This is a genomic window from Bradyrhizobium arachidis (assembly GCF_024758505.1).
Taxonomy (GTDB): Bacteria; Pseudomonadota; Alphaproteobacteria; order Rhizobiales; family Xanthobacteraceae; genus Bradyrhizobium; species Bradyrhizobium manausense_C.
In genome coordinates, this window is the sequence record NZ_CP077970.1 from 3,144,304 (window position 1) to 3,201,320 (window position 57,017).

Genomic DNA, 57,017 nt, shown 5'->3' on the forward strand with positions numbered 1-57,017 from the left:
GCTCGGCACCGCGCTCAACGGCGATCATACCTATACCCGCTTCAATCCCGTGATCGGCGGCACCTACAAGATCACGCCGGAATTGACCGCCTATGCCGGTTATTCCGAGGCCAACCGCGTGCCGACGCCGCTCGAGCTCGGCTGCGCAGATCCCGCCAGGCCCTGCCTCCTCGCGGCATTTCTGGTTTCGGACCCGCCCTTGAAGCAGGTGGTGTCAAAAACCGTGGAAGCCGGTCTGCGCGGCAGCAAGGAATTGAACATCGGCACGCTCGGCTGGAAAATCGGCGGCTTCCGCGCCACCAATTACGACGACATCCTCGCCGTTCCCGTTCCGGGACGGACGGGCTTTGGCTATTTCCAGAACGTCGGCTCGACCCGTCGGCAGGGACTCGAGGCCGAGGTCAACATCAAGTCGCCGACGCTCACATTCAGCGCCAGCTACGCCTTCGTCGACGCGCGCTTCCTCGATGCGCTGACGCTCGGCTCCAACAGTCCGTTTGCCGATGCCGACGGCAACATTCAGGTGCTGCCCGGCAACCAGATCCCGGCGGTGCCGCGCCACCGCGTCAAGGTCGGCGCCGAATACGCCATCACCGACGTCTGGAAGGTCGGCGGCAACGCGCTGTTCGTCTCGAGCCAGTATTTCGTCGGCGACGAGTCCAACCAGTTTGCGAAGCTGCCGTCCTATACGGTGTTCAATCTCCACACATCGTATCAGGTCACCAAGAACCTCACGTTCTACGGTCGCGTCGACAATATCTTCGACAATCGCTACGCCACTTACGGCCAGTTCTTCGACACCACCGCCGTGCCCAACTTCACCAATGGCGGCGCCGCCTTCAACGACCCGCGCTCGCTGAGCCCGGCAAGGCCCCGCGCGTTCTACGCCGGCATGAGGGTGACGTTCTGAGGGACGCGAAGTCCCTGATGTCAGCTTCAGCCAACCGGTCCGGGGATCCAATAATCACCGGCCAGTGGCCTGACTTTTACGCCGGAGATAACCCCGAGCTCCAGGCTTGGATCGAAGTGCCGCATCGTCCGTTCATTGAGATCGATGATGCGGCCAGGCACGAGTGGGCCCACGTCATTTATCTTGACGATGACCTTCTTGCCGACGGCCTCGACGACGGCATATTTCGGCCGCGCGCCAAATTGAACGCCACCGAATTTCTGACGCAGACTGGTCTTGATGGCAGCCGCCCAAACAGAGGGATCATAGCGCTCGCCGGAGGCTGTGTTCGGACCGCCCTCCTGCCGTCCGGGCTTGAATGGATTGTACATGGACGCCGCGCCAACGATCGCATCCCCTGAAGCCTCATCGACGACAGCGCTTGAATGAACTCCATCTGCTTCACAGCGAGCAACGGAAACTGAAACGGCAAGCGCAACCACGGCGCCGCAAACTGCGGCGCTCGAGCCAAACAGCATCATAGATCCTCGATTGATTTTCTGAGACCGTAGTTCCCGAAGCCGCAGAAACTGCGTCAAGCGAACGCGGAAGCGTTGCAAACTCGCGCCGTTTTGTTGCGGATTCGTGCCAACGTTGGCGACGGAACCGTCGTGAGAACCTGGGAGGTTCCACACAGTGTTCTGGTTTGCATTGGTTAATACAGAGATTGAGTCAGTAGCGTGGCCGACAACGGTTCCCCGAGCCCGTGGTTCTACGTAAGGCTCGGGCCTCGGCTAGCGCCGAACTCTCGTCCGTCGAAGTCTCCGCAATCCGAGGCCGAGTTGCCCTTTGAGCTGCGTAATCGGCATGTCCTCACCGCCAACCCAACGCTTGAAGTCGACGTCCAGCATGTCCTCCTCGAGCGCGGCGGCATCGCCGCCGATGCCGATTAGGAGCCGTCGCCTGGCGGGCTCGGCGACGATGGTGTGCAGCGTCTGAGCGTTGCCGTAATTGTGGAAGGCCGGTGATGCCGGGAAGTTCAGCGCCTTGAATGTCTGTTCGGCACTCAACGTTCGTGCTGCCCAGCCTTCCAGCGGCGGCAATCTGTCGATCGAATGCGCAACGCGGCGGTTCAACGCGCGCAGTTGCGGCGACTGAAAATGATTGGTGCAAGCGAGCCAGTCGCCAGCGCGCACGGCGACCGCGCCGGCGCCGGCCTCGACCACGGCAGCGACGCCGCCAGCATCGAGCAGCGAGTAGTTGTACTGCATGGCATGGCGCAGACGACGCAGCACGTCAACTGCCTCCGCAGTGGTCGCGCAACTGTCGAGCACGCGCCTGACCAGCAACGTGCTGGTGAGGCCGGGCGATCGCGGTCGCGCCCTCACTAGATGCAGGCCGATCGTGAGCCCGTGCTCGTTCATGCCGTCGAGCCGCCCGGTCAACTGGTGCGTGCCGCCGATGCTGGCGTAGCTGCCGTGCACCTGCACCAGCGCGAAGCGCGCCTCATAGCCGCGCGGCCAGAAATCATAATTGCGGCCATAGACCGAGCCGCTCATGACGGCCGAGCAGCCGCCGGTCGGCATCCGCAAACCGTCATTGCCGAAGAAGGCGACCGCGTGCTCCATCGGGATGTTGAGCCCCTCGGCGATCCCGCCGATCTCCTCCCACAATGCCGGCGCGTAAGCCCTGAAGGCGCGTTCCTCGGTCCTGACGTCGAACCACCACGGCAGCTTCACCTTGCGGCGAAGAAACGCCTTGCCCTTGCGCGTCGCCGCAAAGGCATCGGCCTGCGCGCGACCGACCTCGTAAGGCGTCCCGCGACATTGCACGAAGCTGACGCGAAGCGTCTTGGCAGCCGGCGCCATCGTGATGCCTACTGCCCCTTGTATTGTGCCTTGGCGCGCTGGTCGAACGCGCTCAAGACCGCAAGCGTCATCGCGGTGACGCCGGTCTGGATGGTCGGCTTCGGCACCGGCGCGTAGAGTGGAGAATGGTTACCGGGAAGCGGCGTGCCGCCACTCTCTGCGGCGGCGACGCGTTCGGGTTCGTAGACGCCGATATTGAAGAACATCGAGGGCACGCCGGAACGGATGTACTCGGAATAGTCTTCGCTCGCGGTGACCGGTGGCGCGATCCTCAGCTTGTCGCCGAAGGCAACCCTCAGCACCTTCTCGGCGGTCGCGACCACGGCGTCATCGTTGACGACGGCCTTGATACCCTCGGTGATCATGACGTCAGGCGCAGGTGCATTCGCCATCTCGGCGACCGCTTGCGCCGTGCGTTTGATTCCCTCGTGCATCCTGGTGCGCACGTCGGCGTCAAAACTTCTGATGGTGCCCTGCAGGACCGCCTCGTCGGGAATGATGTTGCCGGAGGTGCCGGCCTGGAACGAGCCGATGGAGACCACGCCAAACTTGGTCGGGTCCTTTTCGCGGCTGATGACGCTCTGCACGTCGACGACAAAACGCGACGCCATCATCACGGGATCGATGGTCGCCTGTGGCGACGCGCCGTGGCCGCCACGGCCCTTGAATCTGATGGTGAGGCCATCGGCATTGGAAGAGCGGGCCCCGATGGTATAGGCGACCGTGCCGTAAGCAAACACCCCGCCGCCGCTATGCAGGGCAAAGCCGACATCGGGTTTTGGAAAGCGCGTGAACAGGCCGTCCATCAGCATGGCCATCGCACCCGCGCCCACTTCCTCGCCGGGCTGGGCGATGAACATCAGCGTGCCCTGCCAGCGCTCCTTCAGCCCGACCAGCGTCTTCGCCGCTCCGACCCAGCTCGCCATGTGGATGTCGTGGCCGCAGCTATGGGCCACAAAAGTTTCGCGCCCCTGCCATGTGGTCTTGTCGCGGCTTGCGTAGGGCAGGCCGGTCTTCTCCTCCATCGGCAGCGCGTCGAGCTCGGTGCGCACCATGACGGTCGGACCGTCGCCATTCCGGTAGAGCGCGACCAGCCCGGTCCTGCCGACCTTCTCCGTCACCTCGAAGCCGATCGCGCGCATCTCGGCGGCGAGCTTTGCGGCGGTCTTCTCTTCCTGGAAGGCAAGCTCGGGATGGGCGTGGATATCCTTGTAGAGCGCATCGAGCTTTGGATAGTCGCTCTCGAAGGAGGCCTCGATCGATTGCTTCAGGCTGGCGACGTCGATCTCCGCATGCGCCGGCGGCGCAACTATGCTGCCCAACATAAATGTGGCGCCAAATGCGGCGAGCAGGGGCCTTGCAAACCGCATGGCCGGACCTCCCTTGGCTCATTCTCTCGCCCAGACTATCGCGGTGCAGGAATTTTGACCACCTTCCGCGAGATGCAGGAGGACTCACACAGGCAAGGCAGCGCGTGAGCCGGCAACAGCCTTCGCCTAAATCCGGTGTGCCGCAACCGCCTCCTCGTTCCATTCAATGCCAACGCCTGGCACGTCGGGGATATGCAGGTGCCCGTCCTTGATCGCGTAAGGCTGGCGCAAGATTGGATCGGCCCAATCCTGCCATTCGAGCCAGTGCGCCGTCTCGGTGACCCGCATAACGTGGGCGGCCACCTCCGGATAGAGATGCGTCGACATGGGGATGCCCGCCGCACCTGCAATGGCCGCAGCCCGCATCCACCCGGTGACGCCGCCAATGCGCATGAAGTCAGGCATGACAAGGTCGCACGCTCGGCGCTGAAGGGCCTTGTGCATCTCGCGCGGGCCGTAGAAATTTTCTCCGATCTGCAGCGGCGTCTTCAGTTCGGCTGCGAGTTGGGCATAGCCGTCGAGATTGTCGTAGACGATCGGCTCCTCGATCCAGGCCAGCCCGTAGTCGTCGATCATGTGGCAGCGCTGAAGCGCCTCGGCCAATGTCAGCCCCTGATTGAAATCGACCATCAGCTCGATGCCGTTGCCAACCGCTTTCCGCACCGCATCCAACGTCGCTAGATCGTCGGCGACACGTTCGCGCCCCAGCCTGAGCTTCAGGCCAGCGAACCCGCCCTCGTCGCGCAATTCGATTGCCTCAGTGGCGACGACCTCCGGTGATTTCAACCACAGGCCGTTGCTGTTGTAGGATTTCACCGGACCAACCGTGCCGCCGAGCAGCACGCAGAGCGGCTGGTTCGCCGCTTTGGCCAGCGCGTCCCATGCCGCCATATCGAGGCCGGATGCGGCGATCATCGACAAGCCTTCGTAGCCGACGAAGTGCAGCGACTTGCGCGCTGCGTCGAACAGCTCGACCGGAGCAAGCCGACGCCCTCTCAGCATGTCGCCGAAGTCGTGCAAGGCAGGCACGAGGTAACGCATGGACTTCGTGACATACGGCTCGAGGTAGCTGCGGCCCGTGATCCCTTGCTCGGTCTGCAGATCGATCAGGATGACTGGCCACTCGGACAGTGTGGCGATGCGGGCTACGACCGGCCGCTTGAGCTTGAGGACAATAGCCCGAGCGGTGATGCTTCGTATCGTCAAAGGAACGTGCGACATGCCCGGCCCTCCTCGGGGATTTCGATGTCTGGGAAGAGCACCTTTCATCCCAGGCCGCCGTCGTGTAAATTCACTATTGAGTATACTTTCGCGAAGGCGGTGCCGTGCCGAGGTCAGCCGAGCAGACACGAGGACGTGTCCTGGAAGCAGCCTACAAGCTCTTTCGCCGCCGAGGGTACAATCGCGTCACAATGGACGACATTGCCGAAGCGGCAAAGCTCACCAAGCGCACACTCTATCACCACTTCAACAGCAAGGATCAGCTGCTCGCCGATGTGCTCGAATCTCAGCATCATCTGGCGCTGCAGGCCTTTCGCACCTTCGGCGACAATCTCACCGGATCGGTCGAGACCATCGTCGAGGCGATGTTCAGGGATATTGCCGTTTGGGCAGACACGCCGAGATGGGCGGGGTCCGGCTTCACGCGTCTCGTCATCGAACTCGCAGACCTGCCGGGTCATCCCGCACGATTGATCGCTCGCCGGCACAAGGCCGCGTTGGAGAAATGTTTCGCGGAGCTATTGGCTCGTTCCGGGGTCGATCGCCCGAACGAGCTTGCCCGCGCCGTTTGGCTCCTGTCTGAAGGCGCGATCTCCCTGATTCTCATCCATGGTGATCGTGGCTATTCGGATGCAGCGTCCGAGGCTGCAATCACTCTTGTTCGGCATCACTTATCGCCGCGGACATAAGCCTCTGCTTGCTCGACCAGCTGATCGAGCGTGCCTGCGGCCGTATCGAGGACGAGATGCGCCCGATCCCAGGATTCATAGTGCTGCCTCACGATGTCATCCCACGCGGGTAGCTTGTGGCCGCTGATGTCGGGGAGGCGGACTTCCGCGCGCTGCCGGTGCAGGGCAGGGTCGCTGCAAACGAGCTCGATCTCGACGAGACGCGCTGCGTTCTGCGACGCCGTCTGGCGCCATCCGACACGGCTCGCGAGCACCGGATTGACGCAATCCGCGATCACGATGCGCCCCAGCTTCAGGTTTTCGGCCGCCAAAGCGTTGGCAATGGCGTAGCCGGTCGCGCCGACCGTGAGGCCTGCCGCCTGCAAGGCCTGTTCGATCGCGTCGATTCGCAGATAAGTTGCCGTTAGCCGGATGGCCAATTTGCGGGCCAGGGTCGTCTTGCCGGTCCCGGGTAGTCCCCCAAACACGACCAATATCGGCGGTTGCTGCTCATATTTCATGACGGAGGGCGGCCCACGACCTTGGGAGGGCAGATAATTGCCCCGGCGGAGGGTAAGATCGATTGCATCGGACGATCCGTAAATTTATTCAAGCGGTTGGTATCCTGGTTCCACTATAACAGCGAACGATCCGGCGTAGGCGCGGGGATGAAATGTTAGCTGCCAGCACTGTCGATATTTCTTCGATCCTGAACCGCATCCTCGATACGGCCGCGGACAATCTGCGGATCGCGAAGATCCTGGTCCAGATCGGTCTCGACCCCAACAACATCACCTATGAGGCGCTGTTCAATCGCCTGCTGGAGATATTTCTGGCCAACATCACCCTGGCCAACATGTTCGCCGTGATCGGCGCGATCTTCTTCGTGGCGACGCTGCTGATGCAGACCATGGTGCCCTTGCGCATCGCCAACATGTGCGGCGCCACCTTCCTCGCGGCCTTCGGCGCGTTGTCGGGAAATGTCGGCACATTGGCCTTGTATCTCCTGTCGCTGCCGATCAACGCCATCCGGCTGCGCCAGATGTTGAAGCTGATCAAGAAGGCGCGCACGGCGACGCAGGGCGACATGTCCATGGAATGGCTCAAGCCGTTCATGACCGAGCGCAAATATCGCAAGGGCGACGTGCTCTTCAAGAAGGGCGATGCGGCCAACGAGATGCTCCTGACCGTCACGGGCAAGTTTCTGGTCAAGGAAATCAACGTCGAGTTGCCGCCCGGACGTCTCATGGGCGAGCTCGGCTTTTTGACGCCGAACAACCGGCGCACCGGAACGATCGAGTGCCTGGAAGACGCGCAGGTGCTGACCATCACCTATGAGCGGCTGCTTGAGATCTACTTCCAGAATCCGCAGTTCGGCTATTACTTCCTCGTCCTCACCAGCCAGCGCCTGCTGGAGAACATCGCGCGGCTGGAGGGCATCGTTGCGCAGCAGAAGGCCGCGGAGCAGACCGCCAAGGGCGACCTCGCTTAGATCCGTCACTGGGTTGGGCGAGCCGAGTGCTTTAGCCTCGACGTGCGTTGATCTGGATCAACAAAGGCAAATTCGACGTTCGGTCTCCTTGGTGTCGGGCTCCGCGCGGCTTCCCTGTCGAGAGATCGGCATTTGGAGCGGCCCGCGCATTTCTCGGGAGGTTCGACGATGACACGGCACCTTCTCTTCGCGATCGCGATCATAGGCACCGGTGTGCTCCTCGGCTCACCATCAGGAATGGCGACCCCGCTGCAATGTGAGGACAGAAACGTGAATTGCCTGGGCAACTGCGCCGACAGGACAGGAGGGGCAGGTGACCTGGGAGGTCGCCAGAACAAATGCTTGCTCTACTGCACCCGGCAGGTGTCCAGGTGCTTGATACGCAATGCGATGATCCGTTACTAACGCAGCCAATTTCCTCCGCTCGCTTGGCTCTCCCGCAGGTGCCCTCGTGAGTCAGGCTCTGGCCGTAGCTGACATGTCGGCGGCAGTGTCCCGAGGTCCGCTTATGACCCCATAGCCGTCCCGAGCCACGCGCCGCATTGGCGACGCGGCATTTGCAGCCACAGCGTGCGACCACCATCGAGACGTGATACTCTGCGCCCCTCGTCCTCACGCTGCGATGAGGGTCGAATGAAACGGCGGGAGTTCATAGCGGGCACTGCGGCGCTGCTTGTTTCGCCAAAGCATGCGGGGGCTCAGGGCGCCCGCCGTCGACTTGGCTTTCTTGCCATAGGCGACGCGAGTGGACAGGCTCTCAATCAAGCCGAGCGTGTGTTCATTGATACGTTGCGAAGTCTCGGCTGGGTGGAGGGAAAGAATCTGGTGTTCGAGTATCGTTTTTCCCACCCCCCGGATCGACTGACGGCTTCAGTCGCCGATCTGATGGGCCTCAGCCCCGATGTACTCGTTGTGGCAGGACCTCAAGCAGCCATAGCCCTGAAATCGACGACTGCCACCATTCCGATTGTATTCGTGGGTATTGCCGATCCCGTGGGGCTTGGCCTCGTGCAAAGCCTGTCGCGACCAGGTGGCAACATAACAGGTCTTACGACCAATGTACCCGATGACTTCCTTGCCAAACGTCTTGAGATCCTTCGGGAACTCGTACCCGGCGCCTCGAAGATCGCGCTCCTGGTCAATCCGGACAACCCAATGCAAAGGCCATACTTGGCGGAGCACATACCGAGCATTGCCCGGAAGCTCGGTATCGCTCTGCCGATAGTTGAGGCCACCAAGACCGAAGAACTCGACGCCGCCTTTGCCTCGGCCGCCGCTCAGCACGCCGATGCGATAATCGATTTTGGTGATTCTCTCACCTACGTCCAGGCTCCGCGAATCATCGCGCTGGCGGCGAAGCATCGTCTGCCGGCAAACTACATGTTCCGACATTACGCTAATGGCGGGTTGTCGGTATACGGGGCCGACACAGGCGATCTGTTCCGCCGTGCGGGCAGCTACGTGGACAAGATTTTTAGGGGCGCCAAGCCTTCCGAGTTGCCGGTAGAGAGGCCGACCAAATTCGAGTTGGTCATCAACATGAAGACGGCCAAAGAGCTCGGCCTCAACGTGTCGCCCTCACTACTCGTCCGCGCCGACGAGGTGATCGAATGAGGCGCAGGTGCTGCGATGCATTAGTCCGGAAGTGGCCCCAAAGCTGACCTTGGGCCCGGCGTTGGGTTATGTCCGCTCCTGACTGAAGCGGACATTGGCTAGTGCATCGAGGTCAACTAAGATCAAGCGCAGCTGCAATAGTTTGGGTGCTTTCTCAATGACCGGACGCGGCTTCACACGGCTGCTTTGCATCGCCTGCGCAGCCGCATTCCCTTTCATGCTGGATGCGCTCGCACTGAATTCGCATCGAGCCTTCGCCCAGGCCGCACCGGCCTCACAAGCTGCCGGCCCTCGCTTTCGTGCGGACGGGCCTGACGCGGACGCGTTCGGCCGCACGGAAGGGTATCCGAGCTGCAAGGGACTTGCCTATGTTGACGACACGCGCTGCCGCGTCGGCGCGCTGAGCCGCTACGACACGCTGTTTCCTGCGCGCACCATCACTGCCCCGAAACAATCTGTTCCGCTGGCGCGCGCGGTGAGCGAACCCGTCATTCGCTACGGCTTCGCCGGGCTCGAGCTGACACTCGACGACTATCTCAATCGTCAACCGGTCACCGGCCTCTTGATCGCGAAGGACGACACGATTCTGGTCGAGCGTTACCAGTACGGTCGCACCGATACGGATCGCCTGACATCCTTCTCCATGGCAAAGACCGTCGTTGGACTGCTGATCGGCATCGCTCTGAAGGAGAAGATGATCGGATCAGTCGATGATCTGGCGGAAACCTACGTACCCGGCTTGAAGGACACCGAATACGGCCGCACGCCGATCAAGGCGTTGCTGCTGATGGCCTCAGGCGTCGCCTTCTCGGAGGATTACGACAGCAAGTACAGCGATATCTACCAACTGGCCCGCCTGACGATTGAGCCGGGCTCTCCCGGCAGCCTCGCTGCGCTGAAGCAGTTCAACACCCGTCGCGATCCGCCCGGAGTGCGTTTCTCCTATTCGTCGGCTGAATCGCTGGTGCTCGGCCTTGTGCTCACGGCCGCCACCAAGCGAACGGTGTCCGACTATGCCGCCGAAAAGATCTGGCAACCGCTTGGGGCGGAAGCCGATGCGACGTGGATCATCGATGCGACCGGGCAGGAAATCACGTTTGGCTATGTCAATGCGGTGCTGCGCGACTGGGCGCGTCTCGGCCTGATGCTGGCCAATCACGGCAATTGGCAGGGCAAGAATATCGTGCCCGAGGGTTGGCTCGCGGCGTCGGCCGCGGACGCGCTTCCGACCGACTCCCCGTTGGCGAAGTACGGTTATCAAATCTGGTATTCCGGAGACACCAGACGTTTCGCGCTGCGAGGCCTTCGCGGACAATTTGTCTTTGTCGATCCGGACCTGAAGCTTGTCCTCGTGCAGACCGCGCTCCGCGGTGGCCCGCCCGAGACCGCCGAGCTGTTTGCTCTGTGGACCGCGCTGAGAGCGCAAGTTCAGTAGGCCGCAGTGGCGGGCGTGACAAGCGGTCGGGGATTCGCAAGCATCCCTAATTGAACGCAAACCAGGCCTTGGCAACGAATGTCGCGCTGCACCAGTTCGAAATCAGGCCATCCGGATTGGTGACAAGGTTGACGCGGCCGCCTGGCCGCGCGTTTGGATCGCCGGTAAAGACGAAGCAGTTCTCCTTCGACAGGTTGGTGTCGTAGTAGCGCAGATCAAGGTTGAACGCCTTGTGCGTGAAGGTCACGCCCGCTTGCCAATTGAGATAGGCAGGCAGCGGAAAGCCGCCGAGCTGCGAAGCCTGATTGCCGAACCAGGAATAGCCGGCAGCGGCGGTGAACGACACAGTCAGGTCCTGCGGCAGCAGCCGGGCCGGCATGTCGAAGCCAAGCCCGGCCGCCACATATTGGCTCCAGGCGCCGGTGTTCGAGACGTTGGGAGAAAAGGCGTAGCCGGCTGCGACCCGGATCTGTTCGCCGATGCGTCGGTCGCCGCGGATAACTGTCTCCCAGTAATTGATGCCGTCGGTCTCGCCAGGAAGTTTTTCGCCGGGATAAGCGAAATAGGTGACCCCAAGATCGAAATCGATCGATGCTATCTTCGGGCGCATGCCCGCAGCAAAGGTGAACTCGGCGGCCGGCTGGGTCGGCAGCTTGACGGTGGCGACCGTGGTGCCGGCATAGAGCGGGCCCCATCTTGTTTCAAAGGCAGCGCCGGCCGCGGGCCCATGATCGGACAGCGTGGTCCCGCGGTAGATATAGTCGGATGCCAGCCCGGCGCGCGCACTGAATTCCAGTTCGCTCGGAGACGTTGCGTGGTCGGTGTCGGTTGCCGACCATCCGCGGTTGCCAAGGCCGATCGCGCCGCCGGGAGCAGGGGGAACGGTCTGCGCCCACGCGCCGGACATTGGTGCGAGCCAAATCCAGACCAACGCAGCGATTGAAGCACTGCTTACGCACCGGGCCGATGCAACGCTCCGCCACACGATTGATTACCCTCCAAGGGCTACCGCGACACCAACCAGCGCACTGCCGAAAGCGACCATCGAAAGTCCCGCCGCCCAGGGCTGCAGCCCGCTACGAAGTCCGAACACGTAACCACAGCAGAACAGCATCACGATAGCCACGGCGTAGGACACGCGCAGCGCCAATCTGGCGTCACTCAGGACAAGGAACGGGATGACCACCGGGAATGTCGAGAGAAAACTGAGCAGGCAAAGGCCCAGCGCGCCGCTCCAGTCGCGCTTCGTCAGCCCGGGACCGGGAGACGGCTCGGGCAATTGCCGCAATCTTTGCCGCATCAGTTCCAACTGCTCCGCGGGCAGGATTGCGGTCAATTCCTCCGGCAATGCCTCGGCAATGACGCGCCGCGCCGTTTCGGCGTCCGGCGCCTGCCGTACCGCGCGGAGGGTCAGAATCTTGTTTCCCCGGTCGTTGATGCGCGCCAGCAGATAAAGACCGCCGTCGACAATGCCCCAGGCGAGATTGCAGCCGAGCGCACCGATCAGCATCGTCCGAACGTTGAGGTCAGCCCCGGTCGCGACGCCGAGCGAGCAGATGAAGGTGAGGGCCATGATCAGCCCGAACAACGTCTCCGAGATCCGTTCCATCGGATCAAGGACGTTAGCGATAGGAACTTTTGAAACCTCTGACATCCCGGTAAGACGGCCGTTGGCGTTGATGAATCAACTTTGCACGCAAGACGTTGCACTGAGCCACGTCGAAGAACGCGCTTTCAAGCTTGATCTAAATCAAGCGTACTGCCCCTTGGGCCGCCTTGCGCGATGGGTGCTCCGGCTCGAGAGCATAGCTTCCTTTGTGAGCACGCGTCTTGGCCACAGGTTTCGAAAGGTGCGAACGGCACTTCTCAAATCGCCCGAGACTGGTCATTGTGCCCTTCGGAACAGGAACAGCCGGTTGTCGGAGAAGCATGGATGTCGGACGAAGTCTCGCGTCGCGAGTTTGCGAAGATCGCGGGATTGTCCGCAGCCGGGCTGGGAGCTCCGCAAGTCGTGGAGGCAAAGCCGGCAGCAGCACCGCGCAACGCCGCCGGCTTTCCGCCGGGCTTCCTTTGGGGCACCGCGACCTCGTCCTATCAGGTCGAAGGCGCCGTCACCGAGGACGGGCGAGGGCCGTCGATCTGGGACACTTTTACCCGCGTGCCCGGCAAGATCGAGGATGGCAGCAGTGGCGACCGCGCCAACGAGCACTATCATCGCTACAAGGACGACATCCGCCTGATCGCCGAGCTCGGCTGCAAGGCGTATCGCTTTTCGATCGCCTGGCCGCGCGTGTTCCCGGACGGCGACGGCAAGCCGAACCCGAAGGGGCTCGACTTCTACAACCGCCTGATCGACGAATGCTTGCGGAGCGGCATCGAGCCGTGGCTGACGCTCTATCACTGGGACCTGCCGCAATCGCTGCAAGACCGCTTTGGCGGCTGGCGCTCGGCCGAGACCTGCAAGGCGTTTGGCGACTATTCGGCCTATGTCGCGCGGCACCTGACCGACCGCGTCAAAAACGTGTTCACGCTGAACGAGAGCGGCCGGTTCGTCTATTTCGGCTATGGCAACGGCATTGACGCGCCGGGGCAGACGCTGTCGCAAGCCGAGGTCAACCAGGTCAGGCATAACACCGCGCTCGCGCATGGCCTCGCCGTGCAGGCGGTGCGCGCGAACGGCCGCCGCGGCACAAGGGTCGGGCCTGCGGAGAACATCGACGCCTGCGTTCCCGCGATCGACACGCCCGAAAACGTCCGCGCCACCGAGATCGCACTGCGCGAACTGAACGCGAGCTACCTCAACGTCATCCTGGAGGGCCGGTACACCGACGCCTTCCTCAAATTCGCCGGCGCCAATGTGCCAAAATATACGGCGGAGGAATTGAAGATCATCTCCTCGCCGGTCGATTTCCTCGGCCTCAACATCTACGCGCCCCAGCACTACATCATCGCCTCCGACAAGGAGCCGGGCTTCTCGCTGCTGCCGATCCCAAAATCCTTTCCGCACATGAATTCGAACTGGCTGCGCGTCGGCCCCGAGACGATCTACTGGGTGCCGAAGCTCGCGGCAAAAATCTGGAAGACCGGGGCGATCTATATCAGCGAGAACGGCACCTCCGGCGAGGACGAGGTGACGGCCGACGGCAAGATTTTCGACACCGACCGCATCATGTATCTGCGCAACTATCTCGCCCAGCTCCAGCGCGCAGCGTCCGAAGGCGTGCCGGTGCGCGGCTACTTCCTGTGGAGCCTGATGGATAATTTTGAATGGGTGTTCGGGCTCAACAAGCGCTTTGGCCTCTACCACGTCAATTTCGACACCCAGGTGCGCACGCCGAAACTCAGCGCGAGTTTTTACCGCAACGTCATCACCAGGAACGCGGTCGGGGTGTAGGTCTTCGCCTCTCCACGCGGCGGGTTATGCCCCGGTGGGGTTGAAGACCGGGCTGGTCCGTTGGCGCGCGATGCGTACGCCGCGTTCGGTCAGGTCACGCAACTGCACGAACATCATCGCCGTCATCAATGCGTCGTTGAAAGCATCATGCTGTCCAAGGGGCGGAATGCAGAGGTCCCGCAGGATCGCGGCGAACGAGAGATCGATCGAGGTATTGGGAGGCGCGTCGCCGTATTTGCGTTCGTAGTAGAGCCGCGAGACTTCGATGCGTTGGTTGGGTAGTTCGATTCCCACCAGCGGAAGGATGTACTTGTCCAGCATGGCGACGTCGAAGTCGATGTAGTAGCCGATCAGCGGCCGCGCGCCGATGAAGTGCATAAAGCTCGGCAGGACCTTCCAGACGATCGGCGCCGCCTCGACGTCGGACCGGCGCAAGCGGTGGATCTTGATTGCTTCCGCCCCCATCTCGCTGTCGGGATGGACCACGGCTTCGAAACGCTCGCTGGTCAGAATCCGGTTTCCCCGGATCTTGATTGCCGCAATGGCGACAACGTCGTCCGTGCGCACATTGAGACCGGTGGTCTCGCAATCCAGCACGACCAACTCGTCGTCCGGAGCCCGGCCGAACATGAAGCGGTACGACTGGTCGCTCAGGGTCGCCTGGTGGAGCAGCCGCTTGATCGCACGGGGCAGCATTTTTAGAACATGCCGAGCTTGAAATGATGACGGACGATGTCGCGAAACTGTTTCACCACCTGCAGCGCGTCGCGCAGCAATTGACGCTCCATACTGGACAGATGCGCCGGTCTCACCAGGGTGCCCGATGCGCCGGCGGATGCGGCCAGCTGCCCGTCGAGCCGCAGCATCAACAGGAATCGGAACGCCTGTTTCAAGTCGCGTCCAAAATCGGTTCGCAACACACCCAGATCGCATAGTCGGGAGATCCGCTTGTCGGTGGAGGTCTCGCGCAAGCCCTGCTCCAGCGCGAGGCTGCGAACGCCGTGCACGACGGGAAAGATGCCGCCTTTCTTGAGATCAAGCGCGTCTCCCGTGCCCTCGGACGTGATCAGGTTGTTGAAGAGGCCGATCGGCGTCTCGAAAGCGTCGATCGCGCGGGCGAAGTGGGCCAGGAACGCCTGCTCGCCGCGGATCATGTCGATCAGCGCCGTCTTGGCGCTGTCCAGCAGTTGCGCGTTGCCCGCGATCGCTTGCGCATCATAGATGATGGCCACGTTCATATGCGCGGCCTGGTCGGGCAGCACGATCCAGCGGCGGAAATCCGCCAGATAGTCGGAGAGCGGCTTTGACCATGCCGGGTTGCGCACCATGATATCGCCGGGGCAGGGCGGAAAGCCAAAACTCTCCAGGGCGCCCGAGAACTCGTTCCGGAACAATTCCAGAGTCGCGTCGTCGGCTGGACCATCGAGGATCAGGCCGTTGTCCTGATCGGTGCGCATGGTCTGCTCGCCGCGCCCCTCGCTGCCCATGACGATCAGGCAACCGCTGGTCCGCATCTCGGCGGGCGCGACCATTTCGAAGAGTCGGGACAGCAGGCGGCGGTTGAGGTCGGAGACGATCTCCGCGATCACCTCCACCTTGACACCTTGCCTCCGTAGCACGCGCGTTTGCGCCTCGATCTCGCGCGCGGCGCTCGCCAGGTCCTGGAGGCTGGAGCCGCGGTCGATGCGGCCCGCAACGACCTGAGCGCTGCCCGCCAGGAATCCGAGAAGATCGATGTCCTCCAGGATGCCGACGAACCGTTCGCCGTCGTGCACGGCGAGACGCCGCTTGTTGTACTTCGTCATGAGCAGGAGGGCCGAGGAGACGAAATCGTCGGGTCCGACCGACACGATGTCGAAATTGGCAAATTCGCCGACCGGAGTCTGGATCGGCTGACGCCGCAACACCGCTGCTTTCGACAGGTTCATGCCCGTGATGATGCCGATCCGCTCGCCACTGCGAACAAACAGTGCGTTGCTGTCGATCTCGTGCATCAGGTGGCCGGCGGCTTCGATCGTGTCGCTCGCGGCCACAAACACCGGAGGATGCAGAAACAGCTCGCTGACCTTGGCGTGCATCAGCGAGCCGTAATGCCGTGCCTCCTCATCGTGGGCAAGCTCATCCAGCTTCCGGGATATTTCGCGGTAGAAGAAGGCCGCAAATCGCGGATTGGCCTTGATCAGGTTGAGGGCGACCGCCTTCGGAATCACATAGCAAAGCGTCTCATCGCGGGCGAGAAACTGGTGCCCGTTACTGACGTGGACGAGTGCGCGGCTGTCGAAGGTATCCTTGGGGCCGAGCAGCGCGAGCAGGTCGGCCTCGCTCCGCTCCTCGACCGTGCCCTTGATGACGACATAGAGGGCATCCGCTGGCGCGTCCCTGCCGATGATGGCCTCTCCCGGGCTGAAGTACCCGATATCGAGTGCTGCCCGCAATGTCTCGGCCTCGTGCGGCGTCAGACGATCGAACGGCGGGTTGGTAATATCGAATACCTTGGGCATTTCGGTCTTCCGAAGACGCGGACAATCCAGGGTACTGGACGATGACCATCGAAAGATAGCACCGGCCGGTCCAGATGGCCCGGCCGGTGCCGACGCGTCGTGCTAAAGCGCGATGACGATTCGACCAAAGCCACCGCGCCTTAGGCCTCGTTCAATGAGTCGTCGCCGAGGCTGCTCCGATACCCGTCTGACTTCGAACATATTGTGCATTGAAGCCGTCGCGGTCCATGGCGGCCCGCTTGCTGCGATCCAGGATGGAAAACAGCCAGATGCCCGCGAAAGCGAGCGCCATCGAGAACAGCGCCGGATTGTCGAGCTTGATGGGCGCCGACCCCTTGGCGAAGCCCAGCGTTACCTCCCAGACGGCCGGCGAGAGAACGACGCCCACGACCGCGCTGATCAGACCAAGAAAGCCGCCAATGACGGCTCCCCGCGTCGTCAGGCCTCTCCAGAAGATCGACATCACCAGCACGGGGAAGTTGCAGGACGCTGCGATGGCGAAGGCGAGGCCGACCATGAAGGCGACATTCTGGTTCTCGAACACGATGCCGAGGATGATCGCCAGCACGCCGAGGACCAGCGTTGCAATCTTCGAGACGCGGATCTCGTCCTGCTCATTGGCATTCCCGCCCTTGATCACCATGCCATAGAGATCGTGGCTGATGGACGATGCCCCGGCGAGCGCCAGTCCGGACACCACGGCAAGGATGGTGGCGAAGGCGACGGCCGAAATGAAGCCAAGGAACAGATTGCCGCCGACGGCGTTCGCGAGATGGATGGCCGCCATGTTGGAGCCGCCCTTGATCGCCGCTATACCGCTCTTGGTCTTCTCGAGAATCGCCCCGTCCAGGAACGCCGCGTCGGTCGACACCAGCGTGATCGCGCCAAAGCCGATGATGAAGGTCAGGATGTAGAAATAGCCGATGAAACCGGTGGCGTAGAACACCGATTTGCGAGCGGCTTGAGCGTCCTTCACCGTGAAGAACCGCATCAGGATGTGAGGCAGGCCCGCCGTTCCGAACATCAGCGCGAGGCCAAGCGAGATCGCGGACAGCGGATTGGAAATCAGGCTGCCGGGCTCCATGATCGCGAGCTTCTTGGGATGCACCTCGGTCGCCTTGGTGAACAATGCTTCCGGGCTGAACCCGAACTTATAGAGGACGGCTCCGGCCATGAACGTTGCGCCTGAGAGCAACAGCACCGCCTTGATGATCTGCACCCATGTCGTTGCCTTCATGCCACCGAACGTCACGTAGATCATCATCAGGCCGCCGACCAGGACGACAGCGATCCAGTAATCGAGACCGAACAGGAGCTGGATCAGCTTGCCGGCCCCGACCATCTGGGCGATGAGATAGAACGCGACGGTCACCAGCGAGCCGCACGCCGCCAGGATGCGGATCTCGGTCTGTCCGAGACGAAACGACGTAACGTCGGCGAAGGTGAACTTTCCGAGGTTGCGTAACTGCTCGGCGATCAGAAAGGTGACGATCGGCCATCCCACGAGCCAGCCGACGGAGTAGATCAAGCCGTCATAGCCCGAGGTGTAGACCAGGCCCGAGATGCCTAGGAACGACGCCGCCGACATGTAGTCGCCTGCGATCGCAAGGCCGTTCTGGAAGCCCGTGATTCCGCCGCCGGCCGAGTAGAAATCCGCAGCCGATGCGGTCCGCTTCGCGGCCCAATAGGTGATGACGAGCGTCAAGGCGACGAACCCGACGAACATGCCGATTGCCGACCAGTTGGTCGCCTGCTTGGAGCCGCCCTCGACGGCGCCCGCAGCGAGCGCGAGGGTCGGCACAGTTGCGAGCAGGATCACCAGTAACCAGGAGAACTTTTTCATGAGCGGTTCTCCTCGACAATCTTGCGAATGAGGACGTCGTAGCTGGAATTCGCCTGACGGACGTAGATGCCCGTCAGCACAAAGGCGAGCACGATGACGGACAGTCCGATTGGAATGCCGATCGTCGTCACGCCGCTGCCCAGTGGTATCCCCAGAAACTTGGGAGCGTAGGCGACCAGCAGGATGAAGCCGAAATAGATGACAAGCATGATCAGCGACAGCATCCAGCCGAGCGACGAACGTCGGCGCACGAGTTCCTGATAGTTCGGATCGCGTTCAATCTGTGCGAGGTTGCTCACATCAATGATCCCTGGAGTTCTTCCCGTTGAGATGGCCACCTTGCTGGTGGGAACCTCTCCCCTTTTGCATCACCGGCGGATCGGCCTCCATGATCCAGATCAAGCGCCGGCCATGCGAAACGTCCATGGGTCAGGCGGATCGTCGGAGGAGGGCGCGTCGGTTGCCGGCGCAGCCCGGCTTCCTTGCTGGAGGCGAGCATTTTCGCGAGCTTCAATCCAACACCTGGCCCGGACTAGGCGGTGTACCCATAAACCCAGCGACGTGATGCGAGAAAGGCAGTGTCCGCTTTGCCCCTATAACGACCAAGTCCGTGCGGCAGCGCATTATGTCGCGATGGGCCAATAGGCGACACCTCGGGCTGGGGCTTGATGATGTATCAATCCTCAACGTCAGCAATCCGCCTGACGACGATCACGACGGCGATGACTAAGCCAAGTACGCCGCCAGCAATTCCGGCTAGACCAGAACCAAATGCGCCACTCACATCACGGTCGGATAAAGCGAACACAACGATTTCAACCGCGAAGCCCGTTCCCAGCGTCAGCGCGATTATGATCGCGATGGATTTGAGAAATTCGACCGCAAATTGAAGGGCCATATCTCTCCTCCGACGCCGTGTCAGTTGGCGCCGTGTCGCAGCAACAAGCGTCAAGCCGCGACCACCGGATCGACAGGGGCAACCGATGCTTTGCGGCCAACTAAGAGCCACGTCTGCATTTCGCCTTTTCCCTTGATATCGATTAGCCCTCGTCTCTCGAAACTGAAATCGTCCTTTAGGCCCTCGTACACTTCGTCGGTAACCTGAATCTGGCCGGGAAGGCCCGTCGACTCCATGCGCGAGGCTACGTTCACGGCATCGCCCCAAACGTCGTAGAAGAACTTCCGCGTACCAACTACGCCCGCTACAACAGGGCCAGTAGCAATACCAATCCGCACCGACACCGCACGACCCTTCCCATCGACGAGTCCGGCCAAAGCCTCGCGCATATCGAGTGCTAGCCCGGCGAGCGCGCGAAGGTGATCAGGTCGCCCTGAGGGCACTCCGCTGACAACCATGTATGCGTCGCCAGAGGTCTTGATCTTTTCCAGTCCGTGGTGCTCGACCAGACCATCAAGTTGGGAAAATACGCGATTGAGAAAGCTCACAAGGTCTTCTGGCGTTGTGTCGGCCGCACGGAACGTGAAGCTTGCCATGTCGGCAAATAGGATCGACGCTTCTCTATAGGAGTCAGCGATAATGGTGCTCGGCCGTTCCTTCAATCGATCTGCGACCCTGGCTGGAAGAATGTTGACCAGCAAGGCATCGGAGCGCTTACGCTCCCGTTCCGCAGCCTCTTCGGCTCGTTCCATTTGCCGCACGGCATAAAAAATAATGCCGTAGAGGAGGGCTGAGTTGAGCACGATGCTAGCGCTGAAATTTGTGAGAAAAAGCATCGTTGGCGAAACGAAGCCAGTATCGCGCGGCAAGTGCAACTCTACAACAATGATCAAGGCGACTGAGATGATCCCGAGTATAATGGTGATGAAATAGCGCTCGGTGCCGATGATTAAGATACTAAGCGCGGTTGCTGTGAAATAGCCGATTTGCGTCGCTCCGCTTGTGCCTACCAACGAAGTGACCCAGAGAGCAACCGCATATGAAACGCCCACAAAGGCGAGCGGTGCTGCTATCGGTCCAAATCGATGAAGCAAGGGCATGGAGGCGTACGTTGTTGCCACAAGGACATCCGCGACACCCACCTTCCACTTCCCATCGACGAAGCGGACTAACGCCATGCCTGCTGGAATTAAGGAAGCAAGCCAGACTGCGATATTGAATCCGCGGAGCCGACGGGCGACCTTCTCAGGATATCCTTCGGTGCCGTACCGAATGTTGGGATACCAACTCATTGACGGTTGCTTTCATTATTGCGCCGCAACGTCATTCATGCCGTACTTTACCTCATTGCGCGCATCTCATCGAGGCGGACGGCGGCTGCACCGTACGTGGATTGATGGGGTGAATAGGCGTCTTCGGGTCATTCTCGACCGAATTCGGCGGGGATTATCGGTTGGTTGATGTCCGCTTGTACCCATAAACGCCGTAGAGCTCGTAGCAACCATTAAATGGCGGCTGTGCTTTACGCCGTTTAGTCGTCGGCGTCTGTCATGATGACGCCGTGCTCGCGTCCGTCAAGGCGTGGCCTGGCGGCAGATCGCGTGAAGTTGGGGCAAACGACGGCCATCCTTGACGGACGCTGCGCGCGACGTCGTGAGGGGCCGTAGGTCGGGACGAAGAAACGCGTCCCGGTCGAACTAAGAAACAGAGAATGATCCCGCCGGCGGTTCGCCGCACCATGGCGTGCCGCGAGCTACCACCGTGTTGGCGAAGATGAGCATCTTCCTGGCGCAGGCAACGAGCGCGCGCTTGTGTTCCTTTCCGGCTGCGGTCAGCCTCCGGTAGAGCTGGATGAGCTGCGGATTCCATCGAAACGATGCAGCCAGTGAAGCGGTATAAAGAGCGCGACGCAGCCGCTTTCGTCCGCCCTCGATATGCCGAACACCGACCTGGTCGCCGCTGTCGTCGTCATAGGGCGCAAGGCCGGCGAGAGCGACAGCTTGCTCCCGCGTGATCCGGCCGATCTCAGGCAGACGCACCAGGATGGCAACGGCGGTCGGCAGCCCGATGCCGGCGACGCTGTTGATCAGCGCGAGCCTCCTGGCAAGGTCGGGATGCTTGCAGATCGAGGCGACCAGAGCCTTGAGTGCGGCCTTCTCACGTTGCTCCAGGCGAGCGATATCCTCGTGCCAGAGCTGGTTAATCCTCACATTGCGGCAGCTCTCGATCCTGTTCTTGAGGCGCGCGATATCCTCGCCGATCTGATCGATCATGGTCAGTTGCTCGGCGAACGGCAGCAACCGAGGATCGGGAGCGGCATGGATCTTCCGCACCGCTGCGGTGCAGGCTGCGATAAGAGCGGCATCGATCTTATCGTTCTTGGCCCGCTGCAAGTGGAATTTGGCATAAGCCCGGACCTGGGCCGGCTGGAACACCACAACCACAAACCGCTTGCGCCGCAGTTCGGCGACGACCGGCTGTTCGTAACCGCCGCTCGCCTCGATGCCAATGCGTTTGACGCGATGCTGTCGCAGCCACGCCGACAAAGCCTCGTGACCTTCCGACGTGTTCTCCACCTGCAGCGGCTCGCGGCGGCCTTCGATCGCCACATCAAGCTTCCGTTTGCCGGTATCGATACCGGCACAGATCGTGATATGCTTGACCATCTTCGTCGATCCCTCCCTTGTTATGCGAACCTAAAGTTCGTTCAACCATTCGGGTCCCGATGAAGTGCCGGTCGCGATCTCGCTACGTCAGACAGCCCTCAAGGCTTCGATGGGTACCGATCCGATCGAACGGCGGCCCAGCTCGGGCGGCCACCCGGGCTGGGCCATTCCTCACGGAACGGCTCAATATAAGCGATCGGGCTAATACAAGGATGGGTAGAGCGAAGCGAAACCCATCAACGCACTTGCAACGAAGATGATGGGTTTCGCAAAAAGCTCAACCCATCCTACGAGCCGTGGAGCCTGATGGATAATTTTGAATGGGTGTTCGAGCTCAACAAGCGCTTTGGCCTCTACCACGTCAATTTCGACACCCAGGTGCGCACGCCGAAACTCAGCGCGAGTTTTTACCGCAACGTCATCGCCAGGAACGCGGTGGGGGGGGTGACGGCGCCTCCTGTAGACGTCAAACGTTCTCGCTCATTCCGGCATTCCGGCGAGACGATAGGCTTCCGCCAGTTTCGCAATGTCCTGACCTCTCCATGGAGAGCGCTTTCGTGTTTCGGACAGACGTTCAGTCGGAGAGAGAAGAGCGACTTGCTGCCAGAGCTTTTGCGCAGCTTCCATGTCGCCCAGCATCGCATGACAAGCCATGGCTATGCGCAGGCCCTGCACATGGGTCGGATGATGACGCAACATATTGGCTGCGAACTTGAGGCCTTCCTTATAGTTCCCGAGAAAGAAGTGGGCGAAAGCCAATCCTTCGTTCGCGAAAGCGATGCGGGGATCCAGCGGGCTTAGTCTCAGCGCGCGCTGATGGTATTCAATTGCTGTTCGTGGGTCGCCCAGGATGGTTTTGGTCCAACCACCCCACATCCATCCCGACATTCCATTTGGATCGAGGCGAATTGCCTCATCCAGGAGACTGTCGGCGAGTTCGACTTCATTGCTGTTGAAGGCCAGAACCAGTGCTGATCGCGCCAGCACCAGAGCGTCTTGGCCCTCCAGTCGCAAGGCGGCTTTGGCGTAGGTGATGGCGCGAGACTTGTCGGATTCCGGATCGGTACTCCACCCCCAGGCCTTGCGGGTGCTCAACGTCACGGCCAGCGCGGCGCTGGCCAGTGCAAATTGCGGATCCAGCGCAATAGCCTGTTCATAGAGATCAATGGCGCGATCCGTGGCGTCTCTTGTGAATTCGAAATGGGCCGCATCCCCGCGCAGATAGCAGTCGTACGCATCAAGATTGCTGGTGGGCTTTCGTTTGGCACGCTCCATTTCAGCCGCGCTGACGCTTGGGGCGATTGCGCCAGCCACCTGGGCGGCGACTTGATCCTGCAGATCAAAGACGTCCTCGAGTGCTCCGTCATATCTGTCAGCCCAGAGATGCGAGCCGGATACTGCATCGATCAACTGACCGGCGATCCGGACGCGACGACCGGATTTCCGGACGCTCCCCTCCAGAATGTATCGAACCCCTAAATCCCGAGCCACCTGCCGGATATCGACAGGTCTGCCCTTGAACGCGAAACTGGAGTTTCGGGCAATGACGAACAGCTGTTTGTTTCGGGAAAGGGCCGTGACAATTTCCTCGACCATCCCGTCCGCAAAGTACTCCTGCTCGGGATCGCCGCTCAGGTTCGCGAACGGCAGCACGGCGATGGAGGGTTTATCCGGGAGAGTGAGCGCGAGCGTTTTCGGTTCTATCGTGTCGTCGGGGACTGCGACGGCTTTGCTTCCTTGCGCTTCCTGCACCTGTCCGACGAAACGGAAGCCCTTCCGGGGGAATGTCTTGATGAGGCGCTGTTCCCCACCGGAATCGCCGATCGCGCTCCGGGCGACATTGAGGCGGGTCGTCAGCGCGGCGTCCGAGACGACGCGTCCTTTCCAGATGGCGTTGATGAGGTCGTCCTTGCTGACGACGCGTTCCCTGTGGCGGATCAGGTAATCGAGCAGGTCGAAGACCTGAGGCGTTGTCGGCACCACGTCAGATCCGCGCAGCAGCTCGCGCCGGTCAGTGTCGAACGCGTAGTGCTCGAAGAAATAGAGCACGGGACATTCCCCCGGTTGCCCCTTCAGGCCGCTAGAGCGATGTCTGACGCGAAAAGAATAGGCTGCCGGTACGGAAAATGTAAGCCGTCCGCGGAGCGCGCCGCTCCCGCCGTGTCAGCCATCCGTACTACGGAAATAGCGTCATTTCCGACCGGACCGCCCCGATCGATACTGCCCGCCGATATCCTTGCGCGTCGCAGCTAATTTGCCTCGACGTGTCAAACGCTTCGGCGCGATCGCCGTGTACTTTCCGCCAATCCGCGCTCCTACTGTGCATGGGGTTGTTTCAATCATTTGCGGCAGGGCGATCCGGCGCGCCGATTGACTCCGCTCGCCCCCTGATTCAAAACGCCCTGAGCCATTCAAAAGAAGAGGAAAAGCCATGGCAGAAGCGCTCATCATCGATGCATGCAGGACGCCGCGGGGCGTGGGCAAGGCGGGCAAGGGGGCGCTGTCGGGCATCCATCCGCAGCAGTTGGGAGCAACCGTGCTGCGCGCGCTCGCGATGCGCACCGGGATCAACACCGCCGATGTCGACGACATCGTCTGGGGCTGCAGCGCGCAGGTCGCAACGCAAAGCGGCGATCTCGGGCGCATGTCGGCGCTGGACGCCGGCTACGACGTGCGCGCCAGCGCCGTGACGCTCGACCGCTTCTGCGGCTCCGGCATCACCAGCGTCAACATGGCGGCCGCCTCCGTCATGGCCGGTGCGGAAGACCTCGTCATCGCCGGCGGCTGCGAGATGATGTCGATGGAGGGACGTCGCGGCGGTGGTCCGATGATGATGGACGGCGGCAATTTGCGCCTGCGCGCAAAACATCCGCAGTCGCATCAGGGCGTCTGTGCGGATGCGATCGCAACGATGGAAGGCATCACGCGAAGGGACGTCGATGCGCTCGGCCTGGAGAGCCAGAAGCGCGCGGCGCATGCGATGGCGAATGGCTATTTCAAGAAGAGCCTGGTGCCTGTCCATCGCGAGGACGGCAGCCTTGCGCTCGACCACGAAGAATATCCGCGGCCGCAGACCACGATGGAGGGGCTTTCCGCGTTGAAGCCCGCATTCCCCGCGATCGCCGACTATGCGCTCGACGACAAGGGCACGACCTATCGCGGCCTGATCCTGCAAAAATATCCCGATCTGAAGATCGACTTCATGCATCACGCCGGCAACTCGTCGGGTGTGGTCGACGGCGCTGCGGCGATCCTGCTGGCCTCGCCAACTTATGCGAAGGCGCATGGCCTGAAGCCGCGCGCCCGTGTCGCTGCGATGGCCAATATGGGGGACTCGCCGACGTTGATGCTGAATGCGCCGGTGCCCGCGACCCACAAGGTGCTGGCGAAGGCGGGCCTCACCATCGACGACATCGATCTGTTCGAGATCAACGAGGCCTTTGCGGTGGTTGCGGAAAAATACATCCGCGACCTCAAGCTCGACCGCGCCAAGGTCAACGTCAATGGCGGCTCGATCGCGCTCGGCCATCCGATCGGCGCCACCGGCTCGATCCTGATCGGCACGGTGCTGGACGAACTCGAACGGCGCGACCTGAAGCGGGGCCTCGTGACCATGTGCGCGGCCGGCGGCATGGCGCCGGCGATCATCATCGAGCGCGTCTAAGGCCTATTTTCAGTGCGTGAAACCGACCGGCCTCCCACAAAGAGGCCGGTCGTCGCTTGTCGAAAGCATGGAATCAGCTTTAGCAAAGGCGTGTTGCGGGCCTTTGAAACGCGGCAAAAAGCGCTGCTTTGGGCGCCACCCACTCCGGAAGTGGCTAAAAAGCAGGGTTTTTTGTCACAGAGGGGCAAAAAAGCCCGTAAAATCGCGACAAAACTGTGCAGAAGGCTCTAGGCCTTCAATGGTTGGTCTAATATGCAACCGGCAACGAATCAGAGGAGACACGATGCCAGCCCAAATGTCCAAATCGCAGCTCATCGAGAAGATTGCGACCGCCACCGAGCTTTCCAAGCGCGACGTCAAGAACGTCATGGAGACGCTCACCGATGTCGGCCACAAGGAGCTCAAGAAGAACGGCCTGTTCCTGGTGCCGGGCTTCGCCAAGTTCGTCGTCATCAAGAAGCCCGCGACCAAGGCGCGCAAGGGCACCAACCCGTTCACGGGTGAAGAGATGATGTTCAAGGCCAAGCCGGCCCGCAAGATCGTCCGTGCCCGGCCCGTCAAGGCCGCCAAGGACGCCGTGGCCTAAGGGCCAAAAGCAAAGGCCCCCTTCGCCAAGGAGGGGGCCTTTTGTTTTGGGGTGCCGCGAGGGTGAAGCGGAGGGATTAGCCCTTGCGGCGCTTAGGCCGGACCGGGATCGGTATCGGCTGAAGCCGCGGACGCGGCACGGGCAATGTGTCCCGAAGCCCGTCGAGGGCACGATCCAGTAATTGCCGCAGGCGGTTGCGAAATTTTCTCGCTCGTTCAGACATCGCGATCTACTCCGCCGCCTCGATCTGCGCCTCAGCTTGGGGCTTGGCCGGCTCGAGCACCGCCGCGACCGCCTCGTCGACACGTTCCAGCCAGATGAATTCGAGCTTGTCCCGCGCGCTCTGGGGGATGTCGTCGAAATCCCGCTTGTTGCGCGCCGGCAGCATCACCCGCGTCAGGCCGGCGGCGGCCGCAGCCACCACCTTCTCCTTGATGCCGCCCACGGGCAGCACCAGGCCGCGCAGCGAGATCTCGCCGGTCATGGCGGTATCGCTGCGCACCGTGCGGTTGGTCAAGAGCGACGTCAGCGCCGTGAACATCGCCACACCCGCGCTCGGTCCGTCCTTCGGGGTCGCACCCGCCGGCACGTGGACGTGGATGTCGCTCTTCTCGAACAGGGCAGGGTCGATTCCGAGCTGAGTGGCACGGCTCTTCACCAGCGTCAGCGCAGCCTGCACGCTCTCGCGCATGACCTCGCCGAGCTGGCCAGTCAAGATCATGCTGCCCCTGCCAGGCACACGCGTTGCCTCGATGAACAGGATGTCGCCGCCGACCGGCGTCCAGGCGAGGCCAGTGGCCACGCCGGGAACGCTGGTGCGCAGCGCAATCTCGCCTTCGAAGCGGGGCTGGCCGAGCACGGCCGCCAGGTCCTTCGGCGCGATCACCACCTTATCCGCCGTGCCCTCGGCGATCTGCACCGCCGCATGGCGGAGCACCTTGCCGATCTCGCGCTCGAGGTTGCGCACGCCGGCTTCCCGCGTGTAGCCCTTGACGACCAGACGCAGCGCCTCCGGCTCGATCTCAGCCTGCTCGGCCGTCAAGCCATTGGCCTCGAGCTGCCGCCGCACCAGATAGCGCTTGGCGATCTCCAGCTTCTCCTCCTCGGTGTAGCCGGCGAGGCTGATCAGCTCCATGCGGTCCAGCAGCGGGCCCGGGATCTGGTCCAGCATGTTGGCGGTCGCGATGAACACCACGCGCGACAAGTCGAAGGGCACGCCGAGATAATTGTCCCGGAACGTCCCGTTCTGCTCGGGGTCGAGCACCTCCAGCATGGCGGCCGACGGATCGCCCTGCACGCCACGGCCCATCTTGTCGATCTCGTCCAGCATCATCACGCAGTTGCGGCTACCCGCCTTCTTGATGCCCTGGATGATGTTGCCGGGCAGCGCGCCGATATAGGTGCGCCGATGGCCGCGGATCTCGGCCTCGTCATGCACGCCGCCCAGGCTGACGCGCACGAAGGGGCGATCCATCGCGCGCGCGATGGACTGGCCGAGCGAGGTCTTGCCGACGCCGGGCGGGCCGACGAAGCACAGGATCGGCGCCTTGCCCTGCGGGGCGAGCTTGCGCACGGCGAGATATTCGATGATCCGGCTCTTGATCTTCTCCAGGCCGAAGTGGTCGGCATCAAGGATGCGCCGCGCCTCCTTGATGTCGATCGGCTTCTCCTCGGGCAGCGCCCAGGGCAGTTCGATCAGCCAGTCGAGATAGGTGCGGACCATGCCGGCTTCGCCGGCCGCTTCAGGCATGCGCTCATAGCGCCGCAATTCCTTGCGCGCGTGGGCGTCCGCCTCGGGCGGCATCTTGGCTTTTGCAATGGCTTCCGTCAGCTCGGCGACCTCGGCCGCCTTGCCGTCGCCTTCGCCGAGCTGGCGTTGGATGGTCGCCATCTGCTCGCGCAAGATCGCCTCGCGCTGGCGCTCGTCGAACGCAGCCTTGGTCTTCTGCCCGATCTCGTTTGAGATGCGCAGCACCTCCAGCCGCTCGGCGAGCTGTTTTGAAACCTTCTCGACGCGCAAAGCGAGGTCGACCGTTTCCAGGATCTCCTGCTTCTCCTGCGGCTTGATGTCCATGTAGGAGGTCGCGAGGTCGGCCAGCGCGCCGGGCGCGGTCGTGTTCTGGAACATCGCCACCAGCTCGGGCGGAGCCTGTGGCAACAGCTCGATCGCCTCGATCGCCTGGCGCTGCAGGTTGAGGAAGCGCGCCTCGATCTCCGGCGAGGCCGTGGTCGGCTCCGGGATCTGCTGTATCCGCGCGGCCGGGAACGGCGTCCCCGGCAGGAAGTCGAGGATGCGCGCGCGCTGCACGCCTTGGCAGACGATGTGATGCGTGCCGTCGGGCGCGGTGATGTAGCGCACGATGTTGGCGATGGTCGCGACGCGATAGAGATCGTCCGGACCGGGATCGTCGACATCGGGGCTGCGCTGCAGGACGATGCCGATCGGCCGTTGCTCGCGCAGCGCCTGTTGGGCTGCCGCAATCGACTTCGGCCGCGCAATCGCGATCGGCCCGATCGCGCCGGGAAACAGCACCATGTCGCGGACGGCGACCATGATCAGCGCGTCCTCGGGGATCTTGGTTTCGGGGGGCTGGGTGGTGTTCATCTGTTCGTTGGTCATGATCGACCTCAGGCGGATTTGGCGAGGCGCAGCGCGACGCAGCCGTCCATCACGAAGCGGCTAATGGCATAGCGCCCGACGGGCAGGGCAATGCGGCGCTCGAAGCGCCCCTGCGGCAACTCGAGCCGGTGGATGCGGGCGTTGCGCAGCTCCGGCGGCAGCGTGCGATGGCCGCTGATGACGAGCACGCCGTCATGGATTGCCGTCTCGACATTGTTCGGATCGACTCCCGGGAGCGCGACGAGGATCAGGAGCTCCCGCTCGGTCTCGAGCACGTCGATCGGCGGCTCCCAGCAGGCGTCCTGACGGCCGAACTGCTGGCGCATCCGCTCGGCGCGGTGGAGTTGATCCAGCGCTTCGGACAGCATCCAGTTCAGGGGATTTTTCGTCGACATGGGGCAGGCTCTGGGGTGGGAAAGCCTGCATATGGTACGCCTTGCCGGAAAATCCAGCATTGGCTGGTTCCGGCCGGCATGGCTGACCTGCAGAGGCGGCCACTGGCGCGACGGCATCAGCGCAGCGCGGGTGAGGCGCGGCGCTGTCCGCTGCCATCAGGCCGTGCGCGGTCCTAGGCCGCCGCGCGATAGCCCTCTTCGGCCTCGAGATTGATGACGGACGTCGCGAGCTCGGTCAGGGCGTGGTCCGTGGCTTCCTCCTCGTCCAGCGTCTCCTGGAGCAGCCTTGCGGCTTCCTGCATGCCGAGCTCTTCGGCCCATGTGCGTAGCGTGCCGTAGCGGGATATCTCGTAGTGCTCGACGGACTGCGCGGCGGCGAGCAGGCCCGCATCCAGGGCAGGGGCGTTCTTGAACGCCTTCATGATCTCGGCGCCCTCATCGGTGATGCCCTTGATGGCTTCGCAGGGCTTGCCGCGGGCCGGCTTGTCCAGCATCTTGAACACTTGGTCGAGGCGCTTGACCTGTCCCTGCGTCTCGCGGAGATGCTTGTTGAAGGCGGCGGCAAGTTCCTTGGAATGCGCGGCCTTGGCCATCTTGGGCAGCGTCTTGATGATCTTGTTCTCGGCGAAATAGATGTCCTTCAGCGTCTCCAGGAACAGGTCCTTCAACATCTTCGGCGCCTGACGCGTACGGCGGGCTGCGGTCTTTTTGGTCGCTCGCTTCTTCGCTCGTTTAGCCATAAATCCTCCTCTTGGGGTGCGCAGGAAGGCACCCCTTCCTCAATCCTCACGCGATCAAGATTCTGCGCTGGCAAATGTTCCTCGCGGTCCCTGCAGCGAGCAGCTAAGGATGGCGGACGTGCCACTCCATCGGGAAGACGGCCTCTCGCATGCTCGATTTTGCCTTGTCGGCCTTCGTCACATTGCTGCTCGTGGTCGATCCAGTCGGCCTCGCGCCGGCCTTTTTGGCCGCGACCGGCGGCATGGGCGACAAGGACAAGCGAGCGGTTGCGCTGCGCGCGCCGCTGATCGCCTCCTCGATCCTGGTCGTGATCGCGCTGATCGGAAACTGGCTGTTGCGCCAGCTCGGGATCGGCATTCCCGCCTTCGAGATTGCCGGCGGACTGCTGCTGTTCGGCGTGTCCTACCAGATGATCTTTGGCGACCGGCCGCGCCGCGAGGCGCGCGAGGCCGACAAGGCGCTGTCGGAGCACGCCTCCGACGTCGCCGTGTTTCCGCTGGCCATTCCCATGATGGCCGGCCCCGGTGCGATCGCGACCACACTGTTGTTGTCGGGCAATGCGGCCGATGCCGCCCGGCTTGCCGTCATCATCGGGATCATCCTGCTGGTTTGCCTGCTCTGCGGCCTCTGTTTCGCTTCCGCGAACCTGATCGCGCGGACGCTGGGGCGGACCGGCAATGCCGTGCTCTCGCGCCTGCTCGGCATCCTGCTCGCGGCCTATTCGGTGCAGTTCGTCATCAACGGAATCGCGGCCGTCAGGGTCAGCCTGTCATGAAGCGTTCCATTCCGTAAGAAATTGATTTCACTTGATAATTGTTGGCGTCTCCGCGCCGGAATTCCTGCGCAGACGGAATACGCTTTCGCTTGCACTGCCTGAAGGCTTTGCGTACTTCGGGGGCACAACAGAACAAAAAAGCCCATCCTGAGGACGTCGATCTCGATGACACCAGACGAGCTTGTCCGCCAGCCCATCGCCGTCTCCGGCATGGCCGCAGCCTGATCGAGCGCCCCGGTGTTCGCGCGGATCAGGCACCTCGTCGATCGCAAGGGATCGAACAAGGCATCGAACCGCCTCCTGGTCCGCATCCGCGCGCTCCTGCGCAGCAACGAATTCTACCTGATCCCGCTCGCGCTCGTGATCGGCACCCTGGCAGGCGCCGTCGTGACGTTGATGGCCGAGATGGCGCAGATCGCCCATGTGCTGATCTTCGGCATTCCCGTCGATGTCCGCCTGTCGGCCAATGCCGTCGTCAACCCCTGGGCGGCGCTGGCGGCGCCCGCGCTAGGCGGGCTCGCGCTCGGCATCATGGAATGGTCACGGCGGCGCTTGAAGATCTCCAATGCGGTCGACCCGATCGAGGCCAATGCGCTGCGCGGCGGCAGCCTGTCGATGCGCGACAGCGTCGTGGTGTCGAGCCAGACGCTGATCTCCAACGGCTGCGGCGCCTCGGTCGGGCTGGAGGCCGGCTATACCCAGATCGGTTCGGGCATCGCCTCGCTGCTCGGCCGGTTCCTCAATCTGCGGCGCAATGATCTTCGTCTGATCGTGGGCTGCGGGGCGGCTGCGGCCATTGCGGCCGCGTTCGGCGCGCCGATCACCGGCGCGTTCTACGCCTGCGAGCTGATCGTCGGCGTCTATTCGGTCGGCAGCGCTGCGCCGATCCTGGCGGCTTCGCTCGCGGGCGCGCTGACGGCGCAGTATCTCGGCGGCGCGCCCTATTCGTTGGAGGTGCCGAGGGTCGAGGCCGTGGGGCTCGAGCAATATCTGGTGCTGGTCGGGCTTGCGCTGGTCACCAGCGGCGTCGGCATCGCCGTGATGCGCAGCTCGACGGTGTTCGAGCGGATGTTCGCCTGGCTGCCGGTCTGGATCAGGCCCGTGTTCGGCGGTCTGATCGTCGGCGCCTTCGCGATCCTCACGCCGCAGGTGCTCGCGGCCGGTCACGGCGCGATGGTGCTGGATCTGCACCACAACATGACGATCTCGTTGATTGCCATGATCATCGCCTTGAAGCTGACTGCGTGCCTGGTCTCGCTGGCCTCCGGCTTTCGCGGCGGCTTGTTTTTCGCCTCGCTGTTCGTCGGCAGCCTGATCGGAAAGTTCTTTGCAGCCGTGCTGCAACTGGTGGCCCCGAGCTTTGCGATCGACCCGCTGGTCGCCATGCTGACGGGCATGGCGACGCTCGGGGTCGCCATTGTCGGCGGTCCGCTGACGATGTCGTTTCTGGTGCTGGAGATGACCCGCAACGTCGATGTCACCGCCGTGGTGCTGGCGGGCTGCATCGTCACCTCGATCTGCGTCCGCTTCATGTTCGGCCATTCGTTCTCGACCTGGCGCCTGCATCTGCGCGGCGAGACGATCCGCAGCGCCAACGACGTCGGCTGGCTGCGCAATCTGACCGTGGAGCGGATGATGCGCGGCGACGTCGGCAAGGTGCCGTCGACCACGACGATCGCCGCCACGCGGCGCGAATTCGTGCTCGGTTCGCGGCCCGGCATCGTCGTCGTCAACAACGCCGACGAATATGTCGGCCTGGTCATGCTGCCGGACCTGTTCTCCAGCGATCTCGACACCATCGCGGACGAGATCCAGGTGGTCGAGCTCGCGCGCTACACCGACATCGTGCTGCTGCCCGAAATGAACGTGAAGAGCGCCATGGCCGTGTTCGACGAGGCGGAGGCGGAAATGCTGGCGGTGGTCGAATCCGCCGACAGCCGCAAGGTGGTCGGCTTCCTCAACGAGTCCTTCGCCCGCCGCCGTTATGTCGAGGAGATCGACAAGGCCACGCGCGGCGTGCTGGGTGCGCTGTCGTAGGAGCGGAGTTCTGGGAAGGGTCTGCCCAGCCGCTGTCGCCATTCGGCCCCATACTTTCCACGATGTGGTCTTGCTTCGGCCGAACTGACTTGGGGGAGTATCAGCCAAGCGCAAATGCGACGGGACGCCCTCATGCGGGCGACATTGGGCTGGGGCAAGGAGCGCCAATGGATTCCGCACCGAACCCGACGCCAATTGATCAGCGTCATGCCCTGTCCGCGCGTGCGGACGACGAACTGGTTCACGCCTACGAAAAGATCAAGAGCGCGGATGAACAACTCGCGCGTGCCAACGAAACGCTGTCGAGGCTGGAGCGCGAAGACGCGCGCCGCCGGCAGTCACGCGGCAGGCCGGCGCTGCGTGGCCTGATCGGCTTGCTGTTGGCAACTTGCATCAGCGCCGCCGCTTTTGTCTCGCAATCGTCCTATGGCGATACGGCCAGGCTGATGATTGCCGGCTGGGCACCGCTGCGCGCAGCGACATCGTCGCAGGCGCAAGCAGAACCGGTGCTTGCCGTGCAGCCAGGCCCGGCTGCTGCTGCTGACGTCGCCCAGGCGGAGCCAGCGCCGCAACAACCAGCACCTTCTGCTGAGGCTCCATCGGAGGCTGTCGCGCCGGCGGTGACATCGGCCTCTCCCGATGTGACGGAGTCGCTCCAGAAGATGGCGCGCGATCTTGCAAGGCTTGAACAGGGCATCGAGCAGCTCAAGGCGAACGAGGAGCAAATGAAGGCGTACCAGGAGCAAATGGCCCGCGACAATGCGAAGACCGCCGAGGAGTTGAAGGCGAGCCAGGAGCAAATCGCGCGCCTTGTTGCCATGACTCCTAACAAGACTTCTGAAACGACTCCCGACCAGGCTCCCCAGCAGAGCCCGCGACCCAAGACGTCAGCGTCGCCAGTGTCATCACCACGCCCTCTTGCTGCATCGGCGCACAAGCCGGCGTCGCCGCAAGCCGGAGCGCGGCGACCGGCCCCCGTACAGCTGCAGTCCGCTCGACAGTAGTCGCTATCGGCGGCGCTTGTGGTTTCGCGTGCACGGGGGCCCGTCGTCGGCCGTACGTTGATCTTCGCCAGGCGCGCAAATCGCAAAAGGTTCCCCGCACGGCGCAAATGTCGCAGGTGGTTGACGTTCATCAACCAGACAGGTGACATGCGCTATCAGGTTGCAGGTCCATGGAGATGAGAATGTCGATGAGATTGACCCCTCCGGCTGGTCGGATTGCCACCTTGGCCGCGTTCGCCGGCCTCATCCTCACCACCTCCGGCTTGCCCTCGGCCGCAGCTTCGGGCCTGTCGGCGCCGAAAGCCACGTCTGGGGCAACCGCGTCATCCGATGCCACCGACTTCAGCGCCGCCCGCCGCCGCTATTACCGGCCCGGTCCGAGCGCGGCTGGCCTTGCGATTATGGGTGCCGGGATGGGCATGATCGCCGGTGCGATCGCCGAGAGCCGCCGGCAGGAGTATTACGAGAACCGCTACTACTATGGCGGTCCCGGCTACTATGGCGGCGGCCCCGCTTACTATGGCGGCGGACCGTACTACGGCGGGCCGCGCTATTATCAGCCGTACTAGAGGCGCGTCGTCAGACAGATCCGTGCCCAGGACGCGGCGTAGCAACGCTTGAGGCGTTGCTGCTTGTCCGGGACACGGTAGGCGTTTCGCGTACACCGCTACGGCGGCGCCACCACCATCGCCACGATCCGCCGCACCAGCGGCAAAACCATGAGCAGTGTCGGGAACGCGACGAGCCACGACAGGCCCCATGCGACCGGCCAAGTCGACAGGAATTCCGGCGTGGCACCCAGGCTCTTCAGTGTCGAGATGACAGACACGACAGCCGTCATCAGCACGGACAGCACGAAGGGCATGACGACCGCCGCATAGCGCGCCGGCAGCTTGCGAAGGACAGGCATTGGACTTCTCGATGAAATGAACAGGTCGATCACGTGAACTGCGAAGACGCGCAACGGTCCCGACCATGTCGGTTGATGCGTTGCTTCACGTGAGACGCTTACGGCGCTGGAACAGCGGCGGGTGTTCCATAGCGGCGCGGTGCCGGCGGCGCAAGCCGAAACGAGCCACGATGGTTATTATCGTTCGAGAACGACATTTTGCGCAAAAGCGGCGCTCATACGAAGCAATTTTCGGCTAAATATTCAGCAGCCCTGTGCGCGCCTGCCGATAGACTTCGACCGGTCGATCCGATTGAATGACAGGAGACCGGGTTGAGCGATGCCGATGTGGAAAGTTTTACCAGCCCTGCTGTTGCTGGCTTCGCCCGCCCTAGCGCAGCCCGCGCCGAAAAGTGTTGCCGCGCGCACCGACCCCTGTGCGGCGATCGGGCGCACCGCTGACGGCAAGCTGGTCTACTCCATGAAGTGCGAGAACATTCCGGCGTCGCCTGTGCCCCCGCCGCCACCGCAGGCGGAAGTCAGGGAAGCCCCGCCGGCCGCCGAGCCGGAGCCTGAGGTGCGCCGCAGCGGCATTTTTGGCTGGTCCTACGACCGCAGGTGAGCTTGCCTCGCCACTTGCGCGGGGCCCGCTGGAGTGCTCTTTGCTTGAGTGTTCCCCTTGGAGGGCCAAGACCCTCCGACCCAGAGAGATGAGATGAGCAAACTCGTTATCCGCGCCGGCGATTTCACCTTCGATGCCCGCTTCGAAGAGCAGCTCGCGCCCAAGACCGTCGCCGCCTTCCGCAAGGCCATGCCGTTCGAGAGCCACATCATCCATGTGCGCTGGAGTGGCGAGGGCGTGTGGATGCCGCTCGGTGACCTCGATTTCGGCGTCGGCTACGAGAACCACACCAGCTATCCCGCGCCGGGCCAGATCATCCTCTATCCCGGCGGCATCAGCGAGACCGAGATTTTGATGGCTTATGGCGGCGTACACTTTGCGAGCAAGATGGGCCAGCTTGCCGGCAATCATTTCATCACGGTGACGTCGGGCCTGGAAAATCTGGCGACGCTCGGCAAGACCGTGCTGTGGAAAGGTGCCCAGCCGATCCGCTTCGAGGAAGTCTGACTTGTCGGAACCACGCTACCCGCGCGATCTCCGCGGCTACGGCCGCAACCCGCCGCATCCGCAATGGCCCGGTAACGCGCGCGTGGCGGTGCAGTTCGTCGTCAATTTCGAGGAGGGCGGCGAGAACAACATTTTGCACGGCGATCGCGCCTCGGAAGCATTTTTGTCCGACGTGCTCGGTGCGCAGCCCTGGCCCGGCCAGCGGCACGCCAATATCGAGTCGATGTTCGAATATGGCTCGCGCGCCGGTTTTTGGCGGCTGTGGCGGATGTTCACGGCGCGCCAATGGCCGACCACCGTGTTCGGTGTCGCCACCGCGCTGAAGCGCAATCCGGAGATCGTTGCCGCCATGAAGGAGGCGGGCTGGGATATCGCGAGCCACAGCCTGAAGTGGATCGAGCACAAGGACATGACGGAGGAGGAGGAGCGGTCGGAGATCGCCGAGTCGATCCGCGTGCACACCGAGGCGACCGGTTCGCGGCCGCTCGGCTGGTACACCGGGCGTTCCTCCATCAACACCAACCGCTTGCTGATGGAGGAGGGCGGCTTCCTCTATCTCTGCGACTCCTATGCCGACGATCTGCCCTATTGGGTCAAGGGTCCGCGCGGCAAGCAGCTCATGATCCCCTATACGTTGGACGCCAACGACATGCGCTTCATCAATCCGCAGGGGTTTGCGGAGGGCGAGCAGTTCTTCACCTACCTCAAGGACGCCTTCGACGTGCTCTATGCCGAAGGAGATACCGCGCCGAAGATGATGTCGGTGGGACTGCATTGCCGTCTGGTCGGCCGCCCCGGCCGCGCCGCGGGCCTCATTCGCTTCCTCGACTATATCGGCAAGCATGAGCGGGTCTGGGTGCCGACGCGGTTGCAGATCGCGCAGCACTGGCATGACAAGCTCACACATCTTGCCAATGATGCCTTCGAGATCTAGCCGAGGGGACGATGTCGCAGGTCTCGCTCTCCGATCTCAACGCCGCTGACAAGGCCGATTTCGTCGCGGCGCTCGCCAATGTCGTCGAGTATTCGCCGTGGATCGCGGAAGGGATCGCCGGGCAGCGGCCGTTCGCCGGGATCAACCAATTGCTCGACGCGATCAAGGCTGCGATCCAGAGTGCCGCGCCTGACGTGCAGTTGGCGCTAATCCGCGCGCATCCCGACCTCGCCAACAAGACTCAGCGCGCGGCCGGGCTCACGGCCGAGTCGAACGCGGAGCAGAACAGCGCCGGCCTCGACCGCCTGTCGGAGGCCGAATACGCCGCATTCGAGCGGGCGAACGATGCCTATCGCGCCAAATTCAGCTTCCCCTATATCGTCTGCGCGCGCCGTCACACCAAGGATTCCATCCTGCGTGATTTCGAGACGCGGCTTCAAAACATCGCCAAGACCGAGACGCGGCGCGCGATCGAAGAAATCTGTCGCATCGCCGCGCTGCGGCTCGATCAGCTCGTCGCCGCGGACGACAAGCTGAACGTGCACGGCCGGCTGTCGACCCACGTGCTCGACAACCACAACGGCAGGCCGGCGCCCGGCATCGCTGTCGAACTCGTCGAGCTCGCAGCGCTCGGTGAGAGCCGCGTCATCGCGCGCGCGGTGACCAATCATGACGGCCGCACCGACGCGCCGCTGATCGGTGGCCGTCCACTGCCGATCGGCCGCTACGAGCTGCGGTTCAGTGTCGGAAAGTATTTCGCCGCACGCGGCGTGCAGATGTCCGACCCGCCTTTCCTCGACGAGATCCCCTTACGCTTCGCGATCAGCGAGCCGGAGGGCCACTATCACGTGCCGCTCCTGGTCACGCCGTGGAGCTACTCGACCTATCGCGGCAGCTAGACGCCGAATTTATCTTGCAACGCGGGAAACAGCCGGTCCGGCTTGAACGGCACCGACGTGAAGCGGATACCGGTGGCATCGGCGATGGCGTTGCCGAGCGCGGCGGCGACCGGATTGTACGGGCTCTCGCTCATCGATTTCGCGCCCATCGGTCCAATCGTGTCCGAGGTCTCGGCGAAGAACACCTCGGTGCGCGGCACGTCGGCAAAGGACGGGAGGTGATAGTCGCGGAACTTGGCGTTGGTCACGCGGCCATCGGCGTCGATCACCATCTCCTCGTAGAGCGCGGCGCCCAGTGACTGCGCCACGCCGCCCTCGACCTGGCCGCGGCACTGCATCGGATTGGCGACGCGCCCGGCGTCGGCCGCCTGCACGCTCTTGAGGATCTTGATCTCGCCGGTGCCCTTGTTCACGGCGACGCGAAAGCCTTGCACGTTGAACGCCACCGAGCGCGGTGTGCCGCCGGAATTACCGCTGGCCGAGAGCTGTTTGCCCTGAGCGCGTGCGAGCTCCGCAAGCTCGGCAAAGGAGATGCGCTTCACGCCGGCGACGATGGAATGGCCGTCGAGCGTGCAAGTCGCGGGATCGCAAAGCCAGGCGGCTGCTGCAGCACGCTTCAGTTCACCCGCGAGACTCTCGGCCGCGGCCTGCGTCGCCTTGCCTGCGACAAAGATGCCGGCGCTGCCATAGGCACCGGTGTCGTGGCCGCCATGGGCGGTGTCGGATTGGCGCAGGCGGATGTTGTCGACGGTCGTTGCGAGCGCGGAGGCCGCGATCTGGCGGTGCACGGTGGTGGTGCCATTGCCGAACTCGGCGGTGCCGACGGTGAGCTCGAAACTGCCGTCGTCGCAAAGCGCGATCGTGGCGTCCGCGATGTGCCCGGCCGGCGGCACTGTGTCGATCATGGTCAGCGCAATGCCTTCGCCGATGAGCCAGTCCGAGGACAAGTCGGATGCCGGCGCATCTGCCCGCATTGCGCGCTCGACCAGGTCGAGGCACTGGTCGAGCCCGTAGGAGCCATACTCGACGTCGTGATAGTCCGACGGCGGCGGGGTCAGCATGGGGTCGCCGGGCTTGACGACATTGCGGCGACGGATGTCGAAGGGGCTGATGCCGAGTTGCTTTGCCAGTTCGTCGATCGCGGCTTCTACCGCGATGAGCGTTTGCGGCAGGCCGTAGCCGCGGAAGGCGCCTGATGGCACCGTGTTGGTGTAGACGGCGACCGCGTCGACCTTCTTGTTCGGGCAGTTGTAGACGCTGAGGCACTCCTGCGCGGCGTGGAACAGCACGGGGCCGGCGTGATTGCCATAGGCGCCGGTGTTGGCGAGCACGTCGAGCTGGAGCGCGGTGAGCCTGCCGTCCACATCGGCGCCGGCCTTGACGTGGACGCGCATCGGATGCCGCGTGGAGGTCGCGATGAATTGCTCCTCGCGGGTGAGCTCGAGCTTCACCGGCCGTCCGGTCCTCAATGCGGCGAGCGCCAAAATGTCCTCGACGAACATCTCCTGCTTGCCGCCAAAGCCGCCGCCGACGCGCTCGCAGAACACGCGGACCTTATCCCGGGGCAGGTCGAAGAGGTCGGCGAGTGTGCGGCGGGTGAGGAAAGGCACCTGTGTGGAGGAGCGGATGTTGAGCACGCCTGTAGCATCGAGCCAGGCAAGGCCGCCATGGGTCTCGAGTGCCGCATGCTGCACGCGCTGGGTGGTGAAGGTGCCCTCGTAGGTGACGGCTGATTTGGCGAGCGCCGCGGCGACATCGCCGAATTCGCCATGCTTTTCGGCGACGATGTTGCGCTTGGCATTGGCGACACGCTGCTCCTGTGTCCGATCGGGATGAATGATCGGCGCGCCGGGCGCGCGCGCCTGCTCGGGGTCGACGACCGCGGGCAGGATGTCGTAGTCAACCCTAAGACGGCGACAGGCTTCCTCAGCGGCGGCCTCCGTCTCCGCGACGACGGCGGCGACCTTTTGGCCGATAAAGCGAACGACGTCATCGAGGATGCGCGTGTCGTCCGGGTCCATCCAGTCCTGCTCATGCCGCGCGGTCGAGAACAGGCGGTTCGGTGCGTCCTCATGCGTCAGCACCGCATGAACGCCGGGAACGGTCAGCGCGGCCGCCTTGTCGATCGCAACGATCCGCGCATGCGGATGCGGCGAGCGCAGCAGCTTGATGTGCTGGAGGCCGTCGATGGCGACGTCGAATGTATAGCGCTGTTTGCCGCGGACGACGTCGGGCCCGGCAGGCGCAGGCAGGCTGCGACCGAAGGCCGTGCCGGGCTCGACGGTGTCCTCGACATTGGTCTTGCCGTCGAGCGCGTCCTCGATCGAGCGATAGCCGGTGCAGCGGCAGATGTTTCCCTTCAGCGATGCGCCGAGATCGGTGCGCTGCGCCTGGTTCAGCGAGGCGCAGGTCAGGATCATGCCGGCGGTGCAGAAGCCGCACTGGAACGCCTGGGCATCGAGGAAAGCCTGCTGCATCGGATGCGCGCCGCCCTCGGGCGCAAGGCCTTCGATCGTGGTGATTGCGCGACCCTCGGCTCGAAATGCGGGTATCAGGCAGCTATGGACGGGCTCACCGTCGAGCAGCACGGTGCAGGCGCCGCAATCGCCGGCATCGCAGCCTTTCTTCACGCCAAAATGGCCGAGCTCGCGCAGGAAGGTGCGCAGGCACTGGCCGGCGCGCGGCTGTTCGGAAAACGGCGTGCCGTTGATCTCAAAGCTCATGGCCGCGCCGTATCGCAGAGTTCGGCGCGGATTTCTTCGGCGAGCCGCAGCGTCATGTGCTTGCGCCAGAACGGTTTGCCGTGGACGTCGTCGTGATAGAGATCGTCGGTGATCTCCTGTGCGATCCTTTCGCGGAGCGCGCGCGCATCGGGTGGCTGTGGGAACGATAGCTGGATGGGGCGCACGGTCGACGCCGTCACTGTCAACGTGAACGTACCGTTGTCACCGAGGCTGCCGATCAGGAGCGCGGCCGACCGGCCAACCGGCGTCAGCGAGATCTGGCGAAACGCCGAACGGCGCTTGAGTGCGGTGAGGGGGATATTGATCTGCCGCAACAGATCGCCTGGCATCAAACGATTGCGCTGGTTGCCGGTGACGAATTCGACGATGGGAATCCTGTGCTCGCCGCCATTGGCCTTCCAGATGGTGCAGGTACCATCGAGCGCCGAGGTCAGCGAGATCATGGGTCCGGCGGGCAGCGACATGCAGAGATTGCCGCCAACGGTCGCGGTCTTCCAGATCTTGAACGAGGCGAGAAAGGCGCGGCAGCATTGGTTGATGAGCGGCGCCGCGAGCCAGTCGGGCGGGCAGGCGAGCGCGTCGAGCTGCGCGATGGTACAGGTGGCGGCGATCGACAGATGCGTGTCGCTGATGGTCAGCGCCGGCCATCTGAGGTCGGTGAGGTCAATCAATCGGGTCAGATGCACCTGCGGTTCCGAGAACAGCCAGGTCCCGCCCGCGAGCCAGGCGTCGCCTGCCGTCCAGGCGGGCAGTTGCGCCCGCGTCTGCGGATGGGCCACGGCCGTTACGGTATTCAAGTCCATGGCTGCCTGCGCCTCGATCCGGATGGATTGCTCCACAACAAGTCTTGCAAGACCGGCGCCAAGTCGCAACAAGAGTTGCTGGTTGCGCTGGCCCCTGCCTTGCAGGAATGGACCCAGCCGGCCGGCAGGAGAAGCTGAAACATGGACATGATGAAGCCGATCTGGATCAAGGATCCCCTCGCGATCCTCGCTGATGGCGCCGAGCGCGGGATCGTGGTCCGCGAGGGGCAGATCGTGGAAATGGTGCCGGCCGGCGGCAAGCCTGCCACGGCCGATGTCACCGTCTTCGAGGCGGGCGAGCATGTCGTGCTGCCCGGGCTGATCAACACCCACCATCACTTCTACCAGACCCTGACGCGCGCCTTGCCGGCGGCGATGGATCGCGAGCTGTTCCCATGGCTGCAGGCGCTCTATCCGGTCTGGGCCAGGATGACGCCGGAAGCACTCGAGCTCGGCGTGACTGTGGCGATGTCGGAACTCCTGCTGTCGGGCTGCACCACCACGACCGACCATCACTACGTGTTTCCCGCCGGCCTGGAAGATGCCGTCGACATTGAGGTCGGCGTAGCAAAGAGGCTCGGTGTGCGCGTGCTGCTGACGCGCGGCTCGATGAACCTGTCGCAGCGCGATGGCGGCCTGCCGCCTGGCAGCGTGGTGCAGGACGAAGATACGATCCTTGCCGACAGCGCGCGCGTGGTCGCAAAACATCACCAGCGCGGCGCGGACGCCATGGTGCAGATCGCGCTCGCGCCATGCTCGCCGTTCTCGGTGACGACCTCGCTGATGCGCGCGACTGCCGATCTCGCCGACAAGCTCGACGTTCGCCTGCACACCCACCTGGCGGAAACCGAGGATGAGAATCACTTCTGCCAGCAGATGTATGGCTGCCGTCCGCTCGACTATCTCGAACAATGCGGCTGGCTCAATGCGCGGACCTGGCTCGCGCACGGCATCTTCTTCAACGCTGACGAGATGAAGCGGTTGGCCAAGGCCAGAACGACGATCAGCCATTGCGCGTGCAGCAACCAGATCCTCGCGTCCGGCTGCTGTCCGGTCTGCGAGATGGAGGAGGCAGGCGTCGGGATCGGCCTCGGCGTCGACGGCTCCGCGTCGAATGATGGGTCCAATTTGATGCAGGAGGTGCGCGCGGCGTTCCTGCTGCAACGTGCCCGCTATGGCGTGACCAAGGTCAGCCACAAGGATGCGCTGCGCTGGGCGACCAAGGGTTCGGCAGCCTGCGTCGGCCGTCCCGAGCTAGGCGAGATCGCCGTCGGCAAGGCCGCCGATATCGCGCTGTTCAAGCTCGATGAACTCCGCTTCTCCGGCCACGGCGATCCGATGGCTGCCCTCGTGCTGTGCGGCGCGCATCGCGCCGATCGCGTCATGGTCGCAGGCAAATGGGTGGTGATCGACGGCGCGATCCCGGGACTTGACGTTCCCGATCTGAGCCGCCGCCACAGCGCGGCCGCGCGGAAAATGCAGGCCGGATAAAAGAAGAGGGGGAAGCCACGAGTGCCGGGTTCTCGTGGCCACCCCCTCCGAACCTCCTCCGGGAGGAGCAGGTGATTTACTGAAGCAAGAAGCGTGCTACTTGCCCGGAAGCTTGTCGTCGATACCCTTGACGTAGAAGTTCATGCCGAGGATCTGGCCGGCGTCGAGATTTGCGCCGCCCTTGCATTCGACTTCCTTGCCGTCCTGCCCGACGATCGGGCACTTGAACGGATGCAGCTTGCCGGAGGTGATCGCGGCCTGCGTCTCCTCGGCGGCCTTCTTCACGTCGTCAGGCATGTTGGTGTAGGGCGCCATCGCGAACATGTGGCTGTCGAGCCCGCCCCAGCTATCCTCGGACTTCCAGGTGCCGGCGAGCTCGGCCTTGACGCGCTCGATGTAGTAGGGGCCCCAGGTGTCCAGGATCGAGGTGAGCTGCGCCTTCGGGCCGAACTTGATCATCTCGGAGTCCTGGCCGAAGGCGAGCTTGCCGCGCTCGCTCGCGATCTGCATCGCTGCCGGTGAATCCGTGTGCTGCATGATGATGTCGGCGCCCTGATCGAGCAGCGCCTTGGCGGCGTCGGCCTCCTTGCCGGGGTCGAACCAGGTGTTCACCCAGATGATCTTGACCTTGATGTTCGGGTTCACCGCTTGCGCGCCGAGCATGGTCGCGTTGATGCCGGAGACGACCTCGGGGATCGGGAACGAGCCGATATAGCCGAGCACGCCGCTCTTCGACATCTTGGCCGCGATCTGGCCCTGGATGTAGCGGCCCTGGTACCACTTTGCCGAATAGGTCGACATGTTCGGCGCGCGTTTGTAGCCCGTGGCGTGCTCGAAATGCACGTTGGGATATTTCTTGGCGACCTTCAGCGTCGGATCCATGTAGCCGAAGGACGTCGTGAAGATCAGCTTGTTGCCGGCGCGAACGAGCTGCTCGATCGCACGTTCGGAATCGGGACCCTCAGGAACGTTCTCGAGATAGGTGGTCTCGATCTGGTCGCCGAGCTCCTTCACCAGCGCCAGGCGGCCCTGCTCGTGCTGGTAGGTCCAGCCGAGGTCGCCGATCGGGCCGAGATAGATGAAACCGACTTTCAGCTTGTCGGCGGCGGAGGCCGCACTGATGCTCCCGGCGAGCAGGAGCCCTGCAACAGCCGCAAGAATTGTTTTCCTCATCGTCAATCTCCAAACAGTCGGGGAAAGCCACACTCCGCAAATGCCCGCGCCCCATCGCGCGCATTGCGAAAAATCGATCAGCGGTCGGGCACGAACACCGTACCCAGCGCAGCCGGCGCGGTCGAGCCGCCGGTGCGCGCACGGGACAGAAGAACCAGGACGATGACGGTTGCAAGATAAGGCAACGCTGACATGAATTGCGAGGGAACGCCGATGCCCCAGCCCTGTGCGTGAAGCTGGAGGATGGTCACCGCGCCGAACAGATAGGCGCCGACGACGAGACGGCCCGGCCGCCAGGACGAGAACACCACCAGTGCCAGCGCGATCCAGCCCCGGCCTGCGGTCATGCCGGGAATGAAGAATGGCGTATAGGCGAGCGGCAGATAGGCGCCGGCAAGGCCGGCGCAGGCACCGCCGAACATCACCGCAAACGTCCGGATGCGCAGCACAGGATAGCCGAGCGCGTGCGCGGAGACGTGGTTGTCGCCGCAGGCGCGCAGAATCAGCCCGGGGCGGGTCCGGTACAGGAACCACCAGACGCCAATGATGAGGGCAAGCGAGACATAGACCAAACCGTCTTCGCCGAACACGACGCGGCCGACCAGCGGAATATTGGTGAGCACGGGAAGGTCGAGATGGGCCGCCGGCGCGATGCGCTCGCCGACAAAGCCTGCGCCGATCAGGCCGGACAGTCCGACGCCGAGAATGGTCAGCGCCAGTCCGGTCGCGACCTGGTTGACGGCGAGCCCGAGTGTCATCAGCGCGAAGATCAGCGACATAAGGATGCCCGCGACAATGCCGCAGAGCGCGCCGATGATGGTCGAGCCAGTGAGCCAGGCGCCGGCAAAGCCGCAGGCCGCGCCCATGATCATCATGCCTTCGACGCCGAGATTGAGAACGCCGGAGCGCTCGGTCACGAGCTCACCGGTCGCCGCAATCAACAGCGGCGTGGAGGCTGCAAGTACCGAGAGGATGATGGCTTCAACCAGTAACACGGGCCACCTGACGGTTCGGAAACACCAGCCGGAAACGATAGAGGATGAGGGAATCGCAGGCGAGCACGTAGAACAGCAAAATGCCTTGGAAGACCTTTGTCACGTCCAACGGAATTTTCATTGCGATCTGGGCCTGCTCGCCGCCGATGAAGGTCAAGGCGAGGAAAAGGCCAGCAATTAATATTCCAATCGGGTTCAGCCGGCCGAGGAAGGCGACGATGATCGCGGTAAAGCCGTAGCCAGGCGAGATGCCGGGCTGCAGGTGACCGACGGGACCGGCGACCTCGATGATTCCGGCGAGCCCGGCCAGGGCGCCTGAGATTGCGAAGGTCAGGACGACCAATTGGTTGGCATTGAAGCCGCCGAACCGCGCGGCGCGGGGCGCTGCTCCCACCACACGGATCTCAAAACCCTTGATGGTCCGGCCGAGCAGGACGGCTGCGGCCGCAACCACCAGCAGCGCGATGATGGTGCCGAGATGCAGCCGGCCGCCTTCGATCAGGACGGGGACGGTCGCGACGGGATCGAACTCCGCAGTCGTCGGGAAATTAAACCCTTGCGGATCGCGCCAGGGGCCGCGGACGAGGTAGTCGAGGAAGAGGTCGGCGACATAGACGAGCATCAGGCTGGTGAGGATCTCGCTGGCGCCGAACTTCACCTTGCAGATCGCCGGGATGAGCGCATAGAGCGCGCCGGCGGCGGCGGCCAGCACAAGCATCGCAGGCAGCACCCAGGCGCCGGCGTCCGTCCCTTGCGTCTTCACCGCGATCCAGCTTCCGGCAACGGCGCCGATCAGGAACTGGCCTTCGGCGCCGATATTCCAGGCGTTGGCGAGATAGCAGAGCGACAGGCCGATGGCGATCATCACCAGCGGCGTCGCCTTCACCGCGATCTCCTGGAGCGAATAGCCGTCGGTCAGCGGCGCGATGAAATAGGCATGCAGCGCGAGCAGCGGATTCTTGCCGAGGACGGCGAACAGGATCGACATGGTTACGATGGTGAGGCCGATCGCGATCAGCGGCGAGACCAGCGCGATGGTGTTGGACCGCTCGGCGCGCTTCTCAAGCACGAGCTGCATGCGCGGCCTCCTTCTGGTCCAGCGAGCTTCCGCCCATCAACAGGCCGAGCTTTTCGCGCGTAGCCTCACCTGTAGCGAGCGGTTGCGACAGCCGGCCGTGGAACATGACCGCGATGCGGTCGGCGATTTCGGCAAGCTCGTCGAGATCCTGGCTCGTCACCAGCACGGCCGCGCCGCTGGCTGCGAGATCGAGCAGCGCCTGCCGGATGACGGCGGCAGCGCCTGCGTCCACGCCCCAGGTCGGCTGGCTCACCACCAGCACGGCCGGATTGCGCAGGATCTCGCGGCCGACGATGAACTTTTGCAGATTGCCGCCGGACAGGCTCGCGGCTTCCGGATCGCGCTTGGCCTTGCGGACGTCGAACACCTCGGTGGCCTTGTCCACGGTCTTGAGCGTTGCCGCGGTGTCGATAAAGCCGTGCCTGACCATGCCGCTCGCGGCGTGGCCGGTCAGCAGCGCATTTTCCGAGAGCCTCATGCGCGGTGCAGTGCCGTGGCCGAGCCGCTCCTCCGGGACGAAGGCGGCGCCGAGCTTGCGCCGCTGCGTGATCGACATGTGGCCGGCCGCGATGCCTTCGATCACGACCGTGCCCGGGTCCTTCGCCAGCCGCTCACCCGAGAGCGCGGCGAATAGTTCGTCCTGGCCATTGCCGGCGACACCGGCGATGCCGAGGATTTCGCCGCCCCTCAATTCGAGCGAGATGTGCTCCAGTCGCACGCCGTGCGCTTCACCGGGTGGAAGCGAGAGGTCGTTGACGACGAGACGAGGGACCGTGGTCTGCCGGCCTGCGGCGGCCCGGACCTCTTTGATCTCGCCGCCGACCATCATGCGCGCCAGCGAAGCCGCCGTTTCCTGCCGGGGATTGCAGGTCGCGACCTTCTTGCCGCCGCGCAAAATCGTGGCGGTGTCGCACAGCCGCTTCACCTCTTCGAGCTTGTGGCTGATGTAGAGGATGGCGCGGCCCTCGGCCTTGAGCCGCTCGAGCACGATGAAAAGCTGGTCGGCTTCCTGCGGCGTCAGCACCGCGGTCGGCTCGTCCAGGATCAGGAATTTGGGATCCTGCATCAATGCGCGGACGATCTCGATGCGCTGGCGCTCGCCGACCGACAATTGCCAGACCTCGCGCCGGGGATCGAGCGGCAGCCCGTAGGTCTTCGATACCTGCTCCAGCCGCGCCGACATGTCCTTGAAGGATTCCTTGCCGTCGAGGCCAAGCGCGACATTCTCGGCGACGGTGAGATTGTCGAACAGCGAGAAGTGCTGGAACACCATGCCGATGCCGCGGGTCCTCGCTTCCGAGGGGCCAGACAGGACGATCCGCTCGCCCTGCCAGCGGATCTCGCCGGCGCTCGGCTGGATCAGGCCGTAGATCGCCTTGACCAGTGTCGACTTGCCGGCGCCGTTCTCGCCGAGCAGCGCGTGGATCTCCTTCGGCCAGATGTCGATGTCGATCGAGTTGTTGGCGAGAAAGTCGCCATAGCGCTTGGTCAGACCGATCGCCTGGAGCAGGGGCGTCTCGCCGGAATGCAGGCCGTTGGGCGTCGAATTCAACATCCGCAGTCACGCGTGCAGGGGTGAAGTGAGAAGTGCCTCAATAGTGAGCTAATTTAGATCGCGACGTAAGTAGTGAAAAAGCGTCATCCCTTGCTCATAGCTGCGGCAAGTCGGCTGGATTCGCTTGCTGCCACGATCTCGATGCCACGGCTCCAGCAACGTCGGTATTTCTACGAGCATCAGCATAACGCAGCACGGCGTCGCCTGTTGCAAATTTGTGACGGTTCAAACCAAATCGGAACCTGCTGTGCAGTCGTGGCGTCGAGTTGAGCATCAGACGTCACGTCGTTGTATGCTTTTCAGTGGTGCAGCGACGAGGCCGCGTCGGCGCCGAATTCGGTCTACCGACACAGCGAAAAATCCGAACATAAACAAACGGGAAAGTGTTGCTACGACGCGTTCGCGCTCGTGCGGCGGACGCGCGCGACGTGCGATGGCCTTCACGATCTCGCGCAGCGCGTTGCCGAAACATGCATCAGGTCATGGAAAAAGTTGAGGCTTCTCACCTCAGGCGAACGGCGCAAGTGTCGCACCCACCGGGGCTTGATTTTTTCAGCTTCAACTTTGGGGGTGTTATGTCGGTTCGTTTCAAGGCAATGGCAGCAGCGGCGCTGTCGATTGCCACGCTGGCCATCGGTGGCCAGGCTGAGGCCGCAGATCTTCCGGTCAAGGCGGCCAAGAAAGCGCCCGACCTCCCGTTCTTCCTGGTCATCGACAACCGCGTGTCGTTCTCCTGGATGCCGAAGGGCACCGACCCCGGTATGTGGAGTGTCCGTCCCGACGGCAGCATCAACGGCACCACCGCCAAGCAGGTCTATTCGTTCACGCATTTCGATCTCTGGGCCTACGGCACCAACTTCTTCACGATCTCGATGTTCAAGTCGGGTCACAACGACCCCGCCAGCCCGTGCGTCGCGCCGGGCGTGACCATCACCGGCGGCGCCGCGGATTGCGCCGGCGCGACAGAAATCTACGGCCTGTTCCGCTCGACCTTCGGCTGGAACGAGCTCTTCAATACCAAGACCTTCACCATGGGGCCGCTGCACAACATCTCGTTCGAAGTCGGCATGGACGCCAACACCGAGAACAACTTCCTGGCGCCCGCCAAGCGTGACGTCGTTGCCGGTCTGCAGTTCGCCTTCGACCTTCCCTACAAGGGCTATTTCAACGTCGCGCCCTTGATGTACTGGGAGTTCTCCAACCACAACGCGTTCACGCAGTGCGGCCTGTTCGGCCCCGGCATTCCCGGCACGACCTGCAACTCCGACGGTAATGTCAGCTACCGGCCGACCTGGGCGGTCGAAATCAATTACTATATGGACCTCGGCTTCCTGCCCGAGAATTTCCAGTTCTTCTCGATCAGCGGCCGCGCCGGCTGGTACGGGCCGAAGGGCGACTCCAACGGCCTTCCAGCACTGTCGGGCCCGGGCCGGTTCTCGACCGCGTCCAAGACCGAGCTCAACAGCGAGCCGATCCGCCTGACCTTCGACGCGTCGAAGGCCGCCTGGGGTGCAAAATACTCGCACTTCGTCGATCTCTGGGTCGCCTATCGCTATTGGCAGAACAAGTTCGGTCTCGACCACAACGCCATGCCCGGCGTCTGCACGGTCGCCGCGACCGGCCAGAGTACCAACAGCTGCACCGAGTCGACGGTCTATGGCGGTGTGACTGTGAAGTTCTGATCGCTGACGATTGAGGGATAGCGCCGTGCATGACGTTTGTACGGCGCTATTCCCATTTGCTCGATATCGTAGGGTGGGTTAGCGCAGCGTAACCCACCTCTTTTCTTTCCGCGGAGACAGAAGTGGTGGGTTACGCCGAGCGGACTGCGCTTCGCGCAGCCGCGGGGCTAACCCACCCTACGATCCCAATGGCGCGGCTACTTCGTCCAAACGCCGTCGTGCAGCGCTTCGGCCTCGTCTTCCAGCAGGGGACCGACGACCTCCGTCGGACGCTGGCCGCTGGCGAAGACGTCGCGGCAGGGCAGATCGAGCGTGGGATTTTCCGGGTGATTGCCGGTGACGCCGCGCAGGCGGTGCTCGCTGAGGCCGTAGACCACGCGGCCGATGCCGGCCCAGTAGATGGCGCCGGCACACATCGCGCAGGGCTCGGCTGAGGAATAGAGCGTCGATCCCGCGAGCACCTCAGTGCTCAGCGTCCGGCAAGCTTGCGTCGCGGCGAGGCGCTCGGCATGCGCGGTGCCGTCATGGTCCGGCATGTAGCCGTTCTCGCTCTCGATCAGCACGCGGCCTTCGGCATCGACGACAATGCAACCGAAGGGATGGTTGCCATGGGTCAGTGAGCGGCGCGCGACCGCAAAGGACAGGCGCAAGAAATGCTCGTCGCGGTCGTGTGCGTCCGCCATTGCTGCTCCTGGAGCATGATCCGGAAAAAGTGCGCAGCGGTTTTCCGGAAAGATCATGCTCAAACTATTGTTCAGTGTCCCGCCATGTGCCGGCCGACCACGGTGAGGTCGGCTTCGCTGGTGCGAGCCTCGTAGACGAACTCGCCATGGAACATGACCACGAGCCGGTCGGAGAGTTCAAGCAGTTCGTCGAGGTCCTCGCTGACGAGCAGCACCGCCGCGCCGCGGTTCCGCGCTGCCATGATCTCGGCATGGATCTGCGCCACCGCCGCGAAGTCGAGGCCGAAGCAGGGGTTGGCCGCGATCAGCACCTCGACGTCGCCGCCGAGTTCGCGCGCCAGCACTGCGCGCTGCACATTGCCGCCCGACAGCGCCGAGATCGGGGTATCGGGCGTCCGCGTCTTGATCTTGTACTGGCCGATCTTCTTCTTGGCGTCGTCGCGGAAGGCGCCACGATTGAGCCACCAGCCGCCGCTGGCAAAGGGGGCACGGTCGAACTCGCGGAAGGCGATGTTGTCGGCGACGCTCATGCCGCCGACGCAGGCATTCTTGAGCGGTTCTTCCGGCAGCAGCGACATCCTGTGCCGGCGCATCTCCTCGCGGGTCGCGTGATAGCTATCGCCTGCGACACGAATTTCGCCGCTCTCGGCCTCGCGCTGGCCAGCGAGCACTTCGACGAGCTGGCGCTGGCCGTTGCCGGAGACGCCGGCAATGCCGACGATCTCCCCGGCACGCACGGTGATTGAGACGTCGTGCACGGCAATGGCCCCGGCATCGTCGAGCGCACGGACCTTTTCCAGCTCGAGACGCGCCTTACCGGCCTCGCCGGTGCGAGGCGGCTGCACCGTCAGCTCCTCGGCGCCGATCATGGTGCGCGCCATCGCATCCGGCGTGAGCTCGGCGACCTTACCTTTGCCGGCGAGCTTGCCGCGGCGGAGGATCGTCACCTCATCGGCAAAGGCCATGACCTCGCGGAACTTGTGCGTGATCATGAGAATAGTCAGCTCGCCCTTCACGACCATGTCACGGAGCATGCCGAGAACCTCATCGGCCTCCGCGGGCGTCAGCACCGATGTCGGCTCGTCCAGAATGAGGAAGCGGCGTTTGAGATAGAGCTGCTTGAGCATCTCGCATTTCTGCCGTTCGCCGGCGGAGATGTCGGAGACTTTGGCATTGAGCGGCACCTTGAAGGGCATTTTGGCGAGGAAGGCTTCGAGCTCCTTCTTCTCCTTGCCCCAATCCACCACGGCGGGAACGTCGTCGCGCGCGAGCACCAGGTTTTCGGCGACCGTCATTGCCGGGACCAGCGTAAAATGCTGGTAGACCATGCCGAGGCCGAGCGCATGCGCGTCCTTGGGATTGTTGATCGCCTGCTGGCGGCCGCCGACCAGCACGTCGCCCTCGGTCGGATGGTAGTAGCCCATGATGCATTTGACGAGCGTCGACTTGCCGGCGCCGTTTTCGCCGAGCAGGGCGTGGAAGGAGCCTGGGCGGACCTTCAGCTCGACATTGTCCAGCGCCAGAAAATCGCCGAACCGCATGGTCATGGCGATCGCGTCGACGCCGAAGGCGCCGCTCGGCGGCGGTGTTTCGCCTATGATCACGAAATCGCTCCTATGAAGGCGTCCGACGTCGAGACCGCGCCGAACACGCCGCCCTGCATCTTGATCATCTTCAGCGCGTGGTCGTGGTTGCTCTTGTCGGTCGCGCCGCAGCAGTCGTGCAGCAGCACGCATTCGAAGCCGCGGTCATTGGCCTCGCGCATGGTGGTATGGACGCAGACATCGGTGGTGATGCCGGTCAGCACGATGTTCTCGATGCCGCGTACCCGTAGCAGCAGCTCCAGGTCGGTGGCGCAGAACGAGCCCTTGCCGGGCTTGTCGATGATCGGCTCGCCCGGCAGCGGCGCCAGTTCGGGGATGATGTCCCAGCCGGGCTCGCCGCGCACCAGGATGCGGCCGCACGGACCGGGATCGCCGATTCCGGCGCCGATCTGTCGCGAGCGCCAGCGCTTGTTGGCGGGAAGGTCGGAGAGATCGGGACGGTGGCCTTCGCGGGTATGGATGATGTGAAAACCTTGGCTCCGCATCGCGTCGAGCAGTTTCTTGATCGGCTCGATCGGCGCGCGCGTCAACGAGAGGTCATAGCCCATCTTGTCGACATAGCCGCCGACGCCGCAGAAATCGGTCTGCATGTCGATGATAATGAGCGCGGTGTTCTCCGGGCGGAGATCGCCGTTGTAGGGCCAGGCGTAGGGCTCGGACTTGATATGGCGCTCGGGCATGATGTGCTCTCTAGCGGGTGATCGACAATTCGGCCGGTGCGCCGGTCAGCGTGCGCTTCGGCGAGCAGGTGATGATCATGATCGCCAGCGTCAAAATGTAGGGCGCGGCGTTGAAGAGGTGATAGCCGGAGGTGACGCCGACCGATTGCAGCGCGGGACCGAGCGCGGCCGCGCCGCCGAAGGCGAGCGAGGCCCACAGGCAGAGCATCGGATCCCAGCGCGCGAAAATGACGAGCGCAACGGCGGTGATGCCCTGCCCGGAGGACAAGCCCTCGTTCCAGCTTCCGGGATAGAACAGCGACAGGAACGAGCCGCCGATGCCGGCAAGGAAGCCGCCGACCATGGTGGCGCGGAGCCGGATCAGCAGCACGGAATGCCCCATCGCGCGTGCGGCATCCGAGCTTTCACCGGCGGTGCGGATCAGGAGGCCCCAGCGCGTCGTCCGGAACGCCCAGTACAGGATCGGCGCCAGCACGACGCCGATCAGGAAGAGAACGTTGATGCGCAGCGCCGCCTGTACCTGCGGAATGTCGCTCCACCAGCCGAAATCGATCGCGGGCAGGCGCGGTGCGGTCGGTTCGATCAAGGGTTTTCCGAGGTAGAAGGCAAGGCCGGTTCCGAACAGCATCAGTGCGATGCCGACCGCGACGTCGTTGACGCGCGGCAGCGAGCAGATGCCGGCATGCAGCGCGCCGAGCAGCGCACCGGTAATGCCGGCTGCGAGCACGCCGAGCCAGGGTGAGCCGCTGACATAAGAGATGCCGTACGCGCTCATGGCACCCATCACCAGCGTGCCTTCGAGGCCGAGATTGATACGGCCCGAACGCTCGGTGATGCATTCGCCGAGGCTGACGAACAGGAAGGGGGTGGAGACGCGGATGGCGCCGCCGAGCACGGCGAGTGGAACGGTCCAGAGTCCGATCGATCCGTCTGCCATCTCAGGACTTGCCTTTCAGGAATCCGATGCGGCCGTAGAGCGCATCGCTTGCCAGCACGAAGACGAAGATGATGCCCTGCAACACCAGCACGGACGCATCGGGAAGCCCCAGCCGGCGCTGCAACAGGCCGCCGCTGGCGCTGATGCCGCCGAGCAGGATCGCGACCGGAATGACCGCGAGCGGATTTTGCCGCGCGAGGAAGGCGACCAGAATGCCGGTGAAGCCGTAGCCAGCGGCAAGGTTGGCGTTTGTGCGGCCCTGGACGGCGGCGACCTCGACCATGCCGGCAAGGCCCGCGGCGCCGCCGGCGAGGAAGCAGATGGTGAGGATGAGCTTGCTGACACCGAGTCCGACGATCTTCGCGGCGCGGATGTTGCCGCCGGCAACGCGCGCGGCGAAGCCGAACACGGTGTGATAGATCAGGATATAGGCGGTGATCGCGGCGATCAGGCCGAACACGAGGCCCCAATGCACGTCGGTGCCGGGAATCGTGCCGATCATGTTCACCGCACCGATCTCTCGCGTCGACGGCTTGTTGAGGCTCGCGGGGTCCCGCATCAGCCCTTCGACGAGATGGTTGAGGATGGCGAGCGCGATATAGACGAGCAGCAGGCTCGAGATCGTCTCGTTGACGCCGCGGTATTGGCGCAAGCCGCCCGCGAGCATGATCCAGAGGCCACCACCGATAACGCCGGCGCAGACCATCGCGATCTGGATCACGAGGGGCGGCATGCCTTGCAGCGCCAGCGCGGCGCTCGTCGCCGACAGCGCGCCGATCAGCAGTGCACCTTCGCCGCCGATGATGACCATGCCGAGCTGCGCGGGCAGGGCCGTGCACAGCGCAGTGAGAATGAGAGGCGCGGCGCGGCTCAGCGTGTTCTGCCAGGAGAACCAGGTGCCGAACGCGCCGTAGTACATGTAGAAATAGAGATCGAGCGGGCTCTTGCCGAACAGCGCGACGAAGATGCCGAAGACAGCGAGCGCAGCGACGAGTGCCGCGCCCGGGATCAGGACATATTCGATGGTCGCGCCGTGGCGCTGGAGGAAGCCGGCATCGGCGGCCGGAGCGACGGCTCCGACCGCTTCGACGGGATCCGCCGCTTCCGTTGTCACGAAGTCGCTCCGAGCACGCCTTCGACGAGGTAGTCCATCTTCTCCAGCTCGGGATCCTTCTGGCCACGATCGGTGCCTGCGGCGATCACCGTCTTGCCCTTGTTGTCGACCAGGCCGCCCTTGAAGATGGCGAAGCCGTCCGCAGACAGGAATTTTGCCTTGGCGTCATCGGCGGCCTTGCGCGCTTCGGCCGAAACCGCTTCGCCATAGGGCGAGGTCTTGACGATCTCTTCCTTCAGGCCGCCGCGGTAGAAGTTCGGAATGCCTTCGCCGGCGGCGATCATCTTGACGAATTTCGGATACAGCGCTTCCCAGTTCCACTCGGCGCCGGTGAGATACGCCTTCGGCGCCAGCGCCGACTGGTTGGTGTGATAGCCGCACACCATGGCACCGCGCCGCGCGGCGTTCTCAACCATGGTCTTCGGACCGTCAACATGACAGGTCAGCACGTCGACGCCCTGGTCGATCAGGCTGTTGGTGGCCTCAGCTTCCTTGACCGGCATCGACCAGTCGCCGGTGAAGATCACCTGCGTGGTAACCTTCGGATTGACGGACTTGGCGCCCAGCGTGAAGGCGTTGATGTTGCGCAGCACCTGCGGGATCGGCTTTGCCGCGACGAAGCCGAGCTTGCTGCTCTTCGAAGTCAGGCCGGCGACGATGCCCGAGATGTATTGGGCTTCGTCGATGTAACCGAAATAGCTGCCGGCGTTCTTCGGATCCTTGTCGCTCCAGAGGCCGCCGCAGTGCTCGAAGCGGAGCTTCGGGTACTTGGCCGCCATCTTGACCATGTGCGGGTTGTAGTAGCCGAACGAGGTCGGGAACAGCAGCGTCGCACCGTCGAGATTGATCATGGACTCGATGGTCTTCTCGACCGCATCGGTCTCGGGCACCTTCTCTTCCTCGACCACCTTCAGGCCGGGGATCTTCTTCAGGGCCGCCGCGCCCTGCGCGTGTGCCTGGTTGTAGCCGTAGTCATCGCGCGAGCCGACATAGATAAAGCCGATGGTCGTCTCGGCCGCGAATGCCGGGCGCAGTCCGGCCGCCGCTCCCAAGGAGAGCGCCGCGCCACCCTGCAACAAATGCCGTCGTGAAATCCTGCCAAAATCCATTGGATGCTCCCTTGGCGGGTTGACCGCCCCTCTCACTGGCGGCTGCGCCGATCTGGCGGAGCCGGAACAGGATGTCGCAAGCTTCGTGCCAGAGGTTAGGAAGGCATCATTTTGAATTAAGCTACTGAATCACCGATGTTATTGGTTTCGTCTGAATCTTGAGCAGAGAGGCGATTGTATAAATTTTAGGCAGTCTCGTTGCGTTGTATGCAAGGGAGTTAAGCAGTCTTAACCAGCCGATGGTGCGCGGCTGCTACCGGCGGGGTCTGGCGGCTCGGCATTCATGCTAACCAGTCGGCAATGGCCGGGCGTGCTTCGCCGGCCCCGAACTTGTATCTGATATCAACGGGCTCGCCGTCATCGGCCGCGGCCTGAAGGATTGGAAAGCTTGACCGGGATGGGTGCTGGTATCGCCGTTCAAAACAATTCGCTCGGCGACGAGATCGTTCGTCGGATCAACGAACTCGGCGGCATCTCGGAAGAGGCGGACAAGCTCACGCGCATCTATCTGAGCAAAGAGTTGCGCGCGGCGGCGGATCTCATTCTCGCCTGGATGCGCGACGCCGGCATGCATGCGCATCTCGACGCGGTCGGCAATGTCTGCGGCCGTTATGAGGGCGAGCGGCCGGGCCTGCCCTGCCTGATGCTCGGCTCGCATTACGACACCGTGCGCGATGCCGGCAAATGGGACGGGCCGCTCGGGGTGATCACTGCGATTGCCTGCGTTGCCGAGCTGAACCGGCGCGGCAAGCGTCTGCCGTTTGCAATCGAGGTGGTTGGCTTTGCCGACGAGGAAGGTGTGCGCTTTGCCTCCACGCTGCTCGGCAGCCGTGCCGTGGCCGGTACGTTCGACGAGAGCGTTTTGGCGACGCGCGACCGGGACGGCGTGTCGATGCGCGACGCGCTCGTGCAGTTCGGGCTGGATCCCGAGCACATCGGGGCTGCCGCCCGCACGCGGCGCGAGCTGCTTGCCTATCTCGAGTTGCATATCGAGCAGGGGCCGGTGCTGGAAGCGCAAAACTTGCCGGTCGGCGTGGTGACAGCCATTGCAGGCGCGACGCGGCTTGCGGCGCGGTTGACCGGCATGGCCGGTCATGCCGGCACGGTGCCGATGGCATTGCGACGCGATGCGCTATCGGGCGCGGCCGAATGCATCACGGCGATCGAGCAGTTCTGCCGCACCGACGAGAACGGCCTCGTCGGCACTGTCGGCTATCTTCACGCGATGCCCGGCGCGACCAACGTCATTCCGGGGCAAGTGTCGTTCACCATCGACATGCGCGCGCCGACCGACATGCACCGCAAGCGCGCCGTGGCCGACATCGTCCGGCAGATCGAGGCGATCGCAAAGCGGCGGGACCTGTCGCTGCAGCTCGACGTCACCCATGAAAACCGCACTGCGCCTTGCGCGCCATGGCTCAAGGAGCAGATTGCGCAGGCGATCGCCGCGGAAGGTTTCCCCGTGTTTGAGCTGCCGAGCGGGGCAGGGCATGACGGCATGGCGATGATCGACATTGCCGATGTCGGCATGATCTTTGTCCGCTGCCGCGGCGGCATCAGTCATAATCCGGCCGAGCATGTCGAGCTCTCGGACGCCGACGCCGGCGCGCGGGTGCTGTTGCGGGTGATCGAGAATTTCAGGCCGCGCGAAGGTTAGGCAGGCGCTGAATATTGCTGTCATCTGACTGATATACGAATCAAGTCAGGGTCCCAACTGCCAATGCAACGCTTGCGCAGCTTCGTCCAACAACTTGTATGAACAGCGATATTCCGTTCTCGCCACATGACGACAACAGGTTTTACCAGGGTGTGGTTGCGACCTGGGTGGCCAACGCTC

Annotated in this window: 51 protein-coding genes and 1 pseudogene (2 of these 52 only partly in view); 21 read left to right on the plus strand and 31 right to left on the minus strand. The window is 63.3% G+C overall.

Going from position 1 to position 57,017, the window contains the following annotated elements; translation table 11 throughout:
- Window positions 1–910: the 3' portion of a TonB-dependent receptor gene (locus KUF59_RS14090; protein ID WP_212461725.1), read on the plus strand. The gene continues 1,529 nt to the left of window position 1, outside the view; only the last 910 of its 2,439 coding nucleotides appear in the window; the start codon falls outside the window, past its left edge; the stop codon is at window positions 908–910.
- Window positions 911–936: 26 nt separating this feature from the next.
- Here KUF59_RS14090 and KUF59_RS14095 read toward each other — a convergent pair whose 3' ends face one another.
- From KUF59_RS14095 to KUF59_RS14110, 4 genes are all read right to left on the minus strand, one after another.
- Window positions 937–1,431, minus strand: coding sequence for a septal ring lytic transglycosylase RlpA family protein (locus KUF59_RS14095; RefSeq protein ID WP_249140714.1), 495 nt, complete (start codon window positions 1,429–1,431; stop codon window positions 937–939).
- Between the two features lie 252 nt (window positions 1,432–1,683).
- Window positions 1,684–2,757 (minus strand): C45 family autoproteolytic acyltransferase/hydrolase, encoded by a 1,074-nt coding sequence (locus KUF59_RS14100; RefSeq protein WP_212461726.1) that lies wholly within the window; start codon window positions 2,755–2,757, stop codon window positions 1,684–1,686.
- 8 nt (window positions 2,758–2,765) lie between these two features.
- On the minus strand, window positions 2,766–4,127 hold the full coding sequence (locus KUF59_RS14105; protein WP_212461727.1) for an amidohydrolase: 1,362 nt from the start codon (window positions 4,125–4,127) through the stop codon (window positions 2,766–2,768).
- A 126-nt stretch (window positions 4,128–4,253) separates the two neighbouring features.
- Window positions 4,254–5,396 (minus strand): enolase C-terminal domain-like protein, encoded by a 1,143-nt coding sequence (locus KUF59_RS14110; RefSeq protein ID WP_258769564.1) that lies wholly within the window; start codon window positions 5,394–5,396, stop codon window positions 4,254–4,256.
- Between the two features lie 143 nt (window positions 5,397–5,539).
- Between KUF59_RS14110 and KUF59_RS14115 the strand changes: the two genes are divergently transcribed.
- Window positions 5,540–6,037, plus strand: a complete 498-nt coding sequence (locus tag KUF59_RS14115; protein WP_249140716.1) for a TetR/AcrR family transcriptional regulator — start codon at window positions 5,540–5,542, stop codon at window positions 6,035–6,037.
- On the opposite strand, the gene KUF59_RS14120 is transcribed toward KUF59_RS14115, so the two are convergent.
- Window positions 6,016–6,504, minus strand: a complete 489-nt coding sequence (locus KUF59_RS14120) for a P-loop nucleotide/nucleoside kinase family protein (RefSeq protein WP_258769565.1) — start codon at window positions 6,502–6,504, stop codon at window positions 6,016–6,018. The two genes, KUF59_RS14115 and KUF59_RS14120, sit on opposite strands and share 22 nt — an antisense overlap.
- Before the next feature lie 185 nt (window positions 6,505–6,689).
- Here KUF59_RS14120 and KUF59_RS14125 point away from each other — a divergent pair, with 185 nt between their 5' ends.
- The 3 genes from KUF59_RS14125 (at window position 6,690) to KUF59_RS14135 (ending at window position 10,557) form a co-directional block, all read left to right on the plus strand.
- Entirely contained in the window at window positions 6,690–7,508 is an 819-nt protein-coding gene (locus tag KUF59_RS14125) for a Crp/Fnr family transcriptional regulator (protein WP_212461731.1), read from the plus strand.
- A 633-nt stretch (window positions 7,509–8,141) separates the two neighbouring features.
- On the plus strand, window positions 8,142–9,122 hold the full coding sequence (locus KUF59_RS14130) for an ABC transporter substrate-binding protein (protein WP_212461732.1): 981 nt from the start codon (window positions 8,142–8,144) through the stop codon (window positions 9,120–9,122).
- 157 nt (window positions 9,123–9,279) lie between these two features.
- Entirely contained in the window at window positions 9,280–10,557 is a 1,278-nt protein-coding gene (locus KUF59_RS14135; protein ID WP_258769566.1) for a serine hydrolase domain-containing protein, read from the plus strand.
- Window positions 10,558–10,603: 46 nt separating this feature from the next.
- On the opposite strand, the gene KUF59_RS14140 is transcribed toward KUF59_RS14135, so the two are convergent.
- Window positions 10,604–11,464, minus strand: coding sequence for a TorF family putative porin (locus tag KUF59_RS14140; protein ID WP_212461734.1), 861 nt, complete (start codon window positions 11,462–11,464; stop codon window positions 10,604–10,606).
- An 84-nt stretch (window positions 11,465–11,548) separates the two neighbouring features.
- Window positions 11,549–12,166, minus strand: coding sequence for a VIT1/CCC1 transporter family protein (locus KUF59_RS14145; RefSeq protein WP_212461735.1), 618 nt, complete (start codon window positions 12,164–12,166; stop codon window positions 11,549–11,551).
- Window positions 12,167–12,490: 324 nt separating this feature from the next.
- On the opposite strand from KUF59_RS14145, the gene KUF59_RS14150 reads away from it, so the two are divergent.
- The gene (locus KUF59_RS14150; protein ID WP_212461736.1) at window positions 12,491–13,951 is read left to right on the plus strand and encodes a GH1 family beta-glucosidase; all 1,461 of its coding nucleotides are present in this window, start codon (window positions 12,491–12,493) and stop codon (window positions 13,949–13,951) included.
- Between the two features lie 24 nt (window positions 13,952–13,975).
- Here the strand turns inward: KUF59_RS14150 and KUF59_RS14155 are convergent, their stop codons facing one another.
- The 7 genes from KUF59_RS14155 to KUF59_RS14185 all read right to left on the minus strand — a co-directional run bounded on the left by KUF59_RS14155 (window position 13,976) and on the right by KUF59_RS14185 (window position 21,859).
- Window positions 13,976–14,647 carry a 3'-5' exonuclease gene (locus tag KUF59_RS14155; RefSeq protein WP_212461737.1) on the minus strand — a complete coding sequence of 224 codons (672 nt, stop codon included), beginning with the start codon at window positions 14,645–14,647 and terminating at the stop codon, window positions 13,976–13,978.
- Between the two features lie 2 nt (window positions 14,648–14,649).
- A complete protein-coding gene (locus KUF59_RS14160; RefSeq protein ID WP_212461738.1) occupies window positions 14,650–16,452 on the minus strand; it encodes a putative nucleotidyltransferase substrate binding domain-containing protein in 1,803 nt (600 codons plus the stop codon).
- A 151-nt stretch (window positions 16,453–16,603) separates the two neighbouring features.
- Window positions 16,604–18,295 carry a cation acetate symporter gene (locus tag KUF59_RS14165; RefSeq protein ID WP_212461739.1) on the minus strand — a complete coding sequence of 564 codons (1,692 nt, stop codon included), beginning with the start codon at window positions 18,293–18,295 and terminating at the stop codon, window positions 16,604–16,606.
- On the minus strand, window positions 18,292–18,594 hold the full coding sequence (locus KUF59_RS14170; RefSeq protein WP_212461740.1) for a DUF485 domain-containing protein: 303 nt from the start codon (window positions 18,592–18,594) through the stop codon (window positions 18,292–18,294). Before KUF59_RS14170 ends, KUF59_RS14165 begins: the two co-directional genes overlap by 4 nt.
- 377 nt (window positions 18,595–18,971) lie before the next feature.
- Window positions 18,972–19,193 (minus strand): hypothetical protein, encoded by a 222-nt coding sequence (locus KUF59_RS14175; RefSeq protein WP_212461741.1) that lies wholly within the window; start codon window positions 19,191–19,193, stop codon window positions 18,972–18,974.
- A 50-nt stretch (window positions 19,194–19,243) separates the two neighbouring features.
- On the minus strand, window positions 19,244–20,485 hold the full coding sequence (locus KUF59_RS14180) for an adenylate/guanylate cyclase domain-containing protein (protein ID WP_258769567.1): 1,242 nt from the start codon (window positions 20,483–20,485) through the stop codon (window positions 19,244–19,246).
- 405 nt (window positions 20,486–20,890) lie between these two features.
- A complete protein-coding gene (locus KUF59_RS14185) occupies window positions 20,891–21,859 on the minus strand; it encodes an IS110 family RNA-guided transposase (RefSeq protein WP_212457421.1) in 969 nt (322 codons plus the stop codon).
- Window positions 21,860–22,147: 288 nt separating this feature from the next.
- On the opposite strand from KUF59_RS14185, the pseudogene KUF59_RS14190 reads away from it, so the two are divergent.
- Window positions 22,148–22,300 (plus strand): annotated as a pseudogene (locus tag KUF59_RS14190) (family 1 glycosylhydrolase); the annotation flags it as partial.
- A gap of 39 nt (window positions 22,301–22,339) precedes the next feature.
- On the opposite strand, the gene KUF59_RS14195 reads toward KUF59_RS14190, so the two are convergent.
- Complete coding sequence (locus KUF59_RS14195; protein WP_212457792.1) at window positions 22,340–23,908, minus strand: winged helix-turn-helix domain-containing tetratricopeptide repeat protein; 1,569 nt, start codon at window positions 23,906–23,908, stop codon at window positions 22,340–22,342.
- Window positions 23,909–24,290: 382 nt separating this feature from the next.
- On the opposite strand from KUF59_RS14195, the gene KUF59_RS14200 reads away from it, so the two are divergent.
- Together KUF59_RS14200 and KUF59_RS14205 are read left to right on the plus strand one after the other, a co-directional pair.
- Complete coding sequence (locus KUF59_RS14200; protein WP_212457791.1) at window positions 24,291–25,523, plus strand: acetyl-CoA C-acetyltransferase; 1,233 nt, start codon at window positions 24,291–24,293, stop codon at window positions 25,521–25,523.
- A gap of 283 nt (window positions 25,524–25,806) precedes the next feature.
- Window positions 25,807–26,109, plus strand: coding sequence for an HU family DNA-binding protein (locus KUF59_RS14205; protein ID WP_140976245.1), 303 nt, complete (start codon window positions 25,807–25,809; stop codon window positions 26,107–26,109).
- A 229-nt stretch (window positions 26,110–26,338) separates the two neighbouring features.
- Here the strand turns inward: KUF59_RS14205 and lon are convergent, their stop codons facing one another.
- The 3 genes from lon to KUF59_RS14220 form a co-directional block, all read right to left on the minus strand.
- Window positions 26,339–28,729: an endopeptidase La gene (gene lon / locus KUF59_RS14210; protein WP_212457790.1), complete on the minus strand. Its 2,391-nt coding sequence runs from the start codon at window positions 28,727–28,729 to the stop codon at window positions 26,339–26,341.
- A gap of 8 nt (window positions 28,730–28,737) precedes the next feature.
- Window positions 28,738–29,124, minus strand: coding sequence for an Hsp20/alpha crystallin family protein (locus tag KUF59_RS14215; protein WP_212457789.1), 387 nt, complete (start codon window positions 29,122–29,124; stop codon window positions 28,738–28,740).
- Between the two features lie 173 nt (window positions 29,125–29,297).
- Window positions 29,298–29,864: a YciE/YciF ferroxidase family protein gene (locus KUF59_RS14220; RefSeq protein WP_212457788.1), complete on the minus strand. Its 567-nt coding sequence runs from the start codon at window positions 29,862–29,864 to the stop codon at window positions 29,298–29,300.
- A gap of 149 nt (window positions 29,865–30,013) precedes the next feature.
- Here KUF59_RS14220 and KUF59_RS14225 point away from each other — a divergent pair, with 149 nt between their 5' ends.
- The 4 genes from KUF59_RS14225 to KUF59_RS14240 all read left to right on the plus strand — a co-directional run bounded on the left by KUF59_RS14225 (window position 30,014) and on the right by KUF59_RS14240 (window position 34,250).
- On the plus strand, window positions 30,014–30,640 hold the full coding sequence (locus KUF59_RS14225) for a MarC family protein (RefSeq protein ID WP_212457787.1): 627 nt from the start codon (window positions 30,014–30,016) through the stop codon (window positions 30,638–30,640).
- A 237-nt stretch (window positions 30,641–30,877) separates the two neighbouring features.
- Entirely contained in the window at window positions 30,878–32,677 is a 1,800-nt protein-coding gene (locus tag KUF59_RS14230; RefSeq protein WP_212457786.1) for a chloride channel protein, read from the plus strand.
- A 167-nt stretch (window positions 32,678–32,844) separates the two neighbouring features.
- Entirely contained in the window at window positions 32,845–33,681 is an 837-nt protein-coding gene (locus KUF59_RS14235; protein ID WP_212457785.1) for a hypothetical protein, read from the plus strand.
- 182 nt (window positions 33,682–33,863) lie between these two features.
- The gene (locus KUF59_RS14240) at window positions 33,864–34,250 is read left to right on the plus strand and encodes a hypothetical protein (protein ID WP_212457784.1); all 387 of its coding nucleotides are present in this window, start codon (window positions 33,864–33,866) and stop codon (window positions 34,248–34,250) included.
- Between the two features lie 98 nt (window positions 34,251–34,348).
- On the opposite strand, the gene KUF59_RS14245 is transcribed toward KUF59_RS14240, so the two are convergent.
- The gene (locus KUF59_RS14245; protein ID WP_212457783.1) at window positions 34,349–34,591 is read right to left on the minus strand and encodes a DUF2798 domain-containing protein; all 243 of its coding nucleotides are present in this window, start codon (window positions 34,589–34,591) and stop codon (window positions 34,349–34,351) included.
- 325 nt (window positions 34,592–34,916) lie between these two features.
- Here KUF59_RS14245 and KUF59_RS14250 point away from each other — a divergent pair, with 325 nt between their 5' ends.
- From KUF59_RS14250 to uraD, 4 genes are all read left to right on the plus strand, one after another.
- Entirely contained in the window at window positions 34,917–35,192 is a 276-nt protein-coding gene (locus KUF59_RS14250; protein ID WP_212457782.1) for a hypothetical protein, read from the plus strand.
- 93 nt (window positions 35,193–35,285) lie between these two features.
- Window positions 35,286–35,699 (plus strand): DUF3830 family protein, encoded by a 414-nt coding sequence (locus tag KUF59_RS14255; RefSeq protein ID WP_212457781.1) that lies wholly within the window; start codon window positions 35,286–35,288, stop codon window positions 35,697–35,699.
- Window position 35,700: 1 nt separating this feature from the next.
- Complete coding sequence (gene puuE, locus KUF59_RS14260) at window positions 35,701–36,633, plus strand: allantoinase PuuE (RefSeq protein WP_212457780.1); 933 nt, start codon at window positions 35,701–35,703, stop codon at window positions 36,631–36,633.
- 11 nt (window positions 36,634–36,644) lie between these two features.
- Window positions 36,645–37,532, plus strand: coding sequence for a 2-oxo-4-hydroxy-4-carboxy-5-ureidoimidazoline decarboxylase (gene uraD, locus KUF59_RS14265; protein ID WP_212457779.1), 888 nt, complete (start codon window positions 36,645–36,647; stop codon window positions 37,530–37,532).
- Here uraD and KUF59_RS14270 read toward each other — a convergent pair.
- Window positions 37,529–40,255 carry a molybdopterin-dependent oxidoreductase gene (locus KUF59_RS14270; RefSeq protein ID WP_212457778.1) on the minus strand — a complete coding sequence of 909 codons (2,727 nt, stop codon included), beginning with the start codon at window positions 40,253–40,255 and terminating at the stop codon, window positions 37,529–37,531. The genes uraD and KUF59_RS14270 overlap by 4 nt on opposite strands.
- Complete coding sequence (locus KUF59_RS14275) at window positions 40,252–41,079, minus strand: FAD binding domain-containing protein (protein WP_212457777.1); 828 nt, start codon at window positions 41,077–41,079, stop codon at window positions 40,252–40,254. The genes KUF59_RS14270 and KUF59_RS14275 overlap by 4 nt, the downstream gene beginning before the upstream one ends.
- Before the next feature lie 141 nt (window positions 41,080–41,220).
- Here KUF59_RS14275 and KUF59_RS14280 point away from each other — a divergent pair, with 141 nt between their 5' ends.
- On the plus strand, window positions 41,221–42,570 hold the full coding sequence (locus KUF59_RS14280; protein ID WP_212457776.1) for an 8-oxoguanine deaminase: 1,350 nt from the start codon (window positions 41,221–41,223) through the stop codon (window positions 42,568–42,570).
- A gap of 96 nt (window positions 42,571–42,666) precedes the next feature.
- Here the strand turns inward: KUF59_RS14280 and KUF59_RS14285 are convergent, their stop codons facing one another.
- The 4 genes from KUF59_RS14285 to KUF59_RS14300 form a co-directional block, all read right to left on the minus strand.
- Window positions 42,667–43,743: a BMP family ABC transporter substrate-binding protein gene (locus tag KUF59_RS14285; RefSeq protein WP_212457775.1), complete on the minus strand. Its 1,077-nt coding sequence runs from the start codon at window positions 43,741–43,743 to the stop codon at window positions 42,667–42,669.
- A 77-nt stretch (window positions 43,744–43,820) separates the two neighbouring features.
- Window positions 43,821–44,738, minus strand: a complete 918-nt coding sequence (locus tag KUF59_RS14290) for an ABC transporter permease (protein ID WP_212457774.1) — start codon at window positions 44,736–44,738, stop codon at window positions 43,821–43,823.
- The gene (locus tag KUF59_RS14295) at window positions 44,725–45,816 is read right to left on the minus strand and encodes an ABC transporter permease (RefSeq protein WP_212457773.1); all 1,092 of its coding nucleotides are present in this window, start codon (window positions 45,814–45,816) and stop codon (window positions 44,725–44,727) included. Before KUF59_RS14295 ends, KUF59_RS14290 begins: the two co-directional genes overlap by 14 nt.
- The gene (locus tag KUF59_RS14300; RefSeq protein ID WP_212457772.1) at window positions 45,800–47,371 is read right to left on the minus strand and encodes an ABC transporter ATP-binding protein; all 1,572 of its coding nucleotides are present in this window, start codon (window positions 47,369–47,371) and stop codon (window positions 45,800–45,802) included. The genes KUF59_RS14295 and KUF59_RS14300 overlap by 17 nt, the downstream gene beginning before the upstream one ends.
- A 575-nt stretch (window positions 47,372–47,946) precedes the next feature.
- On the opposite strand from KUF59_RS14300, the gene KUF59_RS14305 reads away from it, so the two are divergent.
- Window positions 47,947–49,053 (plus strand): hypothetical protein, encoded by a 1,107-nt coding sequence (locus tag KUF59_RS14305; protein ID WP_212457771.1) that lies wholly within the window; start codon window positions 47,947–47,949, stop codon window positions 49,051–49,053.
- A gap of 197 nt (window positions 49,054–49,250) precedes the next feature.
- On the opposite strand, the gene KUF59_RS14310 is transcribed toward KUF59_RS14305, so the two are convergent.
- The 6 genes from KUF59_RS14310 to KUF59_RS14335 form a co-directional block, all read right to left on the minus strand.
- Window positions 49,251–49,736, minus strand: a complete 486-nt coding sequence (locus tag KUF59_RS14310; protein ID WP_212457770.1) for a nucleoside deaminase — start codon at window positions 49,734–49,736, stop codon at window positions 49,251–49,253.
- 71 nt (window positions 49,737–49,807) lie between these two features.
- Entirely contained in the window at window positions 49,808–51,340 is a 1,533-nt protein-coding gene (locus KUF59_RS14315) for an ABC transporter ATP-binding protein (protein WP_212457769.1), read from the minus strand.
- Window positions 51,337–52,020: a biuret amidohydrolase gene (biuH, locus tag KUF59_RS14320; RefSeq protein ID WP_212457768.1), complete on the minus strand. Its 684-nt coding sequence runs from the start codon at window positions 52,018–52,020 to the stop codon at window positions 51,337–51,339. The genes KUF59_RS14315 and biuH overlap by 4 nt, the downstream gene beginning before the upstream one ends.
- Window positions 52,021–52,030: 10 nt before the next feature.
- The gene (locus KUF59_RS14325) at window positions 52,031–52,957 is read right to left on the minus strand and encodes an ABC transporter permease (protein WP_212457767.1); all 927 of its coding nucleotides are present in this window, start codon (window positions 52,955–52,957) and stop codon (window positions 52,031–52,033) included.
- A 1-nt stretch (window position 52,958) separates the two neighbouring features.
- Complete coding sequence (locus KUF59_RS14330; protein WP_212457766.1) at window positions 52,959–54,071, minus strand: ABC transporter permease; 1,113 nt, start codon at window positions 54,069–54,071, stop codon at window positions 52,959–52,961.
- Window positions 54,068–55,180, minus strand: coding sequence for a BMP family ABC transporter substrate-binding protein (locus KUF59_RS14335; protein ID WP_212457765.1), 1,113 nt, complete (start codon window positions 55,178–55,180; stop codon window positions 54,068–54,070). Before KUF59_RS14335 ends, KUF59_RS14330 begins: the two co-directional genes overlap by 4 nt.
- A gap of 397 nt (window positions 55,181–55,577) precedes the next feature.
- On the opposite strand from KUF59_RS14335, the gene KUF59_RS14340 reads away from it, so the two are divergent.
- Together KUF59_RS14340 and KUF59_RS14345 are read left to right on the plus strand one after the other, a co-directional pair.
- Window positions 55,578–56,837: an allantoate amidohydrolase gene (locus tag KUF59_RS14340; RefSeq protein WP_212457764.1), complete on the plus strand. Its 1,260-nt coding sequence runs from the start codon at window positions 55,578–55,580 to the stop codon at window positions 56,835–56,837.
- Between the two features lie 98 nt (window positions 56,838–56,935).
- On the plus strand, window positions 56,936–57,017 hold the start of the coding sequence (locus KUF59_RS14345; protein ID WP_212457763.1) for a hypothetical protein. It continues 1,292 nt past the right edge of the window; the window shows 82 of its 1,374 coding nt (coding positions 1–82); its start codon is at window positions 56,936–56,938; its stop codon lies beyond the right edge, outside the window.

Bases quoted from the DNA above. Each gene is read 5' to 3' on its own strand.
- KUF59_RS14275 (WP_212457777.1), bottom strand. From the start codon at position 41,079: ATGGACTTGAATACCGTAACGGCCGTGGCCCATCCGCAGACGCGGGCG.
- KUF59_RS14125 (WP_212461731.1), top strand. From the start codon at position 6,690: ATGTTAGCTGCCAGCACTGTCGATATTTCTTCGATCCTGAACCGCATC.
- KUF59_RS14155 (WP_212461737.1), bottom strand. From the start codon at position 14,647: ATGCTGCCCCGTGCGATCAAGCGGCTGCTCCACCAGGCGACCCTGAGC.
- KUF59_RS14150 (WP_212461736.1), top strand. From the start codon at position 12,491: ATGTCGGACGAAGTCTCGCGTCGCGAGTTTGCGAAGATCGCGGGATTG.
- KUF59_RS14295 (WP_212457773.1), bottom strand. From the start codon at position 45,816: ATGCAGCTCGTGCTTGAGAAGCGCGCCGAGCGGTCCAACACCATCGCG.
- KUF59_RS14340 (WP_212457764.1), top strand. From the start codon at position 55,578: ATGGGTGCTGGTATCGCCGTTCAAAACAATTCGCTCGGCGACGAGATC.
- KUF59_RS14135 (WP_258769566.1), top strand. From the start codon at position 9,280: ATGACCGGACGCGGCTTCACACGGCTGCTTTGCATCGCCTGCGCAGCC.
- KUF59_RS14200 (WP_212457791.1), top strand. From the start codon at position 24,291: ATGGCAGAAGCGCTCATCATCGATGCATGCAGGACGCCGCGGGGCGTG.
- KUF59_RS14335 (WP_212457765.1), bottom strand. From the start codon at position 55,180: ATGGATTTTGGCAGGATTTCACGACGGCATTTGTTGCAGGGTGGCGCG.
- KUF59_RS14105 (WP_212461727.1), bottom strand. From the start codon at position 4,127: ATGCGGTTTGCAAGGCCCCTGCTCGCCGCATTTGGCGCCACATTTATG.
- KUF59_RS14215 (WP_212457789.1), bottom strand. From the start codon at position 29,124: ATGTCGACGAAAAATCCCCTGAACTGGATGCTGTCCGAAGCGCTGGAT.
- KUF59_RS14325 (WP_212457767.1), bottom strand. From the start codon at position 52,957: ATGGCAGACGGATCGATCGGACTCTGGACCGTTCCACTCGCCGTGCTC.
- KUF59_RS14310 (WP_212457770.1), bottom strand. From the start codon at position 49,736: ATGGCGGACGCACACGACCGCGACGAGCATTTCTTGCGCCTGTCCTTT.
- KUF59_RS14240 (WP_212457784.1), top strand. From the start codon at position 33,864: ATGTCGATGAGATTGACCCCTCCGGCTGGTCGGATTGCCACCTTGGCC.
- uraD (WP_212457779.1), top strand. From the start codon at position 36,645: ATGTCGCAGGTCTCGCTCTCCGATCTCAACGCCGCTGACAAGGCCGAT.
- KUF59_RS14305 (WP_212457771.1), top strand. From the start codon at position 47,947: ATGTCGGTTCGTTTCAAGGCAATGGCAGCAGCGGCGCTGTCGATTGCC.
- KUF59_RS14250 (WP_212457782.1), top strand. From the start codon at position 34,917: ATGTGGAAAGTTTTACCAGCCCTGCTGTTGCTGGCTTCGCCCGCCCTA.
- KUF59_RS14130 (WP_212461732.1), top strand. From the start codon at position 8,142: ATGAAACGGCGGGAGTTCATAGCGGGCACTGCGGCGCTGCTTGTTTCG.
- KUF59_RS14205 (WP_140976245.1), top strand. From the start codon at position 25,807: ATGCCAGCCCAAATGTCCAAATCGCAGCTCATCGAGAAGATTGCGACC.
- KUF59_RS14300 (WP_212457772.1), bottom strand. From the start codon at position 47,371: ATGTTGAATTCGACGCCCAACGGCCTGCATTCCGGCGAGACGCCCCTG.
- KUF59_RS14115 (WP_249140716.1), top strand. From the start codon at position 5,540: ATGGACGACATTGCCGAAGCGGCAAAGCTCACCAAGCGCACACTCTAT.
- KUF59_RS14280 (WP_212457776.1), top strand. From the start codon at position 41,221: ATGGACATGATGAAGCCGATCTGGATCAAGGATCCCCTCGCGATCCTC.
- KUF59_RS14285 (WP_212457775.1), bottom strand. From the start codon at position 43,743: ATGAGGAAAACAATTCTTGCGGCTGTTGCAGGGCTCCTGCTCGCCGGG.
- KUF59_RS14270 (WP_212457778.1), bottom strand. From the start codon at position 40,255: ATGAGCTTTGAGATCAACGGCACGCCGTTTTCCGAACAGCCGCGCGCC.
- KUF59_RS14245 (WP_212457783.1), bottom strand. From the start codon at position 34,591: ATGCCTGTCCTTCGCAAGCTGCCGGCGCGCTATGCGGCGGTCGTCATG.
- KUF59_RS14235 (WP_212457785.1), top strand. From the start codon at position 32,845: ATGGATTCCGCACCGAACCCGACGCCAATTGATCAGCGTCATGCCCTG.
- KUF59_RS14180 (WP_258769567.1), bottom strand. From the start codon at position 20,485: ATGAGTTGGTATCCCAACATTCGGTACGGCACCGAAGGATATCCTGAG.
- KUF59_RS14220 (WP_212457788.1), bottom strand. From the start codon at position 29,864: ATGGCTAAACGAGCGAAGAAGCGAGCGACCAAAAAGACCGCAGCCCGC.
- KUF59_RS14225 (WP_212457787.1), top strand. From the start codon at position 30,014: ATGCTCGATTTTGCCTTGTCGGCCTTCGTCACATTGCTGCTCGTGGTC.
- KUF59_RS14185 (WP_212457421.1), bottom strand. From the start codon at position 21,859: ATGGTCAAGCATATCACGATCTGTGCCGGTATCGATACCGGCAAACGG.
- lon (WP_212457790.1), bottom strand. From the start codon at position 28,729: ATGACCAACGAACAGATGAACACCACCCAGCCCCCCGAAACCAAGATC.
- KUF59_RS14095 (WP_249140714.1), bottom strand. From the start codon at position 1,431: ATGATGCTGTTTGGCTCGAGCGCCGCAGTTTGCGGCGCCGTGGTTGCG.
- KUF59_RS14100 (WP_212461726.1), bottom strand. From the start codon at position 2,757: ATGGCGCCGGCTGCCAAGACGCTTCGCGTCAGCTTCGTGCAATGTCGC.
- biuH (WP_212457768.1), bottom strand. From the start codon at position 52,020: ATGCCCGAGCGCCATATCAAGTCCGAGCCCTACGCCTGGCCCTACAAC.
- KUF59_RS14255 (WP_212457781.1), top strand. From the start codon at position 35,286: ATGAGCAAACTCGTTATCCGCGCCGGCGATTTCACCTTCGATGCCCGC.
- KUF59_RS14110 (WP_258769564.1), bottom strand. From the start codon at position 5,396: ATGAAAGGTGCTCTTCCCAGACATCGAAATCCCCGAGGAGGGCCGGGC.
- KUF59_RS14175 (WP_212461741.1), bottom strand. From the start codon at position 19,193: ATGGCCCTTCAATTTGCGGTCGAATTTCTCAAATCCATCGCGATCATA.
- KUF59_RS14160 (WP_212461738.1), bottom strand. From the start codon at position 16,452: ATGCCCAAGGTATTCGATATTACCAACCCGCCGTTCGATCGTCTGACG.
- KUF59_RS14145 (WP_212461735.1), bottom strand. From the start codon at position 12,166: ATGGAACGGATCTCGGAGACGTTGTTCGGGCTGATCATGGCCCTCACC.
- KUF59_RS14165 (WP_212461739.1), bottom strand. From the start codon at position 18,295: ATGAAAAAGTTCTCCTGGTTACTGGTGATCCTGCTCGCAACTGTGCCG.
- KUF59_RS14140 (WP_212461734.1), bottom strand. From the start codon at position 11,464: ATGTCCGGCGCGTGGGCGCAGACCGTTCCCCCTGCTCCCGGCGGCGCG.